Genomic DNA, 57,671 nt, shown 5'->3' with positions numbered 1-57,671 from the left:
TTTCATGTCGAGGCCCTGCTTATTGTTAGTACTTGGAAAAGGCCAGGCCGATGGCCCATGGCGACGCGCTGGGTCGCTGGAGGCCGGAGCCTGAAACGGGTAACCCAAGTGGGTGCAGGGCGATTATGGGACGGGGCGCCAAGCCCCTGAATGGACGTTACGGACTCTCGATTGCACTTTTCATGGCGCTATCAAACCGTAGGAGCCGGCTTGCCGGCGGATGATGCTGAGCCGTTCGCGAGCAAGCTCGCTCCTACAGGGTAGGTGCGAGTTCGGCTTCGTAGGAGCCGGCTTGCCGGCGAATCGCGCGGACCCGTTCGCGGGCAAGCGCGCTTACAAGGGGTGGGTGCGCGGGTAGAGGCGCTCGTCGAACTGCTCCAGCCGGGGGAACTCCAGCGCTGCGTCCTGCTCCAGACCCTGCAGGCGCGCCTGGTAGGCCCGCAGGAAATCGCCCCGTGCCGCGTCGCTGATGTAGGGCACGTGCCAGGCGACGAAGGGCGGTAGCACCTCCAGGCCGACATAGGCCAGGGTGCCCCGCAACAGCGGTCGCAGCATGTCCTCCAGGGGACCGTGGATGGCGCCTTCACCGAACATGTGCTCACGCCCGCCCAGGGTCAGGCTCACCAGGGCCTTCTTGCCGGCCAGGCCGCCCTGGTCGTAGAAGCGCTTGCCGCCGTAGCAGATGCCGGACACCAGCACCCGGTCGATCCAGCCCTTGAGGATGGCCGGCACCGAGAACCAGTAGAGCGGGAAGTTGAGGATCAGCAGGTCGGCCCAGAGCAGCTTGTCCAGCTCGCCCCGGATATCCGCCGCGAGGCGATCGGACTTCACACCTTCCCGCTGTTCCAGGGCGTAGACCAGGTACTCCGGATTGGCGCGTTCGGTGAAATCGGCCGCACTGGCGACCGGATTCCAGTTCATGGCGTAGAGGTCGGACTGCTGCACCTGGTGCCCGAGGCCCTGCAGGGTCTCGACAGCCAGGTCACGCAGCGCGGTGGTGAAGGACTGGGGCTCGGGGTGGGCATGGACGATCAGGACGTTCATGTAAGCGCCTCATGGGCATCGGATCAGGGAAACCGGCCGGGCACCGAACCCGGCCGGGAGGAAAGTCGGCATCAGCGAGCGCAGGCGTGCCTGAGCTCGACCAGCGTCACGCCGGGGTGGCTGAAGCCCTCGCGCAGGTCGTGTTCCAGCTCGTCGAGGCTGCCGGGCTGACGCACCTGGCAACCGAACGCTCGCGCCAGTCCGACGAAGTCCGGGTTGCGCGGCAGCACGCCAATCGGCTCGATATCGAGGGCCTGCATGTCATCGCGGATCTGCCCCAGGGCGTCGTTGTTCCAGAGCAGCACCACCAGCGGGGAGTCCAGCTCTTCAGTCGCCGTCGCCAGCTCCTGGGCGGTATAGAGAAAGCCGCCGTCCCCCACCAGCACCAGGCCGGGCCGGTCGGGCGCGCCAAGCTTGGCGCCGATGCCGGCCGGCAGCCCGTAGCCCAGGGTTCCGTAGCCGGTCGGATGCAGCCAGCTGCGCGGCGAGCGGCTGGCGAAGGCGTAGTTCCCGGTGTAGGCCAGCTGGGTCATGTCGGTGCTGACAAAGGCGTTCGTCGGCAGCACCGCAGCGATGCGGTCAAGGATGGCCTGGTGAATGGCCTGCAGCGGCGCGTGGCCGGTGCGGATCGCTTCCCGCAACCGCGCCACCCGGGCGGCGGCGACCTGCCCTGCCCTTCCCTGTTCCGGCAGGCGCGCCAGCAGGGCCTCGAGGCTCTGCCGGGCATCCCCCTTGAGCGCCAGGGAGCAGGGATAGACATCGTTGAACTTGCGCGGATCGATGTCGATCCGGATCAGCTCGCCGGACAGCGGCAGGCGGTCGCGCCAGAAGTCCGTATCGGCCATCTCGGTGCCCACCGCCAGCACCAGGTCGGCTTCGGCGATCATCTCCCAGCCCGGCGCCACGCAGAGGCTGGCGCCAGCGTTCAGCGGCGCCTCGGGCGGCAGCAGGCCCTTGCCGGCCACGCTGGTGAAAACCGGTGTCGCCAGGCGGTCGCTGAGCGCCCGCAGGGCGTCGGCGGCCTCCAGGGCGCCACCGCCGGCGATGATCATCGGCCGCTTCGCGGAGGCCAGGCGGACTGCGGCAGCGGCCAGGGCGTCGCTGTCCGGCAGGCCACGCCCGGGACGTCGCATCCGCTCCCGGGACCAGTCACGGGCGACGGGCGCGGCCAGCACGTCCAGCGGCACCGAGATGTGCACCGGACGCGGCCGTTCGCCCTCGAACACGGCGAAAGCGCGCGCCACCAGCTCCGGCAGGTCTTCCGGACTCAGCGCCAGGGCCGAGAAGGCGGTGATCGGCGCCGTCAGCGCCCGCTGATCCTGGGTCTCGTGCAGGCACCCCCAGCCCTTGCCCAGGCTGGCGCTGTGGTTGACGCTGGAAATCACCAGCAGGGGAATGGAGTCGGCATGGGCCTGACCGATGGCCGTGGCGGCGTTGGTCACGCCAGGCCCGGTGATCAGGAAGCAGACGCCGGGCTTGCCGGTGACCCGCGCATAACCGTCGGCCATGAAGCCGGCCCCCTGTTCGTGCCGGGTCAGGACGTGGCGGATGCCGCTGCCGGGAAGCCCCCGGTAAAGCTCCAGGGTGTGCACGCCGGGAATGCCGAACAGGGTATCCACGCCGTAGGTGGCCAGCAGGCGCACCAGGGCCTGGCCACCGGTGAGGGTTTTCTGTTGTTGCATGTTCGATCCTCGTCCAATTCGGCGACTACCGGAATCGCCGCTCACGCCGTAGCGCTCTTGCCCCCTCTCCCGCAGGTGGGAGAGGGGAGCGTTCGTGTCCACCTCGGAACGTTCAGTCGTTGCCCAAACGGATCAGCGCATCCACCGCCCCGGCGCCATCGGCGCTGACCAGCAATGGGTTGACGTCCAGTTCCAGCAGTTGTCCGGCGTTCTCGCAGGCGTAGTCGGCGACCGCGCGGATGGCCGCCACCAGCGCCTCCAGGTCCGCCGCCGGGCGGCCACGGAAGCCGGTGAGCAGCGGCGCGCTGCGCAGGCTCAGCAGGGCATCGCGGATGGCCGCGTCATTGGTGGGCAACAGCAGGCTGCGACTGTCCTTCAGCAGTTCGACGAGGATGCCGCCGGCGCCTATCACCAGGGCCAGCCCGAAGCCGTTCTCGCGCTTGATGCCGACGATCAGTTCCGCCAGCGGCGGCCGGGCCATGCGCTCCAGCAGCACCCGCTCGAAGGCGACGCCCGGCGCGCTGGCGGCAAGGCGCTGCCGCATCTCGTCGAGGGCCCGCCGCAGGGCCTCGGCGTCCCTGAGGTCGAGCGCCACGCCACCGGCCTCGGTCTTGTGCGGCAACTGGGCGCTGACGGCCTTCAGCGCCAGCGGGTAGCCCAGGGTTTCGGCGTCCCCCGGCGCCCGCTCCGGGGTGCTGAGAATTCCCTGCGGCACGGGCAGGCCGAACGCGCGCATGGCCTGCTTGGACTGCCATTCGTCCAGCGTCCGGCCGTCGCTCACCGGCGCGGGGCAGAGGGGCACCAGGGCCGACTCGCCCCGCTCCAGCAGCCTGTCGCGCCGCTGCCGGTAAGCGGCGATGCGACCCCAGGCCGCCAGCCCGTCCTCCACCCCTTGCAGGGCGGCGACGCCACGGGCGTGCAGGCGGTCCCGCGCGGCGGCGGGCAGCAGCTCGGGGAAGGCCGAGGCGATGAAGCCGGCCTTGCCGTGGCGTTCCAGGGCCTCGCAGAAGAGCTCCAGCAGCAGGTCGCACTGGGGACGCTCACCGGTGCCCTCCCCCGGATAGTCCAGCACCAGCAGGGCGGCATCGGCGGCGCTGCGCAGGGCGATGTCCAGCATGTGCCGCAGGGACTCGGCGTCCCCCCAGATGGCGGTGGTGAAGTCCAGCGGGTTGGCGACGTTGGCGTACCCCGGCAGGATCTGCGCCAGCGCGTGGCGCTGGCGGTCATCCAGCGCCGGCAACCGCAGGCCGTTGGCTTCGGCGTAGTCGGCGATCAGCCCGGCATCGCCACCGGAACAGGCCAGGGCGATCAGCCCCGGACCGGCCGGCAGCGTGCCGCAGGCGGCGGCCTTGAGGGTTTCCATGAAGCTCACGGGACCGCTCACGCGGATCACCCCGAGTCGCTCGAACAGGGCGTCGTAGAGCGCGTCGGAGCCCGCCAGGGAGCTGGTGTGGCTGAGGGCGAGCTGGGCGCCGATCTGCGATACCCCGGTCTTCAGCGCGATGATGGGGACGCCCTTCTCCAGCGCCTTGTGGGCGGCGCGGGCGAAACCCGGGACATTCCTCAGCCCTTCCAGGTGCAGGCCGATGGCGGTGACGCGCGGCTCGTCGAGCAGCACGTCCATCAGTTCGGCGACGCCCAGCTGCGCCTGGTTGCCCACCGAGGCCATGTAGGCCACCGGAAGCGAACGATCGCTCATGGACAGGTTGTAGGCGAAGTTGCCGCTCTGGGTGAGCACGGCGACGCCCTTCTCCACCCGCCGCCCGCCATGGGCCACGGGCCAGAGCGCCGCGCCGTGCAGGTAGTCCAGCAAGCCGTAGCAATTGGGTCCGAGCAGCGCCATGTCGCCGGCGGCGGCCAGCAGTTCGGATTGCAGCGCAGCGCCCTCGGCGCCGGTTTCGGCGAACCCGGAGGCGTAGCAGATGGCCCCCCCCGCACCCAGGGCGGCCAGCTCGGCCACACTGGCCAGGGTCTGTTCGCGGTGGGTGGCGATGAATACCGCATCCGGGGCGCAGGGCAGATCGGCCACCCGCGCGATGCAGGGCACGCCCTCCAGCTCGGCGTGCTGGGGATTGACCAGCCAGAGTTCGCCGGCGAATCCCCCTTCGGCGCAGCGCTTCAGGGCGCGCGCCATGCTGCGGCCGCCGATGAAGGCGAGGTGGCGAGGCGCGAGCAGGCGCTTGAGGTTGTCACGTGGGTTCATGGTGATTCTCCGCTCATCCCAACAGGGGCCGCAGCAGCTCGCGGGAAATGATGTGGCGCTGGATTTCCGAGGTGCCCTCCCAGATGCGCTCGATCCGGGCGTTGCGCCAGATGCGCTCCACCGGCCCTTCGTCCATCAGGCCCATGCCGCCGAAGATCTGCACCGTCTCGTCGGCCACGCGCCCCAGCACTTCGCTGGCGAACAGCTTGGCCATGCCCGCCTCGCCATCGGTCATGGTGCCCTGGTCCATCTTCCAGGCGGTGTGGAGGGTCATCAGTTCGGCGGCGCGGATCTGCGTGGCCATGTCGGCCAGCTTGAAGGAGACCCCCTGGTAGCTGCCGATGGGCTGGCCGAACTGCTTTCGATCGGCCGCCCAGCGCAGCGACAGGTCGAGGGCCCGTTGCGCCTGGCCGACGCAGTTGGCGGCGACCATGACCCGGCCGGCGGTGAGCCAGGCGTTGGCCACTTCCCAGCCCTTGTCCACCTCGCCGAGCACGCTGGAAGCTGGCACGCGGCAATCGTCGAAGAACAGTTCGTAGGTGTGGTAGCCCTTGTTGCTGACGCACCTGGGCCCCCGGCGCACGGTCATGCCGGGGGTGCCCTTGTCCACCAGGAAGGCGGTGACGGCGTTGCGACGCTTGCCATTGCGCTCGAAGCTGTCGGTCACCGCGAAGACGATGGCGAAGTCGGCATGGCCGGCATGGCTGATGAAATGCTTGGAACCGTTGAGGACGAAATCGTCACCGTCGCGCACCGCGCGGGTCTTGATGGCATTGGCATCGGAGCCCGCACCCGGCTCGGTGAGGGCGAAGCAGTCGATCTTCTCGCCCTGGACGACGGGCAGCAGGTACCGCCCGATCTGCTCGCCGGTGCAGGCCATGAGGATCTTCGAGGGCCGCGCGACGAACACGTGCAGGGCCCAGGACACCTTGGACAGCTCACGTTCGACCAGCGCCTGGGACAGGTAGTCGAGGCCGCCGCCCCCCACCTCCTCCGGCATGTTGAAGGCATAGAAACCCGCCGCCAGCGCCTTGCCGCGAATCTCCGCGGCCAGCTCCGGGGACACCGCGTCGGCCCGGTCGACGGCCTCCTCGTGGGGCAGCAGTTCTTTCTCGACGAAGGCCCGGACCGCGTCGACCAGCATTTCCTGTTCCTGGGTGAGTTGGAAGTTCATGGTGAAGTCCTCGGGGTGGCAGGGATCAGCGACCGCTGAAATGGGGAGCACGCTTTTCCGCAACGGCACGCAGCGCTTCGGCGGCGTCCTCGCTGCGACCGCAAAGCAGCCCGGCGGCCTGCTCGGCGGCCAGTTGTTCGGCCAGGCTGCGGGTGGCCCCTTCGCGAATGAGGGCCTTGGTCTGGGCGAAGGCGAAGGTGGGGCCGACGGCCAGGCGCGCGGCGAACCGATCGACCGCCTGGGGCAGTTCCGCGTCGGCGCAGACCTCGCCCACCAGCCCAGCCGCCAGGGCACGTTCCGCGCTCCAGGGCTCGTCGAGGAACAGCAGCCGCTTGGCCTGCTCGACGCCAATGAGGCGAGGCAGGTGCCAGCTGGCCCCGGCATCCGGCGAATAGGCCATGGCGGTGTAGCCGGCCTTGAACCGGGCCGACTGGGCGGCGATACGGAAATCGCAGCAGAGCGCCAGGTCCATCCCCGCCCCCACCGCGGTGCCGTTGACCGCCGCGAGGGTCGGCTTCGACAGGCCGTGCAGGCGGCCCATCAGCCGGTGGGCCATTTCGGTCCAGCCGTAGGTCTCCAGTTGGCCCCGGGCTTCGGCCTCGGCCCACTCGGCCAGGTCGGCGCCGGCAGAGAAGCTGCGGCCAGTGCCGCTGAGGACCACCACGCGCACGCCGGGATCGGCCTCATGGGCATCCAGCAGTTCGATCAGGCCACGAAGGGTGGGGATGTCCAGCGCATTGCGTTGTTGCGGGCGGTTCAGCGTGATGCGGGCGACGCCGGCATCAACCTGGCTGAGCAGGGAGGCAGCTGTGCTCATGGGTTCCCTCGTCTTGTTGTGATTGGGCGGGAGCGTGGTGGAGTCGAGGCAATCCTAAACAACTGTTCAGCAAGCCGACAATCCTCCCCAAATGGGGTATGTAACAGCGCAGAAAACGCCTAAATGAATGTTTTAAAACGACTTTATTGAGGAGGATCCGCATTGTCCGGCGGTGCCGTTACAACTTCGGACAAAGCCTCACGAGCCGCCGCAGCCGGCCCTCGGGTAAGCGAGCTTGCTGGCGAAGGAAGCGCCTTCGCCAGCAAGCTGGCTCCTACACCAAGGGTTTCGACTCAGGCGGTGCCGGGAAGCGCCTCATCGCGGCCCGGCAGGCTTTCCGGCCGTTCGGCCGGGTCGGCCTCCAGCGGAAGGATGCGGATGCAGAAGATGCCGAAGATCAGGGCGATCAGCGGGTTGATCCAGTTGAAGAAGGCGAAGGGCAGGTAGGACAGGGTCGCGACCCCGAGCGTCGCGGCCATGTAGACGCCGCAGGCGTTCCAGGGGATCAGGGCGGAGGTGACGGTACCGGCGTCTTCGAGGGTGCGGGAAAGGTTGACGGCGGCCAGTCCGCGACGCCGGTACTCCTCCTTCCACATCTGCCCCGGCAGTACCAGGGACAGGTACTGGTCGCCGGTCAGTACGTTCACCCCGAGGCTGGTGGCCAGGGTCGCGCCGATCAGCGCCCCCACTGAATGCACGCCCCGCACGATCAGCCCCAGGACGAAGCGGATGAAGCCGATGCGTTCCAGCACCGCCGTCATCATCATCGAGCAGAACACCAGGAAGGCCATGAAGACCATGCTCGCCATGCCACCGCGACTGAACAGGGCATCGACCACTTCATGGCCGGTCTGCGACACGAAGCCGGTGGCCATCACGGTCCACAACGCCTTGACCACCAGCATCGCGCCGGTCAGGCCGCTGCCCGCCATGAAGCGTTCGATGGCCGCGCCCTGGAAGAGCATCGCGAACACGCAAGCCAGGGCGCTGCTGAGGATGATCGCGGGGAAGGCCGGCACCTTGCGCACGGACATGGCCAACAGGGCGAACATGGGGATCAGGTTGTACCAGGCGACGGAGAAGGACGCCGCCAGTTCGGCCTTGATGTGCTCGACATCGGACACCGAGCCATCGCTGACGTCGGTGTTCAGGGCGAGGACCGAGAACAGCGTCAGCGCGATCAGCAGGCTGGGGACGGAGACCCAGGCCATGTGCCGGATGTGGTCGAACAACTGGGCACCCGCCACGGCCGGGGCCAGGTTGGTGGTGTCCGACAGCGGCGACATCTTGTCGCCGAAATAGGCGCCGGCCACCACCGCGCCTGCGGTGATTTCCGGCGAAAGCCCGAAGCCGTGGGCGGTGCCCATCAAGCCGACGCCCATGGTCGCCACCGTGGTCCAGGAGGAGCCGATGCAGAGTGAGACTATGGCGCAGATGAGGCAGGCGGCCGGGTAGAAGAAGGCCGGCGACAGCAGGCTGAGGCCCATGTGGAGCAGCGTGGGCACGGTGCCGGAGAGGATGAAGGCGCCGATCAGGATGCCGATCGACAGGAAGATGAAGATGGGTGCCACCGTCTTGGCGTTGATGCGGACGATCTCGTCCTCGAGTTCCTGCCAGCGGAGGCCATTCTTGATCCCGATCAGGGCACCGAAGCAGCCCACCAGGATCAGCGCCAGCTGCAACGGCCCGGACATCGGGTCGTCGAACAGGCTGAGGGAACCGGCGATCAGCGTCAGCAGCACGGCGGCCACCAGTATGGAATCGAGCGCGGAAAAACTGCGGAGTTTCATTGTTCTTGTCCCCATAGATTTTCGACCGGCAGGACAAGGCGCCCCGCCACGCCCCGATTATTGGAAGGCGATGTAAGTTCGGATTGAAGGTTCGGATAGAACTTGTAAGAAGTGGTAACGACCCTGTTACAGCGACTCGTACTTCGCCAAGGCCCCCTGGAAAGCCGCTTCGGACCGCTCCAGCAGGCCCTGGAGCCGATCGGCGTAGCCGGCGAGGAACCCCCTTTCGGCGTCCGCCTCCAGGTGCCGCAGCAGGTTCGCCAGGGCCCGCCCGCCCAGGGCGTCGGCGGCGCTGGCGAGGCGATGGGCCAGGTCGGCCGAGCGAGCGGCATCCCCTTGCCGCAATGCCTCCAGCAGCGCCGCTCCGTCGATGGCCAGGCGCTCCAGCAAGAGCCGCAACAGCCGGGCGAGACGGGCATCCCCCAGGTGCTCGCGATGCCCCTCCAGCACCGACTCCTGCAGGAGGCCGGTGACTTCGGCCGTGGCGGCCACCTGTGCCAGCACCTGGCGCAGGGTCTCGAGACGGATCGGCTTGCCGATCACGCCCTGCATGCCCGCGTCCAGGTAGCCCTGCACCCGGTCAGCCTCCAGGCTGGCGGTGAAGGCGAATACGGGAACGTCCCGATCGAGTCCGGCCGGGTCGTCGCGCAGGAGCCGGCAGAGCTCGGTGCCGCTCATGCCGGGCAGGTGTACGTCCAGCAGGATCAGGTCGAAGCGCTGGCGACGACAGAGGTCCAGGGCCGGTTGCGCATCCACCGCGAAGCTCACGCGGTGTCCATCGCGCTCCAGCAACCCCCGCGCGACCTCGCGATTGAGCTCGACATCCTCCACCACCAGCACGTCGAGGGGCCGGATCGCCTGCGCGGATGAAGCGGGTTGCGTTTCAGGGAGCTGCCGGTCCAGGCACTCCAGGTCGAGGTCGAACCAGAAACGACTGCCCTCGCCTTCCCGGCTGCTCAGCAGGATCTCCCCTCCCATGGCCTGGAGCAGGCGCTTGCAGACGGCCAGGCCCAGCCCGGCGCCGCCGTAGCGGCGGGCCACCCGCTCGTCCGCCTGCACGAAGCGCTCGAAGATCCGCGCCTGCACAGCCTCGGCGATGCCGATGCCGTCGTCGGTCACGCTGAGGCGCAGGCGTTGCCGGCCGGGCTCGCTGCCCAGCAGCTCGACACGGACCTCGACATGCCCGCCCTCGGTGAACTTGATGGCATTGGCCAGCAGGTTGGTCAGCACCTGGCGCAGGAACTGCTCCGCTCCGCGAAAGCGTTCGGCAATGGCGCTGTCCGTCGCCCCCTGAAGCCGGGTCCCGTTGGCCAGGGCCCGAGGCTCCAGGAGGGTGATCACCTCATCCAGCAGCTCTCGAAGGGAGAACGCCACCGGCTCCGGAGCCACCTCGCCCTCCTCCAGCTTGGCGAAGTCCAGCAGGTCGTTGAGGGTGGCCAGCAACCCTTCGCCCGCCTTGTGCAGGGCCTGCAGGCGCTTGCGGTCCTCCGCCCCGCGCTGGGACGTGCGCAGCAGTTCGGCCATGCCGAGTATGCCGTTCAGGGGCGTGCGCAACTCGTGACTGATGGTCGCCAGGAAGCGCGACTTGGCCAGGTTGGCGGCCTCGGCCTGTTCCTTGGCGCGGTGCAGGCTGGCCGTGCGCAGTTCCACCATGCGCTGCAGCTCGTCGCGCTTGTCCTGCAAGGCCAGCCGATCGGCCTCGCGCCGCCGCAGGTCGTCGACGATCGCCTGGCGCATGTCGTCCAGGGCCTGGGCCACGGCATCCAGTTCATCGCCCTGGCCACGGCGGCGCTTGTCCAGCCGAAACGGCTCGCCCCGCTCCCCCTGCGCCAGCCGCCTGGAAAAGGCGGCCATCGCCAGCAGGTGCCGGGTCACCAGCCGGTGGAACAGCCCGGACAGGGCGACGGCCAGCCCGCAGATGAACAGCCCCATCCACAAGAGGTTCGCCAGTCCCGAGGCGACCAGGCGCGCACGTATCGCCCCCAGGTCGCTCGCCACCTCCAGCGTACCCAGGTCGCGAAGGGTGCCGTCCGGCAAGCGGAACGCCAGCTCGAAGCGTTCCGAGCGGACGCTGGAGGCGGACAGGGCCCTCCCCCTGAGCAACTGATAGTCGTCGCTGTGCAGGCGCACCCAGGCGATATCCGGAAAGTCCGCCAAGCCGCGCAACTGGATGTCCAGCTGCGCCTGGTTGAGGTCCCACAGGCTCCGCTCCAGGCTTTCCAGGTAACCCGAGCGGATGACCTCCAGCCGCGACTCGATGCCCTGCATCTCCCGCCGGTACTCGAAGTAGAGCTGCACGGCGCTGGCCAGCAAGGTGAAGGCCAGGCTGAACAGGACGATGAAGCGCAACAGTCGACGCGACAGCCCGCCCAGGGGCCCTGGCGATCCCGGGCGCATCACCGGGCGCCTGTCCGCGCTTGGGTGGCCCGATAGGCCTCGGTGCTTTCCCGCAGCCAGCGCTCGACCTGTCGGCGTTCCGCCAGCCCCTGCAAGGCGGCATCGATCTCCGCCATCCGCCCCTGCAGGGGCGAACGCCGGGAAACGGCGAAGTACAGGTAGTCGACGGCCAGGGTCTGCGGCAGGGCCTCGATCCGCCCGGCCCCATCGAGGGATTCGAGGAACAACTGCCCCGTGCGGCGCTCATGCACCAGGAAGTCGATGCGGCCTCGCGCCAGCTTGCCGAAGTTCTGTTCATTGCTCGCCACCCGTTCGACATTGCCATGGGCCTCCACGAAGCGGTCGAACGCCTGTCCATAGCTTTCGCCAAAGAGCAATCCACCCCGATAGCGGGCCAGGTCCTCCAGCCGGGACACGCGGATGGGCCGGTCACGGTGGAAGAACAGGGCCACCTCCTCGCGCAGCAGGGCCACGCGGCTGAACCGCAGGGTTTCCTCGCGCGCCGGTGAACGGTAGGCGATGACCAGGTCGACCCGCCCTTGCGCCGCGTCCATCAGGCAACGTGTCCAGTTCCCCAGCTGGACGAACTCCACGTCCATCCCGAGGGTCCTGGCGACGTCACGCACCGCCTCGGGGGCCACGCCCCTGACCCGGTTCTGGGCATCGGTCCAGCTGATCGGTGGATAGACCGGGTGGTCGCAATAGCGGATGGCCTCCCCGGCACCGCTAGCCGCCGCAGGCAGCGACATCGCCAGCCACAGGGCGAGGCGCTTCACGGGCGGCCACTGACGGGGGCACCGAAGAGGTAGCCGGTGCCATGGATGGTGATGATCAGGCGGGGGTTGGCCGGATCGTCATCCAGTTTCCGCCGCAAGCGCCCCACCAGCACGTCGATGGAGCGGTCGTTCGGCAGCCATTCGCGGTTGCGGATCTGGTCCATCAACTGGTCACGGCTGAGGGTGTGTCCGGCATTGCGCAGGAAGACGCTGAGCAGCTGGAACTCTCCGTGGGTCAGCAGGGTCTCGCCGCCATCGGGGGCGATCAGGCGCCGGCGGTCGACGTCCAGGGTCCAGTCATCGAACTGCCGGAGCTGGCCGGCGGGCGCCAGGCCGGCCGGCTGCTGGCTGTGACGAACGCGGCGGATGAGGTTCTTCGCGCGGGAAATCAGTTCGCGGGGATTGAAGGGTTTGCTCAGGTAGTCATCGGCGCCGCACTCCAGGCCGACGATCCGGTCGATCTCGTCGTTGCGTCCGGTGATGAGGATGATGCCGACCTCGGAGCGCACCCGCAGCTCGCGGGTCAGGGTCAGGCCATCCTTGCCGGGCAGGCGGATATCCAGCATGACCAGGTCCACGGGATGTTCCTCGAGGCAGGCCTCGGCCTGCTCGGCCGTGCTGGCGCAGCGTACCGAATAGCCCTCCTGTTCGAGGTAGGACTGCAGCAGTTCTCGGATCAGCGGATCGTCGTCGACGATCAGCACGCTGGGAGCCATTGTCGTTCCCTCCGCCGCCGGATCGGGGCGTGTCTTATTGTTGTCAGGTGAAGCGCTGGGCGCAGGTTACCGACCCTTGAACGGTCGATCAACACGCGCTGATGGACGCCCGGAAACCCTGCATTTCGCTCGCCAGCAGTCCGTCGACCCAGGCTTCGCAGATCCGGATGCCCTGCTCCGGCGAGAAGGTCCCGGGGTTGAGCCCGGACTCCAGCCAGAGGCCATCGAGCAACGCACTGAGGCTGATGGCCGCCAGCCCGGCGTCGAAGTCCCGCCATCCCTCGTCCCGGGCCAGGTCGCCGAGGACGCCGGCGAGGATCCGGCGGTATTCAGCGTAGGACTGTTCGTGGGCGGCATTGATGGCCTGGGCGGTCTTCACCGCCCCCCAGAAGGCGAGCCAGGCATCCAGCAGGTGCGGTTCCAGCAACTCGGCGGAGAAGGACGCCTGGAAGAAGGCCGATAACCTCGCCCTCGGGCTCGGGGAGGCGGCGTCGATCGCGGCGCGCAGCAGGCTCATCACCCGCCCGGTGATGGCCAGGTAGGCCTCGGCCACCAGTTCGTCCTTGCTCGCGTAGTGATGGTTGATCAGGCCGACCGAGACCCCGGCTTCGGCGCAGATCTTGCGGATCGAGGCCCCCTGGAAGCCGTACCGCTTGAGGCAGGCCAGGGTGGCGTCGATCAGGCGCGCCTTGCGCAGTTCAGGGTCGAGCCGGGAGTAGCGCACGTCCTGGGTGGTCATGCCGGAAGCTCCTGTGGTGTGCGACGGGTCCTTGGGCCCGGGCGGCCGGGCCGGGGCGATTCTGAACGACTGTACAGGAGGAGTGCCAGGGGTACCCACCCGTTCGGGTTATGGCCGCGACGATCCAGCGCGCTCAAAGTGGCCCCAGGTGACCCGATAACAACGACACAGGTGGAACCGACATGCACAAGACCCTGGTTGCAGCACTCGGCGCGACATTGGCCCTGTTGCCGGCCCTGAGCCCGGCGGACGAAGGCGGGACCCTGCGCCTTTACAACTGGTCGGACTACATCGGCGAGCACACCCTGGCCGAGTTCCAGAAGGCCACCGGGATCAGGGTGATCTACGACACCTTCGACTCCTACGAGACGGTTCAGGGCAAGCTGCTGCCGGGACGCTCCGGCTATGACCTGGTGGTGCTCAACGCCGCCCTGGTGCCTCCCCTGCTCAAGGCGGGGGTGTTCCAGCCCCTGGACAAGCGACGCCTGCCGAGCTGGGGCAACCTCGACCCGCAGATCCTCGCCGCGCTGGAGCACTACGACCCGGGGGTGAACTATTCGGCGCCCTATACCTGGGGCAGCAACGGCATCACCTACAACGTGGAGATGATCCGCGCGCGCATGCCCGACGCGCCCATCGGCTCCCTGGCGATGGTGTTCGACCCCGAGGTGGTGTCGCGCTTCGCCGACTGCGGCGTGACCCTGATCGACTCGCCCACCGACGTGCTGCCCCTGGCGCTGGCCTACCTGGGCCGCGACCCCAACAGCGTGGCGCCCGAGGATCTCAAGGCCGCACAGGACCTGCTGCTGAAGGTGCGCCCGCATATCCGCAAGTTCGACTCCATGAGCTACCTCAACGGCCTGGCCAACGGCGACCAGTGCATCGCCATGACCTGGTCCGGCGACTACGCCACCGCCCAGGCCCGGGCCGACGAAGCCGGCGCCAAGGTGAAGCTGGACTATTTCGTGCCGAAGGAAGGCTCGCTCATCTGGTTCGATGACTTCTACATCCCCAAGGACGCACCGAACCCGGAGAACGCCCACCGCTTCATCGAGTACCTGCTGCAACCCGAAGTGATCGCAGCGGTGACCAACTACATCCGCTACCCCAACAGCAACCAGGCCGCCACCCCGCTGGTGGACGCGCAGGTGCGCGACGACCCGGCGATCTATCCGGACGCGGCCATCCGCGCGCGCCTGTTCACCCAGAAGACCCATTCTCCCAAGGACATGCGCCTGATCACCCGCACCTGGAATGCGGTCAAGACCGGCAAATGACCTGAACCGCCCAGTACCCGAGAGCACGACAATGAACACGCCAAACGCCGACTTCTTCGCCCAGTTCGACAATGAGCGCCTAGTGGCCGCCGACAAGGCCCACTACATGCACGGCTATCACGTCTTCGACGATCACCGGGAGAACGGCGCCCTGAACATCGCCGCTGGCGAAGGCGCCTACATCTACGACACCGCCGGCAACCGCTACCTGGATGCCGTGGGCGGCATGTGGTGCACCAACATCGGCCTGGGCCGCGAGGAAATGGCCGAGGCCATCGCCAACCAGGTGCGCCAGCTGGCCTATTCCAACCCCTTCTGCGACATGGCCAACGTCAAGGCCATCGAACTCTGCGAGGCGCTCGCGGAACTGGCGCCGGGGGACCTGGACCATGTGTTCCTCACCACCGGCGGCTCCACCGCCGTGGACACCGCCTTCCGCCTGGTGCAGTACTACCAGAACTGCCGCGGCAAGCCGGAAAAGAAGCACGTCATCACCCGCATCAACGCCTACCACGGCTCCACCTTCCTCACCATGTCCCTGGGCGGCAAGGCGGCGGATCGCCCGGCGGAGTTCGACTTCCTCAAGGACCGCATCCACCACATTTCCTGCCCCAACCCCTACCGGGCGCCTGAGGGCATGGACGAGGCGGCGTTCCTGGATTTCCTGGTGAACGAGTTCGAGGACAAGATCCTCACCCTGGGCGCGGACCGAGTGGCGGCCTTCTTCGCCGAGCCGATCATGGGCTCCGGCGGCGTCATCATCCCACCAGCGGGCTACCACAAGCGCATGTGGGAAATCTGCCAGCGTCATGACGTGCTCTACGTATCGGACGAGGTGGTGACCTCCTTCGGTCGCCTCGGGGCTTTCTTCGCCTCGAAAGAGGTGTTCGGCGTGGTGCCGGACATCATCACCACCGCCAAGGGACTGACGTCCGGCTACCTGCCGCTGGGCGCCTGCATCTTCTCCGACCGCATCTGGCGGGTGATCGGCGAAGCGGGCAAGGGCCGCTGCTTCAGCCACGGTTTCACCTACAGCGGGCATCCGGTGAGCTGCGTCAGCGCACTGAAGAACATCGAGATCATCCGGCGGGAGAACCTGCTGGCCCATGTCAATGAGGTGGGCGCCTACCTGGAGGAGCGCCTGGCGACGCTCGCCGAGCTGCCGCTGGTGGGCAGCGTGCGCTGCAAGAAGCTGATGGCCTGCGTGGAGTTCGTCGCCGACAAGGCCAGCAAGACGCTGTTCCCGGATGAGCTGAACATCGGCGAGCAGATCCACCTGCGGGCCCAGAAGCGCGGGCTGCTGGTTCGCCCCATCGTCCACCTCAACGTGATGTCGCCGCCGCTGACCATCACCCACGCCCAGGTGGATGAGATCGTCGAAACCCTTCGGGACGCCATCCTGGAAACCGCCGCCGATCTGCGCGGAAGCGGTGACTATGCGGGTCGGTGACCGCCCCTGGCAGCGGTCGGCCGGCGGCACTAGACTGCCGGCCATGACCCCGTCCCCCGCCACCTCGACCACCACCACCCTGCACGCCTGGCATGCTGGGTTGGCTCAGGCCATGGCCAGCGTTGCGGAGCCGACCTTCTGCAGCGCATTGGTGGCGGCGCTGCGCAGCCTGGTGCCCATCGAGTCGGTATTGCTGGGGCTGGAGTGCAAGGGCCTGGCCCCCCGCCCCCTCTATCAGTGCGGCATCCCCACCGAATACCGGGAAGCCCTGATCGAGCGCTACTACGCCCGTGGCTACCTGCTGGACCCCTTCTGCCTGGCGATGGACAACGGCCTTGCCGAAGGCTTCTACCACCTCTCGGAAATCGCCCCGGACGACTTCTTCAACAGCGAGTACTACCGCACCAACTACCTGCGCTGCGGCTCGGTGGAGGACGCCCACTTCATCGTCGACCTGGGCGGACAACGCAAGGTGTCCCTTTGCGTGTACCAGGGGAGCAGCGGCGCACGCTTCAGCGAGGCCGACCTGTCCCTGCTGCGCACGGCCTTTCCGCTGGTGCGGGAGCTGATGCGCCAGTTCGACGAACGAGGCGGCCTGGTACGCAGCCTGGATGGGCATCGTGCGGCTGCCTCGCGCAGCGCAGCCCCTCCGGGCCTGAACCAGCAGATCCGCGACGCCTTCATGAACTTCGGCAGCGACCGGCTCACCGAGCGCGAACGGGAGATCGCCCACCTGCTGCTGCGCGGCCACTCGGCCAAGTCCAGCGCCCGGGTGCTGGACATCTCCCCGGAGACCGTGCGAATGCACCGCAAGAACCTCTACACCAAGCTGGAGATCGGCTCCCAGGCGGAGCTCTTCGCGCTGTTCATCGATTGGCTGACGGCCTAGCGATACCTTCAGTCAGGGCATTCCGACGGTTATCTGTCCATTGGCTAGGCTTTCCTGTCTCTTCCCCCAACCGGAGACCGGCCATGCCCATCGAAAAAGCCCTGTACACCGCCCATGCCGAAGCCTACGGCGGCCGCGAAGGCCGCGCCGTGTCGTCCGATGGCGTGCTCGACGTGAAACTGACCACGCCCAAGGAACTGGGCGGCCCCGGCGGTGACGGCACCAACCCGGAACAGCTGTTCGCCGCCGGTTACTCGGCCTGCTTCCTCGGCGCCATCAAATTCGTCGCCGGGAAGGAGAAGATCGCCCTCAGCGAGGACACCTACATAGAGGGCGCCGTGGGCATCGGCACGCTGCCCACGGGGTTCGGCATCGAAGTCGAGTTGAAGATTTCATTGCCGGGCCTGGACCGGCAGGTGGCGAAGGACCTGGTGGACAAGGCGCATATCGTCTGCCCCTACTCCAACGCCACCCGGGGCAATATCAACGTGACCCTGACACTGGTGTGACACCGTAGACATCATGGATTGACCTGCCCCACCTCGAAAGCGCGGGTTATGTTTTCGGGGTGGAAACACCTCCAACACAGAGCCGCATCGAGGGGGACAGGTCATGAACGAGTTTAACCAGGTCTATGTAGGTTTGGACGTTCACCAGGCGACGATTGCTGTCGCGGTGGCACGGCCGGGGCGCGGTGAGCCGGACTATCACGGCACCATCGAGAACCGCGACAGCGCGCTGCGCAAACTGCTCAAGCAGCTGAGCCGGCAGGGCGAGGCGTTGAGCTTCTGCTACGAGGCCGGCCCCTGCGGCTACGGCCTTTACCGTGAGCTGACAGCGCTGGGCCATGGTTGCGTGGTGGTGGCGCCCTCGCTGATTCCGCGCAAGGCGGGCGAGCGGTTGAAAACCGACCGTCGGGACGCCCTGATGTTGGCGCGCCTGCATCGGGCGGGCGAGCTGACGGCGGTGTGGGTGCCGGATCAGGAGCAGGAAGCGATCCGCGACTTGACGCGCGCCCGGGAGGACATGAAGTCCCTGGAACTGAAGTGCCGGCAACGCCTGGGCGCGTTCTTGCTGCGTCATGGGCACGTCTATGCCGGTAAAAGTCGCTGGACCCAGGCCCATTTCCACTGGTTGGCGAGCGTGAAACTTGACTCGCCGGTGCAGCAGATCGTCCTGCAGGAGTACCTCGACACCGTTAAATCGATGCAACGGCGGGTGGCCGATCTGGAAGCGCAAATGCACGAAGCGCTGGCCGGCTGGTCGCTGGGTACGGTGGCGCAAGCCCTGATGGCGTTGCGCGGGGTGAGCCTGATCACGGCGATGACGGTGTTGGCGGAGTTGGGCGACCTCAGTCGCTTCGACTCGCCGCGCGAGCTGATGGCCTACCTGGGACTGGTTCCCAGCGAGCACTCCAGCGGTGGCTCACGCCGCCAGGGCCGCATTACCCGCACGGGCAATGGCCATGTCCGGCGGGTGCTGGTGGAAGCGGGGTGGAACTACCGTTTCCCGGCACGCAAGACACGCGTCATCGAGGCGCGCGCGGCGAAAACCTCGGCGGTGGTTCAGGCCATCGCCTGGCACGCGCAGATGCGCTTGTGCGGTCGTTATCGAGCGCTGCTGGCGGCGGGCAAGCTCAAGCAGCAGGTCACCACCGCCATCGCCCGGGAGCTGGCGGGATTCATCTGGGCCATCGCCTGCGCGGTGGCGGGCAAGGCACACGGTAGTAAGGCCGTGGCATGAACCCGCAGCAGTGGCTTCGGTTCAGGGGGTGGAGGGCCGGTGAGGAGAACCCCTGGCGCTCCTATGTGGCGTCCTCTGCGAGGAGGACAGACCCACGACCGTAGAGAAGGGCAGCTCCGCGACGAAGTGAAGTCAGGTCGGTAACCAACCCACGTATATCAGAGTGATCCACCGTCGCCTAATCGCCCTCCACCCCCTGAACCGAAGCCACTGGCGGAGAAGAACAAAACGAAAGAATAGACCCAGAGTTGACAGGTCAATCCATATCAGGAGTGAGCTTGCTCGCGAACTGGCCCCTGTCATTCGCCGGCAAGCCGGCTCCTACGAATCCGCAGTCTCGATGGGTTTCGCTTCGCTCTACGCCATCGTGCGAGCCAGCCTGTAGGAGATTCTATGTCTACCCCGCCGTACAGGTTGGTGACCGATATGGCTGCTGGGTCTTCATGAGGGCGAAGGCAATTCGAGCCAGTTTCCGTGCCAGGATGGTCAGGGCTTCGGTCTTTTTCAGACCACGCTCCAGGTAGCCCAGATAGAGCTTCTGCCAAGCTTTGGTGCGACTGGCGGCCATGGCGGCATTGTGTAGCAGCCGCCGGACCTCCGGATCGCCCTGTTTGCTCAACTTGCGGCGTCCGCTGTAGCGCCCCGATTCCTTCGCGCGCACATCCAGGCCCAGGAAGGCGATGAAGGCGTCGCTGTTGCGGAAGGGGCCACGCTGAAAGGCCATGTTCAGGGCTGCTGCGGTTAGCGGGCCGATGCCTTCAATGGCCCGGCAACGCTTGGCCTGCTCGGCTAGGCCAGCGTCCTTCAAGGCCTGGGCAATGTCCTGATCGAGGCGCTGCTCCAGGCGCTTGAGGGAGCTGAGCGCCGCTTTCATCGACACCTTGAACTGGGTGTCATGGCCAAAGCTCTGGCGCAGCGCCGTGGCACTGCGGATCAGCGTCGCCCGGCGTCGCAGCAGGCTTTGCAGCAGCCGGTAAGCCTTGCCGGCGGGTTGCCAGACCCGCAGTTGGGCCTGTTCGTGGGCCAGATAACGGGCCAGTAGACGGGCATCGCTGGCGTCGGTCTTGATGCGGCCGCCGATGCCCTTGCGGTAATTGCTCAGGCGATAGCCATCAATGACATAGAGGCGATGACCACGCGCATGGGCCAGGTCGACGAGCTGCACGTGATAGGTGCTGGTGGCTTCCACTGCCAAGGCACAGTCGCCGGGGAGCGTCTTCAGCCAGGCGCGGATGCTGCGGGCGTCATTGTCCAGGGTGCAGTACTGGTCCAGGTCGGCGCGATACAGGCTCAGGCTGTCCTTGGCCACGTCGATGCCGATGATGGGGGATTGGGTTGTCATGTGCGATTCCGGCCGACAAGATGAATGAGTCTGTCGGGGGGCTCACCTGTGCGCAGGCTTGCAGATATGGTCGATCTCGAGCGGCTACTCGAGTCGATGGATTCCTTATCGGCGCTTGTCGTGAGCCAGGAGTGGGGGAGTTCTCCTACCGTCTGTCTTGCAGAAGCGAGCTCAGTCCCTCCACCCCCGACAGACCCACCTTACGACATACAAGCGAGCTTGCTCGCGAAGGGAACGGCTCACGAACGAAGGGAGGCGCCAGGCCTCCCTCTTTCATTTCACCTTGTAGATGATCCCCGGACTGCACTGGACCATCTGGTACAGATCCGGCAGGCCATTGAGCGCTTCCGACGCACCGAGAATCAGGTATCCACCGGGTTTCAGGGTGGCGTGGATGCGGGTGAGGATGTCCTTCTTCACTTCGGCGGAGAAGTAGATCAGCACGTTGCGGCAGAAGACGATGTCGAACTTGCCGAGCGCCGCATAGCTGTCCAGCAGGTTGAGCGGACGGAACTCCACGCGGCTGCGGATCGCCGGCTTCACCGCCCAGCGGCCTGGCCCCTTCGGGTCGAAGTAACGGGTCAGGCGCTCCTGGGACAGGCCCCGACCCATGGCCAGGCTGTCGTACTCCCCGGAACGGCAGGCGGCCAGCATGGAGGAGGAAAGGTCGGTGGCGACGATCTGTACGCCGGCCTTGAGCTGGCCCAGGTTGGTCCGCTCGAACTCGTCGATCGCCATGGAAATGGAGAAGGGCTCCTGCCCCGACGAACTCGCCGCCGACCAGATGCGCAGGCGCTGGTTCGGGTAGGCCTTGATCAGCTCGGGCAGCACGCGCCCCTTCAGCACCTCGAAGGGGTAGGTATCGCGAAACCAGAGGGTTTCGTTGGTGGTCATGGCGTCGATCACCTGCTCGCGCAGGCCGCCACGGGAAAGACCCTGGATTCGCTGGGTCAGCTCCCCCAGGGTCTTGATGCCGTTCTGCTCCATCAGCTTGTTGAGCCGGCTGGAGACCAGGTACTGCTTGTTGCTACCCAGCAGGATGCCGCAGGACTTTTCCAGGAAAACCCGGAACTGCTCGAAATCCACATTGCCTGAAGACACTAGGGGCGCCTCGCCAATCAATTTCCATGTCAGGGGGCTGAACTCAGCCCCCGTCCGTTGCCCGGATACGCTCCACCACTCGGGCGGCCAGGTCGTCCGGCTTGAACTTGGCGAGGAAATCATCCGCGCCCACTTTCTTCACCATCGCCTGGTTGAACACGCCCGATAGCGAAGTATGCAGGAGGATGTGCACCTTCTGCATGCGAGGATCGTTGCGGATCTCCGCTGTCAGCGTGTAGCCATCCATTTCCGGCATCTCGATGTCGGAGACGATCATCAGCAACTCCTGCTCCGGCGCCTTGCCGTCCTCCGCCATCTGACGCAGGTAGTTGTAGGCCTGGCGCCCGTCGTTCAGGGCCACGACCTCGACACCGACGGTTTCCAGGCACCGCATCACCTGCTTGCGGGCCACCGACGAGTCGTCGACGATCAGTACACGCTTGCTGACGGCCTTGCTCTGGGTCTCGATATCCACCACGCCTTCGGACACCACTTCGGACGTGGGAGCCACCTCGGCAAGGATCTTCTCGACGTCGATGATCTCCACCAGTTGCTTGTCGACCCGGGTCACCGCCGTCAGATAGTGGTCGCGACCGGTGCCCTTGGGTGGCGGATGGATCTCTTCCCAGTTCATGTTGACGATGCGCTCCACCGAACGCACCAGGAAACCCTGAACCTTGGTGTTGTATTCCGTGATGATGACGAAGCTGTTCTTCAGGTCATCGAGGCCCCTGCGACCGGTCGCCATGGACAGGTCGAGGATAGGAATGGTCCCCCCACGGATATTCGCGACCCCACGCACCACCGGGCTGGACTTGGGCATCAGGGTGAGGCGGGGACATTGCAGCACCTCCTTCACCTTGAAGACGTTGATCCCGTAGAGCTGGGTTCCGTCGAGGCGGAACAGCAGCAGCTCGAGGCGGTTCTGCCCGACCAATTGGGTACGCTGGTTAACCGAATCCAAAACACCGGCCATGACCAGACTCCTGTAAGCCATTGAACGCCCGGTCCAGCTCAGGCCCCAGGTGAAGTCCATCGCCGTTGGGCAAGGAATTCCCGAGGAGACTAGCAGGCGGCACGAGCCTTGCTTCTGAAAATTGCATGAACACCCTGACGACGCTTTTCCGACACTTGATGGCAAAACGCCGCAATTTGCTTGCGGCTGTTTTACCCGCTTTGTGCTGTCTAGGCTACAGCCCTGCGTCAACCGCCTCTGTGACGTCGCCTGAGATCCTTATCGGCACAACCGAGGGCTTTCTTGAATACACGGTGGAAGAATATCTGCAACGGAGCAACATCCAGGGACGCAGCGAAATCCAGGTCAGCCGCCTGGATCCACGGCTGCGCCTCGCACAATGCGACAAGGAATTGACGGCGAACCTGGAAAGCCCCGCCCAGCCGCTGGGACGAGTGACGGTGCGCATTCGTTGCGACGGCAGCGCCCCCTGGACGGTGTACGTGCCGGCGCACGTGAGGCTGTACCGGGACGTGGTGGTGGTGACTCGCCCGCTGCGTCGCGGGGTGCCTGTGCAGCCTGCGGACGTCACCGTGGCGGAGCGCGACGTGGGCACCCTCAACCAGGGTTTCCTCACCGCCACTGAGCAGGTGCTGGGCCAGAAGACCACCCGGGCCCTGGTGGCCGACCAGGTGCTGGCCCCGCTTCACCTGCAGCAGGCGGAGGTGGTGAGCAAGGGGGATCATGTGGTGATCAGTGCCGCCAGCACTTCCATCAATGTCCGGATGCCGGGCGAGGCCCTGGCCAACGGCGCACCGGGCGAGCAGATCCGGGTTCGAAACCTCAGCTCGGGACGGGTGATCCGCGCCCGGGTAACGGCGCCCGGACAGGTTCAGGTGGAGATGTAGGCATGATTCCGCTGGCGCCCGGCGGGCCTGATTTTCTACACTCAGCCCGTGCCAAAGAATTTTCTAAAGTTATCCCGGACAGGGCCGATAGAACGGTAAGCGTCCAACTAGCGTCCGAGGTTCAGCATCATGGTTATCGACTTCAACCGGCTCAATAACGGCCCCACGCCCACCAGTACAGGGCGTACCGGCAGCACCCAGGCCGGCAAGAGCGAAACCGTCACCAGCGGCCAGGCACCTGCCACCCAGAGCACCGGCGAGCAGGCTCCGGCTGCCAAGAGCGGAGAATCCGTGCAGCTGAGCAGCGAAGCTCAGGTGCTGCAGAAGGCCGGAGAAAAACTGCGCGATGTGCCCGTGGTGGACAAGGAGCGCGTTGAAAAGCTCAAGCAGGCCATCGCCGACGGTTCCTACCAGGTCGACGCCAAGCGCGTGGCCAGCAAGCTGCTGAACTTCGAATCCCAGCGCTAGTCCACGGGCGGCGCTGGGGAACTTGGACGCCCATCCCCAGAGCACGTATGCAAGACATCAACCTGCTCCAACTCTTCAACGACGATATCGGCCACGCCCAGCGTTTGCTTGAGCTGATGGACGAAGAATTCGAGGCCCTCGGAGAGCGCGACCTCGCGCGGCTCGAAAGCCTCCTCGCCGAGAAACAGCCCCTCCTCGCCCAACTCGAACAGCACGGTCGCCAGCGCGGCCAGCTCATGGCCAGCCTCGAGCTGAGTGCCGACCGGGCCGGCCTCGAACAACTTGCCGCACGACTGCCACAGGATGGCCCGGAACTGCTGGAAAGCAGCGATGCGCTGTCGGAACTCCTGGAGCGCTGCCAGACCGCCAACGAGCGCAATGGTCGACTGATCCGCGCCAACCGCGCCTCGGTGGGGGGCATGCTCGGTATTCTTCGCGGCGGCGACACACCCGGCCTCTATGACAGCCGTGGGGCTACGGCTAGAATCGGCCAGCAGCGCCCGCTCAGCCAGGCCTGACACCTCAATTACAAAAATGCGCGGGGACGACGATGCCTCGCGACATCCGCTTTGTGTTCGGAGAGCCCTGGACCGTGTCCAACGCATTTCACGAAGAGAACGGCCCCCAGCCTCCCCAGGTGCTCAGGGCACCGGTGGAGATCCTGGCCAACCTTCGTCTGCTTCAACAGAACCACGACCCGCTGATCATCACCTTTTACGAGCGCAACCAACGCTTCCAGAGCTACCTGGTGGATGTGAACGGCGAGCGCGGACTGATCGCCCTGGACGAAATGATCCCCAATGACGGGGAACGCTTCCTGAGGAACAACGAACCCTTCAGGGTCGAGGGTTTCCGCGACGGTGTGCGGATCGCCTGGGAATGCCTGCAACCCACCACCATCGGTGAACACGGCGGCAACCGCTGTTACTGGTGCTACCTGCCGGAAGAGGTCACCTACCACCAGCGCCGCAACGCCTTCCGGGCTCCGCTGAAGCAAACCCAACTGGTCCCCGTCGAACTGGATGGCGACAAGCTCAAGGCGCCCATCAAGGGCGTGATGCTGGATATCTCCGCCACCGGCTGCAAGTTGCGCTTCGAGGGCGACCTGTCGGGCCGGCTGCAGGCGGGCCAGGTCTATGAGCGATTTTCTGCACGCATGCCCATAGGTCCGATCGTCACGCCAGTCGAACTGCGCCACTTCAACTTCGACGAGAAACTCGGCCTCAGCTTCGTCGGCGTTCGCTTCCACAAGATGAGCGGCCTGGTCCAGCGCAACGTGGAGCGGTTCGTCTACCAGTTGCAGCGCGAGGCAAGGCGCTTCGAGAAGGACGACCTGTTCTAGCTCAGGCGATCCCGAGCTTGATGCCCAGTCGCCCCAGGCGCGGCAGGTGCCCGGGGTCGTCCAGCACCCACAGCGCAGGCAGCAGGCCATGCTGCCAGTCCAGCTCCTGCAGTCGCTCGCAGGTAAGCTCCAGCAGATGCCCGCTGTCCCAGGGCATGGACTCGAACAGGCGCGGATCGAGCTGGCGCAACCCCAGCAGCACGTACCGGCCATCCTCGGTCGGTCCCAGCACCGCATGATGGTGATCCAGGGCTTCGCAGGCGGCCGTCAGGTAGTCGGCATCCAGCATCGGGCAATGCTGGCCGATCAGCACCACGGCATCGCTCTCCGAGAGGCCGAGAGCGGCGATGCGCCGCATCCTCTCCCCCAGGTCGCCCACGGGCTGCCCCACCACCATCCAGTCATTGTCTTCGGCTAATGCGGTCAGGACCTCGTCCAGCTCGTCATCGACCCAGACGATCCGCTCGCTGAAGCCCAGGGGCGGGAGATTGAGGAGACGCGCCACCAGCTGTCGGTGCAGCCGGCTCACCCCCTCCTCCCCCAGCACCGGCAGCAACCGGGGATGAAAGGTGCTGGCCCGCGGGTGGCTGGCCAGCAGATGCAGGGTGATGCTCAACGTCATGACCTGATCCTCCTTGAGGCACCAGGGTGATCCCTGGGCGTGGAGCTCGGTTAGCCGCTCCGCCCGATCATTGGGCAAAAAGCCTCTGGCATTGGGCCACTATTTTTCAGGCTGCGGCTGTTCGCCCCCGTCCCTGGCAGGCTCGTCCACGGGCGGCGGAACGTCGCCGTTCTGCATCTGATCATGCACATCCTTCTCATCCACACGAGGGTCCAGCGCCGCCACCAGCGGCGAACTGGTCATGTTGTCCGGCGTCGGGATGTGATGCAGGGGCGCCTCCTCCACGCGGTGCAGCCCGGTGACCTTGTCCGGACGCACGCGCAACACCAATACGGCCGCGCAGAAACTGACGAAAGCGTAGAGCATGTTCGGCCCCAACTGCTTCATCAGCGCACCGGTGAGCAACGGCCCCAGGCTCGCGCCAACCCCGAAGGTGATGAGCAGCATCGCCGTGAGGGACACCCGCCGATCGGGTTCGATATGGTCGTTGGAAAACGCCACCGCCAGCGGGTAGAGGCTGAACTGCAGCAGACACACCAGGAAACCGACCGGGAACAGAACCTCCAGCGGCGCCTCGGGAAGCACCGCCAGGGGCAGCGCGCACAATGCCAACAAGGCGGCGGTCGTGCGAATCAGCACGGCGCGGTCATGGCGGTCCGACAACCAGCCCAGCGGCCACTGCACCAGGAGGCCGGCGAAGATGCAGCTCCCCATGAACAGACCCACCTTCTCGGTGGGCAGGCCCTGGGCGGACGCATAGAGCGGCGCCAGGCCGTAGAACGAGCCGATCACCAGCCCCGACACCAGCACCGTGGTCATGGACTGGGGTACGCGCTTCATGAAGAAGCGAGGCTCCAACGGCGCGGGATGCAAGGGTGCGGGGTGCAGCTTGCGGGTCAGGGCGACAGGAACCAGGCACAGGGCGAAGCACATGGCCACCAGCATCAGCAGCTCCGGCCCGAGGCCCGGGTGCAGCACCAGCACCAACTGGCCCAGCACCAGGCCGAGGTAGGACGCCACCATGTAACCGGCGAAAACCTGCCCCCGCTGGCTGGCGTCGGCCTGCTCGGTGAGCCAGCTCTCGATCACCATGTACTGGCACATCATGCCCAGGCCCACCAGCATCCGCATGAACAACCAGGCGGGCAGGAAGTCCGTCAGTCCATGGCCCAGCACCGCTGCCGTGACCGCGCCGGCGCAGGCCACGTAGGCGCGGATATGCCCAACCCGGGCGATCAGCCGGTGCCCCAGCTTGCCCCCCAGGATCAGGCCGAAATAGTTGGCCGCCATCAGGGCACCGACCCAGAGCCCGTCGACATTGTCGGCGGCCAGGCGCAGGCCCAGGTAGGTACTGAGCAGGCCGGAGCCGATCAGCATGAGCAGGGTGGCGAAATACAGTGCGCGAAAGGACTTCCAGATTCGATGCATCGACGCGCTCCAGGCGGCTCCTTGTGCAAAGGGGCCGCCTGGCATGGCAGCCCCGGATCGATCAGACCTGGGATGCGAGGATACGCCTTTCCCAGGGCGTGATCTCATCGAAGAAGCTGCTGAGCTCCATCGTCTTTGTAGCAATGTAGCCGTCGATGAACTCCTTGCCGAATAGCTCACGGGCCAGATCACTGCGTTTCAGACGCTCGAGTGCGGCATGCAAGGTACAGGGCAGGAGCAATTCATCCGGCGCCTCGAATTCGCCCTGGATCGGCTCGCTCGGCTCCAGCCTCCGCTCCAGCCCATGGAGCCCGGCCGCCAGGCTGGCAGCGATGGCCAGATAGGGATTGGCGTCGGCGCCGGGGAGTCGATTCTCGACCCGCCGCGCCACCGGCGAACTGGCCGGAATACGCAGCCCCGCTGCCCGGTTGTCATGGGACCAGCAGGCATTGTTGGGAGACGCGTAAGGATGGCAGAGCCGCTGGTAGGAATTCACGTTGGGGGCGAACAAGGCAGTGAAGTCCGCCATGGCCGCCTGCTGGCCACCGATGAAGTGTCGGAACGCAGCGGCAGGTTCACCATTCGCATCGCTGAAGATGTTCTCGCCGCCCTCCACCGTCACCACGCTCTGGTGGATATGCATGGAACTGCCCGGCGTATGCGCCAGGGGCTTGGCCATACAGACGACCTGGACGCCATGCTTCAGCGCAACTTCCTTCAACAGATGCTTGAACAGGAAGGTCTGGTCCGCCAGCAGCAACGGATCGCCGTGGAGGAAATTGATTTCGAACTGGCTGACGCCCATCTCATGCATGAAGGTGTCCCGCGGCATGCCGAACGCCGCCATGACGCGATAGACCTCCTCGAAGAAGGGGCGCAAGCCATTGTTGGACGACACGCTGAAGGCGGAGAAGCCGACCTCGCGACGACCATCGAGCCCAGGTGGCGGCTCGAAGGGACGGTGCGGATCCCCGTTGTGGGCAAGGACGAAGAACTCCAGCTCGGTGGCCACCACGGGTTTCCAACCATGCTCGGCATACCGCTCCAGCACGTGGCGCAGCAGTCCCCGCGTCGACAGGCCTGAGGGCCGGCCGTCCAGTTCTTGAGCATCGCAGATGGCAAGGGCCCGGGGGCGCTCGCTCCAGGGCAGGCGATAGACCTGCCCCGGTTCGGCCACCAGGACCAGGTCACCATCATCGGCACCATAAAAGCGAGCCGGTGGATAGCCGCCCATGATGCATTGCAGGAGCACACCCCGCGCCAGTTGCAACCGGCCCCCGGAAAGGAACCCCTCCCCCGTCATCACCTTGCCCCGCATCACCCCGTTCAGGTCCGGGGTCACGCACTCGACTTCCTCAACGCCAGCCAGACGCTCCGCGAGCGGGCTGTGGACGTTCGTCACCATGTTCATTGTCCTTGTGCACTACAGCCGCACGGGATGGCGGCATGTATGAAAATGCGCACAAGTTGTGCGGAATATCAAGCAGCCAGACAGCCCACTTGAAAACGAGAGGTTCGTTCAACTCTTGATCAGGACTGGAAGGAGCAAGCGGAAGGGGGAATTGCGCTCACACCGTTGAATCTGATGCCGCTTATGCTTCGGCCCCTCGTTTCCGAGGGGTGCAGAATCCAATCGAGTCTCCCCCTATCCAAACTTGCCAACAATCAGGTCTCGATCCGACGCTGCTGATATATCCAGTCGACGATTTCCCCTTCTGGGGCATAACCGCTGACCGTCTCCCGCAGCAACTGGCGCACTCTGGTGTAATCGTCCTGCTCTACGGCCTCGAGCAAGGCTGCCAGCGTTGTCTTGAGAGAATCCCAAGACAGGTGTTCCTCGTTGGCCCGCATGATCATCGGGTGATCGGTCGGACTGACGTTATCGCCAATCAGCAGTTCCTCGTACAGCTTCTCGCCAGGACGCAAGCCGCTGAACTCGATAGCGATATCCCCATGAGGATTCTTCTCCGAACGCACACTGAGACCAGAAAGATGAATCATCTTTTCCGCCAAATCGAGGATCTTCACGGGCTCAGCCATATCCAACACGAACACATCCCCGCCCTGCCCCATTGAGCCGGCTTGAATCACCAGCTGAGCGGCCTCTGGAATGGTCATGAAGTAACGGGTGATATTTGGATGCGTGACTGTCACTGGCCCACCACGACGAATTTGCGCATAGAAACGCGGAATCACGGACCCCGAGGAGCCCAGCACATTGCCGAAACGCACCATAGTGAAACGTGTCTTGTTGACGTGATGGACAGCGTCCTTGTCTGCAAACAGTACCGGACCCGATTCCCGGCTTAGTGCCTGCAGAACCATTTCAGCCAGGCGCTTGGTGCTGCCCATCACATTGGTGGGTCGCACCGCCTTGTCGGTGGAAATCAGCACGAAGTGCTCGACGCCGGCCCTCACTGCCGCTTGTGCGGTGTACAAAGTGCCCATGACATTATTCAGAACTCCCTCGGCGATGTTGTGCTCCACCATTGGCACATGCTTGTATGCCGCAGCATGGTAGACAGTGTTCACCTGCCAAGTCCGCATAATGTCCAGCAGCCGATCCGGATTGCGGATGGAGCCCAGAATCGGCACCAACCTTAGCGGCAAGGACTCACGCTCGATCCGTTGCTCAAGCTCGGCATGAATGCTGTACAGGTTGAACTCACTGTGCTCGAGCAGCAGCAGCGTTGTGGGCGCACTCGCCATGATCTGGCGGCACAACTCGGAGCCAATCGAACCTCCCGCGCCGGTCACCATGACGGTCTGACCACGAATACACCGCTCGAATAACTCCTGTCGCGGCGGAACTGCATCTCGACCGAGCAAGTCGGTGATATCCACTTCCTGGATGTCATCGACCTGCACCCTCCCGCTGGCCAGATCCATGAAGCCCGGTATGCTGCGCACGTGCAGTGGAAACTGTTCAAGAAACTCCAACACCTCGCGCCGTCGCCCGCGGGAGGCGGAGGGGATCGCCAGCAATATCTCTTGCGCCCCAGTTTCATCGATCAACTGCTGAATATGCTTGGGTTTGAACACTCGCAGACCGGCAATTACACGACCGGCAATACCGCTATCGTCATCAATGAATGCCACCGGACGCATTGCGCGCCCCATACGCAGGGCCCCCACCAACTGGTTACCGGCGGCACCGGCACCGTAGATCGCCACCTTAGGCAAACCGTCATCACGGTTCATAAACGGCATGGTCTGGCTGGCTGAGAACCAATCGCCCATAAAATACTGACGCATTACCAGACGTAACCCGCCGAGCAGGATCAAACTCAGCCACCAATAGATGAACACCAGTGAGCGCGGTACAGTTAGCGGCGCATCACGGTACCAATACACGACCAGAGAAAGTAAAAGGGCAGACAGGGTAACAGCCTTGGCAATAACGAGCAGCGCATCGTTACCGAAATAGCGCATTACTGCCCGATACATACCAAACTTAACGAACAGCGGGATAGCAATCACGGGAGCGGCAACAAACAACCAAAGGTGCCCCCCCCAAGGATGAATCAGATTGTCGGTGCCAAGGCGCACAAGAAAGGCAAGCCACAAAGCAGTCCAAACTAACACCACATCGGTGATCACTTGCATCAAACGCTTGTAACGACGCGGCAGCCGCAATAACCCCTCGCGCAACTTATCAGCGGTCCTTAACACCAGAACATCCTCGAAGTCTCTAACAAACCCAAAAGCGAATCTGCCCCGACGAAGTTAATCTTCAGCACCAGACACCCAGCGAACCATGACTGGACTCGACGCAAGATGGAGCCTCGCCCAAAGCACTCCATCCTACTCACTGTTAGCATTCGCAACATCCGGCAACGAGATCCCCTCTCTCGACTGGCGGGCCCGCCGGACGAGGCACGCTTCTACTCTCGCTTCCCAGCCTTGAACCTCACCGCCAGACACGCCAGAGGCAGGTATGCGACCAACAACCCGAGCGCGCCATCCACGCCGCCTAACCCGACCCAGAGCGCAATGGGCAGCAACCAGAAAAGGTTCAGCGCCGCGACCGCCAGCGTCACTGGCAAATGCTTGCCAAACTTGCGCGATGCGTACTGATAAGCATGACTGCGATGCGCCTCGTACACCTTGTCACCCCGGAGCAGTCTGCGGAACAGCGTCCAGGTGGCGTCGACGATGAACACCCCCAGCAGGATCAACCAACTCCAGAGCAACTGGGGTGCAACCCAAGCCGCTTGAAGAGAAAGCACGCCCAATGCAATTCCGAGGAAGCCACTACCCGCATCCCCCATGAAAATGCGCGCTGGCGGGAAGTTCCAGAACAGGAAGCCCCCCACGGCGACCGCCAGGAACAAGGGTGCCAGTGCTGCAGCACTTTCGCCCAACAACAGGTAAAGCAAAGAACCGCCCAGGCACACGCAGATCGCCTCGACGCTGGCGATACCATCGATGCCATCCATGAAGTTGTACAGATTCAGCAGCCAGACCAGATAAAACGCCGCCAGCGCATACCCCAGCCACCCCAACTCCAGATCGAAGCCGAAGATCACCAGCGGCGGTAAACCACCCAACCAGCCCAGCGCCCAACCCGCACCGATGAAATGCGCCAACAACCGCCAGCGCGCCGCGATATGCCCATGGTCATCGAGAAATCCCACCAGGGCGATCCAGCCGCCTGCCCCCAGCAGTGCCCACATCACCGGCCAGGCCAACACACCGATTGACGCCAGCAAGGGCAACGCCACGAGAAAGCTGATCACAATAGCCACACCACCGCCGCGCGGCGTAGGCACCGAGTGCGAACTGCGACCATTGGGAATATCCATCAGGCTGCGCGCCAGGGCATAACGGCGCAAGGCACCCGTCAAGATCAGAGAAACGCCGGCCAAAGCCGGCAGCAACCACCAAATCGTCATCAAAGATCTACTTCCCGAAGCAGATAGAAAGGCAAGTCCCGCGACACCACATCAATGCGTGCGATGCTCCAGAAAGTGCGCTGCCGTTTTACGAAGAGCTGCATCGACGCTGAGCGGCGGCGTCCACCCCAACAACTCTCTTGTCTTGCTGATATCGACCTGCAACGAGCCACACAGTCGTTGGGAAAGCGCCTTCTTGCCCAACATCGAAGCCCCCGCCTCCAGCAACCAACTCGGAACCGGCAACAAGCGCGCGGGCTTACCCAAGGCAGTGGCCATACGGCGCAACAACTCCGTAGTCGAAAGATCCTCGCCATCGCTGACCAGGAAGGTCTGGTTCGCCGCTGCAGGATGATCGATACAGGTCACGATCAGATCAACCAGATTATCCAGGGCAACCAGACTGCGCTGGTTATTAATACACCCCAACGGCAACGGGACCCCACTGTCGACGGCCCGAATCAGACGATTGAAATTACCTGGAGCATTGGGGCCATATACGAGCGGAGGCCTAATTATTACGAGCTGCATACCAGTTTCTTTCGATAATTCACGCAATCCCAACTCCGCCTCATATTTTGAGATCGCATAGCTCTCCTTGGGATCAGGGATATCATCCTCAGTAAAAGGTCGAGCCGTTATATTACCATTAACCCCGATTGAACTTAAGAATATAAAACGCTCAACTCCAGAATCCACTGCTTGTCGTGCAAGACTCAATGTTCCCTCAACGTTGACACGGCGAAACTCATAAAGAGGGTCAGAGGATTCTTCAGAAAGCACATGAGCTCGCGCAGCGGCATGCACAACGACCTTTACACCAGCAAGGGCATTCTGCCAATTAGTAACTCCCGAAATATCCCCCACCTCCATAGTCTTCAAGCCGGATCGAAAACTACAAATCTGGCGACGAACAGCGACAACAGGGGAATAACGGCAGTCACTCAGCAACCTATCGAGCAGAGCCCCTCCTACAAATCCAGTTCCCCCAGTCAGCAGCAAGGCATGCATAATGGTCACCTTACGAAATAATAATCCAGATAAAGCAATAAAAGAAAAATGGACAAGCAGTTAAGACCTGCTTAACCCAAGACACTCAATATCTCGACATACCCATAAAGAATAGCCCAAACCACCTAGTCGAGACTTGGTCGCACTCCTTACTACCAATACATCAAGCACGAAAACAACCCATTATTACGCAAGCAAAAAACCTATACTCCTACCACAAGGATAAGTGTTGATCTCATTGACGCCCCATCAATCTCTCATACTCCTCTAGCACCTGTCCGTTAATCACCTCCGCATCGAAGCACTTCAAGCAGCGGGAGTATGCGGATTTACCCATACCGGCCAAAAGCTCGGGACAACTTAGTAGCCGAATCATTTCACCGCAGAGGGCCTCTGAGTCGCGAGGTGGAACAAGCACGCCAGTTTCCCCATTGACTATCGCATCTGTAAGTCCATATATCGCTGTGCCCAATGTGGGAACCCCCATTGCGGCCGCTTCGATAACGACCGTACCAAAACCCTCACGGTAACTGGGCAAGCACAAGAGGTCAGCAATCGCCATGTACTTTTCTGGACAATCCGTGTAACCAACATGGTGAACCTTTGCCTGACCAGAGAGATCAGCCAAGGATAAGGAGTCAACATCATCACGCCCTTGGTCAATCGGGCCCACCAACAACAGCTCAGCGTTGACTCCTGCACCTAGCGCCCGCCTAAAGGCTTCGAGCAACTCAAATATGCCTTTATCCTTGCAGATGCGCCCCACGAAGAGAACGATCCGGCTTCCCTCGCTGATCCCAAGCTCTGCCCGCAACTCATTCTTGTCTGTCTGAGAGAATCTCGCAGGATTGAAGCGTGAAAGACTTACACCCGCGAGTGAACCAGCCCCGATAACGCTGATCTTGTTTCTCTTTATCACACCCGTGGAAACCAGAAACTCGCACTGGCTTTCGCTGTCCGCGTAGCAGTGAGTGCTTAGGCGACCGATTACCTTGTCCGAACTCCGAGCGAACCAGGCCAAGGGACCCGACAAGCCTACCCAGGGCTGTCCTGTGAATGTGTGTAGACGTATCGGGACGCGCGCAAGAAAAGAAGAAATGGCGGACAACAATCCAGCTTTTGGCGTCGTTGAATGGATGATATTGAATTTTTGCCTTCGAAAAGCCATAAACAGACGGAAAAGCGCCAGCAAGTCTTTCAACGGGTGTGGCGAGCGAGGTATTTCGATCAACTCCAACGTCAGCCTTTCACTCCAGTCAATCCTGGACAACTCTTCCCCAGGGGAAGTGATAACCACTGTCTGGGCACCACTGGCAGCAAGACGTTCAATCTGCCCCTTAAGCTGAGTCGCAACAAAATAAGGAACGGTGGAGACTCGCGCCACCCTTACATTATTCAGAGATTCCATTTCCCCTCCAGGCTGCAACCATCTGGCTTAACCCTTCATCAAGGCCAATATTATGGGAGTAACCCAACTCTTTGGAAATCCGATCGGTAGAATAACTGGCTCGAACGGTCAAGGCATTAATGCGTGACTGGGAAAGCGGAAACCTCGGCATTCCGGACATTAAGCCCGCCACTGCTCGTGCACATAGTTCAGGCACTCGAATTCGCGGCGGGCGTCTCCCCAACAAGTCACTAACACGCTCAACCATAAACTCAAGAGTACATGAATCCGACAAATTATAGACTTGGGTCTTATCGACTTTCGAATGTCCACACAGCACGAGTGCATCAACCACATTATCCACATGAATATAATTTGCCAACGAACCTGGCTTCCCTATATAAAAGAACAGGCCCCGATTGATCATCGTAATGAGTTGAAATAAGGACTGATTCCTCATTGTTGGGCCGTAGACGTTCGACGGGCGAAGAATCGAGCAGCAAAAGTCCCCATTAACGGAAGCCTTCATCACCAACTCATCTGAAACCGTCTTGGACACCTCGTAAGGCCCTACTGGCGCAGGCAGAGTCTCCTCCGTCACGATGCCGTCAGCTACAGGCCCGTAGGCACCAACACTGCTTAATTGTACCCAGCGGCCTATATTTCCAGCGGCAGCCGCAATCAGGCGGCTTGTTCCGTCAATGTGAAGTGCGTGCATGAGGGTCGGATTCCTCACCTCGCCTGCACAGTGGTAAAGGATATCAACTCCGCTAACGAACTCAGTCAGATCACAATCGTCATCAGCCAAATCACCGCAAAATGTGGTTACCTCTTCCTTGATACTTGCTCTGGACTGGACAGGCTTGCGTGAAAGGACACGAACAGTATCGCCTAGTTCCAGATGGCGTCTAACCAGCCTTTCACCAATAAACCCAGTCCCGCCGGTAATCGCGATGATCATCGCAAGCTCCATTACAGAATATTTACACACACAAACTCAGGACCAGATGACCGCGTCACATCTCGACTCCACCGAGGAGCCTGCCCTTCCGCTTAAAGAGCTACTTACTGATCAAGTAACCCCAAAAAACAAAAAATGAGAGCAGCGATGGGACTATCACAACTCCTAAGCTCAGCTTTCTGACGAGCGGCATCAACCCAATCGACAGGACAATCGAAGCAAAGAGCCAGGCCGTGAAAGCGAACCTATCTGAATAGTTGGCCCAACCAAAAAACCAGAAGGGCATCAAGATACTCAAATAGACGCCGACAGCCCAATCTATATATTCCGAGTACGAGCGCTGAAAATGACCAGCAAGTTTAGCCAGGACAGGGATCGCTATTGAGAAAGCCGCGAAATCCAACCGCACACCAGCCTTGTATTCTGCTCCTGCTGCGTACCCAGAAATACGACTATATATGTCCAACCCACTCACATTCGAAAAATAAATGACGAAAGCCTCAGTACCACCAGAAGCATAAGCAAGAAACATCAGAACCGTTGAGACCAGGACCACCCTCCGCCCCAAGAGCAAAAGGAAAAGCGACAACAAAGATAGCGCAGCTGTAAAATGAAAAGATAATGACAACAAGCTCCAGACCAATGCTCTCAGGGTACGACCATTGCGCATATCGAAAACTGCATGAAACAGAAAAAGAGCACTCAGCCCTTGCCTAATTATATTAATCTGAGAGTTCAGGAAAAATGGAGAGACCAGGAAAGCAGCCATAACAACCAAAATGAACTTCCTGGAGTCCCGCCCACTCGAATAGTACCTGGCCGCTTTACTCGAAACCCACAACACAAGAATGAAGTTCAAAAGAGATAGTGAACAAAGAAACGCCGCAGAACCCGAATCAAATAGCGCAAATAAGTAAGCAACAACCTCGAAGCCAACCTCGAACTCACCCGGCATGCACTGACAGGAAAGAACATCATTGTAAAAGGACAGATAGTTTGCGGTGTCGGTTCCAATATTCGGCGGCCTCAGCCCGACCCAGACTGCGACCAAGGAGACCTGTATGAACACAAACAAATAGAAAAAAGCGAATGGATCAAGTGGGCGGCGCCACCCTCCACCCCCAACACCATTCAGGTCGGTTGCATCGTTCATAGCCAGCCTTTTAAGCATCATTCCTTTCTGACAAGAACATCAGCCTTGAAGATAAAGCACGCGTGGCGCGAAAGATAACGATTCGGGCAAGAGCACCAACACGTGCAGCAATGCTGAATGAAAGCAGGAAAGCAAAACTCCGCTGCCCATTCCCCGCACACTCTTTCCCAACCAATTCAGCTCTAGCCCTTACATCCTCGACAGGAATATTGAGATCCAACAGCAAGTGGCAGAATCTGATGAAAATCATCTTTTCGATCTTATCCACATAACGCTTATCAATAGCCGAACCCAACTTCCTCATGGCACTCATATAGGAGTCAAAGAATTTTAACCGCATTGTAGGGTTGCTCTTCATCGTCTTTGTCCAAGAGCCACTGGACTGCGTTCGATAAAAGCACATAGCATCCGGAAGATATAGAGCTCCCGCTGGCATGGATGAAAGCACTTGAATGAAATAGTCACCAACGGGAGTCTCGTCAAACCATTCAGGGAGGCTATCAAGGCATTCCTTTCGAACAATGATCGAAGGAGTAGGCATAAAGACGCCATCGCCTAAAATCACATTTTTCGCTGGGAACACAAAGGTTTTGCTTGGGTAGGTAAGCCAATCCAACTTACTCGACGAAATCGGTCGACCGGACAGCTGCCCTCCTCCCATTAGCGCGCGATGAAAGCTTATTTTGCATTGAGAATTAGCCTTCATGCTGGAGATCTGCTTACTTAGCTTCTCCGGGCTGACCCAGAAGTCATCTCCCTCGCACAAGGCCAAATACTCCCCTACGGCATGCTTTGCAGCCAGTGGTATCACCCTTTTGCCCTTGGAGTACTGATTTTCAGTCTGAGATATCAGCCTGATTAATGTCGGGTATTCTTCGACATACTTCCTGACAATCAAATCTGTCCCGTCTGTCGAAGCATCATCATGAATAATGACCTCAAACGGAAAGTCAGTTTTCTGAATCAGGAAGCCTCGAATAGCATCCTCAATATAGTTCTTATGATTGTAGGTTGTGCATACAACGCTTACCAGTGGATTGGTGCCTTCCCAACTAGCCATAATCTCTCCCTCGGCAGGAAGAGGAGCTCCTCTGAAGTCATCAACATTAAAATCTTTCACGAAGCATGCCTTTAATTTTTCCGAAGAATGCGATAAGCACTGCACAACCAAAGGAGACCGCTGTCGATACCGCGATCAAGGTAGATCCCAAAACCCGACTCTCTGAAAATAAATCTCGCGCCAGGAAAAATGAAAGTGCCGCGCCGGCAGTGGCTGCAATTAAAGCGGGCAGCACATCTTTAAAAAACCATTTCCTGTTAATACCAGGAGCAAATACCTTATGAACGTAGGGCGTCCACAAAAGCAGCGATAAAGCGCGAAAACCTAGCCAAACATAACCCACGCCAATGGCACCGTAATTCATGGCTGCATATACGATTAGAGGTATCGACACTGCAGCCGAAACGGTGTTGTATTTGATATGCAGCCCAAGCTTTCCATGGGCATACTGCAGATAGTATTGAAATGCACCAATCGCCAACAAACCGTTACCCAGCGCAAACAAAGGCCATACGGGCTCTATCCAGCGCGCAGCATCCGAATCACCGGTCCAAATATAAATGATCTCGTAGGAAAAAAAGGACATCACCAGGGTTACTGGTGCAACGATGCACACAACAAAACGCGTGGCGGTGCGATACAGCGCAATCATCTCTTGCTCCTTGTTCTGAGACAACAAGATAGTCATGCGCGGCAAGATGGCTCTGCTTACTGGACCAGACAGCAAGAGTATCGCAGCGGAAAGGGTGGCAACCAGGCTGAAATAACCATAATCCTTAAGCGAAAGATATTTAGAAAGCAGTAATTTATCCAACTGAGTAACCAACACCCAGATCCCGCCGGTATATGCCAGACCTGCAGCAAAGGGCAGAATTCTTTTGATCTCCGCTGCAGAGAACTTGACAGCCACTCCTTCCGATCCCGGGACAAGTTTGTAGAGCTTTACCCGGATCGCAAGCACTTCGACGAGCGACACGATCACTTGATAGATGAAAAACGCCAATACACTTCCGTCGGCGAGCCAGATCACCCCCAACGCACCGGGAAAACGAAGAGTGTTAAACAGGATGTTGTACTGATTGAGCCAAACCATCTGTTCGAAACCTTCGATACCGCCACGATACAGGCAGGAAAAGCACCTGAAAGCGAGCATCACACCCATTAGCCCGATGCAGTCGCTTACAAGTTGAACATCCAGCTCCTGGATGGTCAGCCACTCTTGCGAAAGCCAGTGACGCCCGAGAAAGATGCCAATACCTGTCGCGAATGCAATGCTCAGGAAAACGACTTCAAGGCTGCGCAAGAGCGTCTTCAATTGCTGGGCGGAGCCCTCAATACCGCGTGCATTCGCCACCTCACGGGAAAGAGCCGGTGTCATGCCCATGTCGAGCAACTGCATACATGACTGCAATAGAGTAAAAAAACCGATCAGCCCATAGGCCTCGGCGCCAAGAAATCTCAGATAAAAAGGCAGAACAAGAACACCTACGAAGGCTACGTAAAACTGACCAACATAATTGAATACTATATTTTTACTTAACGAAGACATATAAGAGCTTTACACCAAAAATACGAAGACAGTTTTTCCGCCCCCTTAAAAGAAAGAGGCAAATGAATATACGCCATATTCTTTCGCCTCAAATTCAAATGCATCCAGATCTTGATATCGTATTAGCAGGTATAATCCGCAATATATCATGCCACCCGCAAGATCAGTTGGACTCCAAAAAAGCCACTATCTTGCTTGGAGTGTTCAGCTCATCGACTTTTTCATCGGAAATCACCACACCTGTCTTCTCCTGGATATCCATCATGACAAGCATGACATCCAGGGAGTCAACCCCTAGTTCACCAAGCGTGTGGTCCATCATATTAGTTTCCACTTTAAGACCCGCGACGTTCTTTTCCAGAACCTCGATGACCACTCGCCCATAGTCAACGCTCATACTGTTCTCCTAGATTTATTCGGGTTTTGTATAAATTGCAGAGGCCCATGAAAGCCCCACGCCAAATCCTGACATGAGGATAGTATTCAAACCGTCCTTGCCCAGGTGCTTTTCAAGCAAAACCGGGATCGAAGACGACACGGTGTTGCCGGTCAATTCCAGATCCACCGGTGCGCGATCAGCAATCCCATCTATTCTTTTAATCGTGTTCTCCAACATGAACTTGCTGCCCTGATGCAGCAGAAACAGGTCAATCTGCTCCTTACTCATGCCGGAAGCATCGATCAGCTCGGAAATCTGCTTTGGCACATCAGTCAGTGCAAAGTTGAATACGGCGCGGCCGTTCATGTAAAGATTTCCACTTTTTTTCGTCAGTGCCTCGGCAGCACTTCCTCGAGTGGCAAACTTCACACTTTTCGAAACGAACTTAGGCGCATCGCTGATCAGGGTAACCGTCGCTGCGTCGCCAAACAGGAGGCTAGTATTCTTATCGTTCGCATCAAGAATTCTTGAGTAAGGGTCGCAAGTGAAGAGCAACCCCTTCCGCATACCATGCATCTGCATGAAGGATGTCACCACCTGCAGGCAATAAACGTAGCCGGAGCATCCCAGACCTATATCGAAACAGGCACTGGCCTCTGGGGCGCTGATGGCGGCATGGACAAGTGCAGAGGTGTGAGGAATACCTCCCATATCAGGGGTTTGCGTACAAACGACGATGCATTCAATCTCATTGGGATCGAGAGCGGTTTTCTCTAACAGCCTTGCAAAAGCCTGTTTGCAGGCCATGGTGACCGTTTCATCTTCACCCAACCTCGGAAGCTCACGAACACCAATTTTCTCCAGGACAAAATCACTATCCGTCTCGTACTGGCTTCCCTGTGCCAAGTTATCAATCCTTGTGGAAGGTATGTAGACCGCTACATCCTGAATGCCGAGATTGAATTTCGTGTCGCTCATCGAGAATACCTGCATTGATCCTGACTTAAGAGAAAAATATTTCGCCTACCTTTTCACCCTCACTAAGAACATCGCTGCATGTCAATTTGGTGCCGACATTTCTTACAATAGAGAGCTTTACTTCACTGGACAGTTCGAGTGGGTATCTACCCACATATCGGCTGAACAGCCACTTCTTGTCCGTATCAAAATAGGCCTGGTGCAGTTTCTTACATAGTGCAACAAGTAACTCTATCTCATCTTCATGAGCCGGATTTTTCACGGAGATGCTGCATCCGTCGATCACCGAACCAGCGCAAACCCTGTCCTCGTCATATTCCACCCTGACGACTTCCCCCATACTTTCTTCCGGGGTAATGCAGAAGGTCGTTCTACTGCCATCCAGCCCGGTGACGTGGGCGACTGAGAAGTCTTCGGGCCGAACTTCCCGAACCTCCATCACACAGTCAGGATTCGGAACTATTTTCTTGAAACTAATATCTATTCTTCCCCTCGCCTGTCCCGCACTTTTCGCGGCACTTACAAAGGCATTGAAGATACTGGTCCCATGCACATATTGGCGGGACCCCTTCAAAGGAAAGCTCACTTTAATTTGCATTGGAGTTGTCCATTCATCGTTTGGGACCGGTGGTGAGCGTTGCCATCCTCTTGGCAGGATTGCCAAACACCGAAATGCCCGGCTCCACATCCTTCACTACCACGCTGCCCATGCCAATGGAGACGCCTTCACCGACTACCAGGTTGTCCCGGATACATACCCCCATACCCAAGGTAGCCTTCGGCCCTATTTGGGTATGCCCACCTACCAAGGAACCCACTGACATCCATACGCTGTCAGAGAGCGAGGCACCATGACCAATATTGCAAAGGTTGCCGATGACGACATGGTTGCCGATAGCGGTGGAGGTCAGAATCCCTTTGGGGATAACACAGCCCGCCCCCACCTCGGTATTGTCCCCGATGCGGACGCCGCAAACATGTGGGAACTTGAGGACCCGTCCATCTTTGCTCTTGTAAACGGTAATCCCGTCAATACCGATGACCGTATTTTCACGAACGACTGTATTCTTACCGATTTGCGTACCTGACTTAATGACGCAACCGGCGGAAATTACAGCCCCGTCTCCGATCGCAACATCCCCCTCAATTACCGCAGTCGGCGCGATGGTCGCTGTTTCAGAGATTCCAATCGACGCACTCATTTTTGAGGTGAAAGACCGCAGACCAATAGAATTAATCAGAATAGCCAATAAGTCGATGAAGGCAGCCCTGGCATCGTCTACAACACAATAGATATTGCGAGTTCCCTCACAAGCACTCATATTCTCAGTAAGAACGAAGCAAGACTCCAGCCTCTGCTCCATCTCATCCAAATTCATACGAGTAGCGAATACGATGCAGTTCTTGCCACCTTCCCTTGCGTCGCTTACCCCCTGAAGCTCGAGCGCGTTCCTCATCGCATTCTCGCTAACGCTCAGCCCAAGTTGCTCCTTGAGGATTCGTAAGACCTCTTCGCTGGTAACGCCTTCTTTCAGGAATGAAATTTCCATACTGTATAGTCTTCTGTGCTTTCCGGTCTGACCATAGCGTTGAAAATGCATGCGTGTCGTTTATCCGACCATGCAGACAGTTCAGTTCCCACTCTCGTCACTGATAATTTTTATGATCTTCTCCTGCTCCACCTGAGACAGAGCCGGATAAATCGGCAAACACAACACCTTCTCGGCCATTTGGTCAGCGACGGTAAGATTGTCTTTCTGGGCCGATTGCATGCCCCGGTACATGGGGAAGTCCGAAATCAGGGGATAAAAGTAGCGACGGGCAAATACGTTGTTATCTTTAAGTTTCTGGTAAAGCTCATCACGACTTAGTCGATAGTCCGCCTCAACGAGAATCGGAAAATAGGAATAGTTGGCCACGACCTCACCGGCATCCTCGACGCAGCGAATTCCTTTTACGCCCTTGAGCAACTCGCGGTAAGTCAGGTCGATTTTACGACGAGACGCAATTACTTCTTCGATGTGCTGCAACTGCAGCAGGCCAAAAGCTGCATTGATCTCGCTCATCTTGCCGTTGATACCGGGTGCAACCACGGTAATTTCATCAACGAAGCCAAAGTTCTTAAGCTGATCGATTCGCTGCTTCGTTTTTGCATCGGGGCAAACGATAGCGCCACCTTCAAATGTATTGAACACTTTGGTTGCGTGGAAGCTGAGAACGGACATATCGCCATGGCGCAACAGACTGCCACCTTCGTCCTGCACACCGAAGGCATGGGCAGCATCGTAGATCACCTTGAGATTGTAATTGTCAGCAATTCTCTGGATCTCTCGGACATTGCAAGGGTGGCCATAGCAGTGCACAGGTAGGATCGCCGTGGTCTGCGGTGTAATTGCAGCCTCTATTTTGACCGGGTCGAGGTTGAGCGTGTTCGGATCAATATCGACGAACACCGGTTTGATGCCGTTCCAGAGCAGGGAGTGAGCTGTGGCAACGAATGAATAAGGTGTCGTGATCACCTCACCGGTGATACGCAGGGCTTGCAGCGCGGTGACCAGCGCCAGTGTTCCGTTGGCAAACAGGGCGATGTGCTCTACCCCGAGATATTCGCACAGCGCTTTTTCGAGCTGCTGGTGCATCGGCCCACCATTGGTGAGCGTCTTGTTGGCCCAGATCTTTTCCAGATAGGGCACGAACTCTTCCAGTGGCGGCAGGTAAGGCTGGGTCACGAAAATCGGTCTGTCGCTCATAGCGTCTCCTTGACCAAGGAAAGCAGGTATTGGCCGTAACTGTTTTTGCTGAAGACCTTACCAATTTGCTGCAACTCAACAGGAGTTAGCCATCCGTTGTTGAACGCAATTTCTTCCAGACAAGCGATTTTGTAACCCTGGCGCTTTTCGACTGTTTCAACGAAGTGGGCGGCTTCCAGCAAACTTTCATGAGTGCCGGTATCCAACCAGGCGAAGCCACGACCCAGCAGTTCGACATGAAGGCTGCCACGCTCCAGGTAGGCACGATTGACACAGGTGATTTCAAGCTCGCCACGATCCGACGGCCTGACCTGCTTAGCGATATCCACCACTTCGTTGTCGTAAAAATACAGCCCGGTTACCGCGAATTGGGACTTGGGCTGTTCAGGCTTCTCCTCGATGGAGATCGCACGCTTATGCTCATCAAAAGCAACTACCCCGAAACGCTCCGGGTCTTTGACCTGATAGCCAAAGACAGTGGCACCGTTCGTCCGGTTGGCCGCCGCACGCAGCATCGGAGTAAAGCCCTGACCGTAGAAAATGTTGTCACCCAGCACCAGGCAAACGGAATCGGAGCCGATGAACTCTTCGCCGATGATGAATGCTTGTGCCAGGCCATCCGGGGAAGCCTGGACTGCATAGCTAAGCCGGACTCCGAATTTACTGCCGTTCCCTAGAAGACGCTCGAAGCTGGCCTTATCTTCAGGGGTGGTGATAACCAGAATGTCCCGAATCCCCGCGAGCATTAGCACGGAGAGGGGGTAATAGATCATTGGCTTGTCGTAGATGGGAAGTAGCTGCTTGGACACGCCCATGGTGATCGGATAAAGCCGAGTGCCGGATCCACCAGCGAGGATTATGCCTTTCATGCTTTCTCTCTCAAGTTATTGCCCTGCACCCAAGCGCTCGCGCTGATAGGAGCCATCCTGCACCCGCTGCCACCACTCCCGGTTACTCATGTACCATTCGACCGTCTTGCGGATGCCGCTCTCGAAACTTTCTTCTGGCGTCCAGCCTAGATCACGTTGGATCTTGCTGGCGTCAATGGCATAGCGCTGATCGTGGCCGGGACGATCCTGCACATAGGTGATCAGGTCCTCGTATCGGCTCACACCGGCTGGTTTGTTTGGCGCCAATTCTTCCAGCAGCGCACAGAGGGTGCGGACCACCTCGAGATTCTGCTTCTCGTTGTGCCCTCCGATATTATAGGTTTCCCCTATTTTTCCTTCGGTAACAACTTTGTACAGAGCTCTTGCATGATCCTCTACATAGAGCCAATCGCGCACCTGGTTACCCTTGCCGTAGACCGGCAATAGCTTGCCCTCCAGTGCATTCAGAATCATCAGCGGAATAAGTTTTTCCGGAAAATGATACGGACCGTAGTTGTTTGAGCAATTAGTTATCAGCGTCGGCAAGCCATAGGTGCGATGCCAAGCGCGTACCAAGTGGTCGGAACTGGCTTTACTGGCGGAGTACGGCGAACTGGGAGCGTACGGCGTAGTTTCGAGAAAAAGCTCATCTGGATTCTCGAGATCACCATAAACTTCATCAGTAGAAATATGGTGAAAGCGAAATGCTTCGTGCCGGGAAGGAGTCAAACCTTTCCAGTATTTCCGGACAACTTCCAACAGCGTATAGGTGCCAACGATATTGGTTTCGATGAAGGCTGCCGGACTGTCGATAGAGCGATCGACGTGGCTTTCTGCGGCTAGATGCATCACGGCATCCGGCTGATGCTCGTGAAATACTCGCTCGACTTCACACCGATCGCAAATATCAACCTGTTCAAAAGCATATCGCTCACTGGAAGAGACCTCGGCCAGCGACTCCAGATTGCCAGCATACGTTAGTTTATCCAGGTTAACGACAGAGCTTTCGGTATTATTTATAATATGGCGAATTACGGCCGAACCAATAAAGCCGGCGCCGCCGGTGACCAAAATTTTCATGCGCGACTTTTCTTTATTAGCATCTATCTATTATTGACAGGATCGTATCTTTAACTGACAGTCACGTTCGTACAGCTTTTTGAAATCTGTCTAGATTGCTGTCCATCGATCAATTTCTGCCTCTCCTTGACACCTTCAAGCACAGTCCGCAATTCAGACGACGGCTCGTGCAACTACGTAACAAAACTCACCACTTCTATCCAATCCGGCTTAACCGAATAACGACCAGTACTGCTGATGCTGGCCGGATAGCATGGCTCCCTTCGGATTGACATAGCACCTTGTGCCCAAAAGCCTGTCAGGGCCGCTGTTTTGGCCAGGTACCCTACCACGTGCGGGTGGTCAATATGACTGTCGACAGTGACCAGTTGTTCAAACCCAAGGGGCAGGATATTACACGCTTTAGAGCTGCCCGGTCCCTACAGGGTCGCAGAATTCGACAAGCCTGCAGAAGCGGCCGACCTGCGGAAAACCGGGATGATGCGTAGTCGAGTATCCACCCTGGTACCGGCGTGTCATGAGTTCCTGGTCTCTCCATTTGCTCAGTTTTCGTAGCCAAGTGACGATCGCCAGCAGTTCCCGGACACCGATGGTGCGACGAGCAGCGCACTACGAGCCGATAAACAGGCGGAGGCGATCAGGAACCTGCTCAGTTCTACGCAACGACCGAGTGAAGATGGGTAGCTGTTCCGCAAATGAATGCGGTGTGGAACGACTGTTCGCCCCACACCGCAATAGCTCATGCCTTGTCGCGTTCGGCTGGCCTCCTCACCCCGCCACGATGAAGTCCGCCTGAGTCACGGTCGTCGCGTCGGCAACACCCACCAGGCGGATCGTGCCCCCGCCGACCGTCACCAGGGTGTCAGCGCCAACATCGGCGATACTCACACTGGCGGCAAAGTTCGCGGCGGTAACACCGAGTCCTCCGATGTGGAGGAGGTCCTGCCCTCCAGCCGGGTTGGCGTCGAAGTCCATGACCCGGTCATTGCCGAAGCCGGCACCGAACATGAAGATATCGACCCCAGTGCCACCCGTAAGGGCATCAGCCCCTTGGCCACCGACTAGCACGTCGTTGCCTGCACCACCATTGAGGGTATCGTTACCATTGCCGCCAAAGATGGTGTTGGCCGATCCGTTGCCATTGCCGGTGAATGAGCCCGCGCCGATGTAGGCGAGGTGCTCGATGCCGGCACCCAGGGTGTAGCTCGACAGCGTCGTCCGTACCAGATCCAGACCTTCGCCGGCCAGGTCAGTCACCACGTCCGCGACATTGTCGACGTAGTAGAAGTCATTGCCTGTGCCGCCGAACATCATGTCAATGCCCGCTCCACCGACAAGCAGGTTGCTTCCTTCGTTACCCCTCAGCACATCGTTGCCTGCACCACCATTGAGCAGGTCATCACCGGAACCGCTGATGATGGTGTTATCCAACGCATTGCCAATGCCCGTGAACGAGCCCGATCCGGTGTACACGAGGTGCTCGACGTTGGCACCGAGGGTGTAGCTCGACAGCGTGGTCCGCACCATGTCCTGACCTTCGCCGGACGACTCGGTCACCCCGTCCGCGGCATTGTCGACGTAGTAGAAGTCATTGCCAGCGCCACCAAACATCATGTCGATGCCCGTTCCGCCGACAAGCAAATCGCTGCCCGCGTTGCCCCTCAGCACATCATTGCCTGCACCACCACTGAGGGTGTCATTGCCACCATTGCCGATCATGGTGTTGGCCAACCCGTTGCCGGTACCGATGAACGACCCCGCGCCGGTGTAGACCAGGTGCTCGACATTGGTACCCAGCGTGTAGCTCGACAGCGTGGTCCGCACCATGTCCTGACCTTCGCCAGTCAACTCCGTTACCGTATCCGCGGCATTGTCGACGTAGTAGAAGTCATTGCCTGCGCCGCCAAGCATCGTATCGATGCCTGCTCCGCCGACAAGCAAGTCACTGCCCACCCCACCGATCAGAACATCGTCACCCGCCAAACCATTCAGGGTGTCATTACCGCCACCGCCCTGAATCTCATCGGCTCCAGCCGTGCCATTAAGCACATCATCCCCCGCAGTGCCGAGCATGAGCGCCCCCGCCACCACCGACGTCGCCGCCGAAGTCACCGTCTCCAACGCGCCGAGGCCGTCGGTGTAGGTGACGACAACACGCAGTTGCTGGCCGATATGCGCCAGGGTCGGCGTGAAGTTCGCCTGGGTCGCACCCACGATGTTGTTAAAGGTATTGCCGCTGCCGGCTTGCCATTGGAACGCAAGCACCGGGTTGGCCGGGCCGTCCGGATCGGTGAAGGCCCGGGTGGCGGTCAACTGCTGTCCAGCCAGCGGTGTCGTGTCGCTGATCAGCATGGTTCCGACCGGTGCGTCTTGGGCCGAGACGGTCGACACCGGTGCGGTAACCGCCGAGTAGACCGTCTCCAGCACACCGTTGGCGTCCTTGTAGACCGCCTTCAGGCGCATGGCCAGGCCTGCCTGGGCCGCAGTGACCAGGAAGCTCTGCCCCGTGGCCCGGGCCAGTTCGGCGCCGGCGTTCTCGATGATGATGTCCTCGAACACGCCGTCACCGCGCACGTCGGCCTGCCAGTAGTAGGACACCGGCCCGGTGATGGTGCCGCCGGCATTGTCGGCGTCGGTCACCCCGGCAATGGAGGCCGCCAGGAGAGAGCCCACTTCCGGGGTGGCATCGCTGATGGATGCCAGGCCTGCCGGCCCGTTGTTCAGGCCTGCTACCAGCGTTTCGCTGACATCGTTGAACAGCAGCCGCTCGATACCACTCAGGCGGTCGCTGCCATCGCGCCCTTCGACGCTGTCGGTCACGGTCCAGGTGCCGTCCAGGTTGTTGGTGACGGTGTAGTCGGCACGTACGCCGGAGAACTCGGCGGTGTCGTAGTTGAATGAGCCATCGCCGGCCACCAGTTCACGGGTGATCACCAGTTGGCCGGGGTTATAGCGGCCGGTGAGCATGTCGTGAACCAGCTCGGTCATGCTGAGGGCGGTGTCGATCACCGGTCCGGTGCCGTCGGCGTTCTGGTGCACGGCGATGTAGACGGTCATGGAGCGATCGCCGTCGATCAGGTCATCGCCACCCCGGCCGGCGATGATGTCGCTGCCGGAGCCGCCGAGGATGATGTTACCGGCCCCGAAGGAGGTGACGCCCGCCCCCAGGAACTCCTGCAACCCGGCGATCAGGCCGATGTTGGTGAGGATGCTGCCGTTCACCCCGGAGGTGGAAATGGCCGCCGCATCGCGGTCGTCACCCTTGAGGATGTCGCTGTGGCTCGACCCCGAGAGGCCTTCCATGAACTCGAAGCGGGTCAGCAAGGACGCGGTGGACGGAGTCACCGGGGTCTCGTCGAAGGCCCGCAGGTCGAACTCGATGTTGACCCCCTGGGTATCGTCGCGGAACACCGCCCAGTCGAAGCCGGAGCCGCCGACATAGCGGTCACCCTCGCCGCCGTTGCCGAGCATGATGTCGTCACCGCCCTCGCCGTCCATGCGGTCGATGATGCCGCGCTCGCCGATGTACACATCGTTGCCGGGCACGTTGTCCAGGCCGAACTCGTTGAAGTTGTCACCGGCGTTGCCGTCGGGTCCGCCCAGTTCCAGCCAGTCGTCGCCCTCGTTGCCGAACTGCGCCTCGTTGGCGCGGGTGCCGAGGATGAAGTCGTTGCCCACACCGCCGAAGATCTCGGTGGAGTCCTCACCGGACACGATGAAGTCGTTGCCGAAGCCACCGAGGATCAGGTTGATGCCATTGCCGCCATGGATGACGTCGTTGCCGCCGTCGCCCTGGATGTTATCGTCGCCGCCACGGTCGGTGATGATGTCGTCGCCGTCGCCGGCGCGGATCAGGTCGTTGCCGTCACCACCCTCGATGCGGTCGTTGCCCGCGTCGCCCCAGATGGTGTCGTCACCGATGCTGGCGATCATGACGTCATCGCCATTGGTGCCACCCAGCACCACGTGCTCGTCGCCGGTGTAGCGCAGGTAGTTGGTGTTGGCCTCGTTGTAGAACGGGGTGGCGGCATTGTCGGTGTTCACAGGGTTGTCACGGATCACCCAGGGCAGCAAGGCACTGCCGCCTTCCGGATCGGCGCGACCATCGACACCGAGCCCGGTGAACTGCTGGGTCTGGTCCACCTCCAGGATGAATCCGGGCGCCGAGAAGATATCCCCCGGCAGGTGCTTGGCGTTGGTGGCGTTCATCACCATCTTGGCGAACGAGTTGTTCTCCAGTTCGGTGAGGAAGTTCATGCTCGCCGTGCGCTCCAGGTAATAGAAGCGGTCGCCGTCCTGGAGTTTCTCCAGCTGGTTTTCGAACACGAAGTTGAAGGACGAGCCCAGCAAACCGCCGAAGGGCATCTGCTTCTCGGCCAGGCCGCCAATCCAGAAGTCCACCAGGTTCAGGCCAGTCTCCACGCCGGCCCAGGTGCCATTGCCGTTGAGGAACTCCAGCCGGTCAGCCGGCGCGCCATCGCCGCCGAACACCAGGGCGAAGGCCGCAGCACGCTTGTCCGCCGTGGTGGTCGCCGTTTCGATGCTGTCGTGGGTCCCGTAGGCCGCGATGAAGTTGACGATGGAGGTCTGGTGCTTCAGGTGCGTGGCGAAGTCGACCCAACTGGTGTAGGGGCGCAGCTGGCTGTCACCTGTGGCGTTGTAGAACTCCTGCCGTGCGAGGTTGAGCGAAGGCACGCCAGCTTCCCGTCCCCGTGCCAGGTTGATGGTCGCCAGGTCCAGGGGCAGGCCCAGCAGGTTGTTGCGCAGCGCCTCGGTGACGAACTCGTCGATCTCGTTGCCGGTCTGGCGGGTCATGCCCCGGACGATATTGCCTGCAGCCTCCTGCGCACTCAGGGCACCGTCGTTGTTGAAGGCGACCGGGTTCAGGAAGGCATCGATCAGGTCCATGCTGCCGGCATCGGTGTAGTCCGTACCGAGTCGATCCACGGTTTCAGTCAGCATCGAGTGACCGAAGCGATACACCACGTGGGCGAACTCGGCGACGATGGCCGGGTTGATCTGGGTGTCGTACACCTGGGTGGCGTTGAAGAACACATCCACCTGCGGCTGCACCTTGCGGGCGAACTCCTCGAACACCAGGTGCTGGTACTGCATCTCGGTGCTGAAGCGGGCAGCCTGGAACAGCCGCTCGCCATTCCAGCTGCCATCCGGCAGTTGCCATTGGGCGACGAAGGCCGCGTCGTTGCTGGCCAGCACCACCTCCTTGATGTACTCCACCATGCGGTTGTGCTCGAAGTGGAACACATGGTGCACCGAGGTCAGGCCGATGTTCTCGTTGCCACGGCCATCGCCGGTGATGAAGTGGCGGTCGAGCAGCTCGTTGTCGAAGAAGCCGGCCAGCGGCGCGTTCCCGGTGTCGGTATCGGCATCCGCCGTCATCAATGCGCCAGTCTGGCTATTGAACGGATTGGCCGCATGGGCGATGTCATCCAGGAAGGCATGACCGGTGAACAGGGCATTCCCCGGAATGGCCACACCCAGCCCGCCATTGGCCGCCGGATTACCCTCCAGGAAGGTGCCATCGTCCAGCACGATCTGGGCGAAGCCGTTGGGTCCCGGGATGAACTTGCCATAGAGGTCGGTAGCCAGCAGCGGGACGTTGGCGATATTGGCATCCGTCAGCTGAATGCCCAGCATCTGTGCAGCCTGGGCCTTGACCTCCGCCCAGGTCGGCAACCCACCTGCTCCGTCCAGCATATGGCCGGTCGCCACCGGGTCACCGTTGGCGTTCAGCTCGTACTCCCGCAGGAACACCTGGTGCGACGCGTGGGAGGTGTAGGTCTGGTTCTGGTCGACGAAGGGCGTGGTCTGGTTGTTGTGCAGGTGCACATCGTCCGCGGTGCCCAGCTGACCATCCACACCGGCATTGACCAGGATATTGTCGGCCCGGGTCAGGATCATGAAGTTGGAGGTGCCGCCCTCGACATAGAGCGGATCGTCCGGCTGCAGCGGGATGAAGACGAAGCCGTTGTTGCCCTTGTTCACCAGGTCCAGGCCATGGTCGAAGAACTGGCCGAACAGGGTGAACCAGGAGTTGAAGCCGGCGGACAGCCCTTCGTCCGGCGCGGTGTTGGGGATGAACAGCGGCTGGCCGGCGGGAATCGGCACGCCGTTCAGGTCCAGCAGCACGCCATTCGGGTCCAGGGTACCGAGCCCGGCATCCACATAGGCCTGCACCGCCGCCGGGTTGGTGATGGTCTGGTCCACCACCAGGTTGGAGATGATGCGCGGATCGGCGTCCACCACATTGCCGGCCACCGGTCCGGTGGTGGCGTAGTTATTGTTGGTGAGCAACCCGCCAGGAACATCCGGCCCATTCATGTCGAATGTATCGTCGCCTTCATTGCGGAAGTTCTGGTCCAGCAAGAGCGGGAAGGGCTGGTCGGCTGCGCCGAAGTTTTCCTGGCCCGACACCAGGTTGTTGAAGGAGCCATCCACGGTACGCAGGCCGAAGGCGCCACGGGAGTTGGGCAGGATATCCATCAGGTTCTCACCGGCGGCATGGCGCTCGGCGACAATGATCTGGTCCAGGATGAACTGCAGGTCGCTGCGGATCAGGTGCACGCCGGGGCTGGCGACGAAGCTCTCCTGCGGGGCTGCCGTCGGCGGGGCCACCACCACGGCGCCATCGACCGGTGCGGTCGCGGCGGAGAAGACATTCTCCAGCACGCCGTTGGCGTCCTTGTAGACCGCCCGCACCCGCAGGGCCAGGCCATCCAGGTCGGCGGTCACGCGGAAGGTGTCGCGCTGGGCGGTTGCCGGCCGCTCGCCGGCCTCGGTGACGATGTCCGTGAAAATGCCGGACCCCGCCACGGTCTCCCGCTGCCAGAAGTAGCCGATCGGGCTGGAGATCGCGCCAGTGGGGTTATCCACCGAGACATTGTCGGCGTCGGTCACACCCAGCGCCGAAGCGCGCAGCACATCGCCATTCACCGGCGTGGTGTTATCGATGTCCAGTTGCCCCACGGGGTCGGCGTTAAGGGCGACGAAATCACCGGTCAGGAAGGCTCCATCATTGAACTGCAGCCGCTCGATGCCCGTCAGGCGATCCACCCCATCGGCACCGATGACGGGATTACCGTCAAGGTCCACGGCCAGGTGGGTCACGGTGATCACATCGTCGCTGAAGTCCAGCGTAGTGCCGTTGTTGTCGATATCGATCTGGTAGTCGGCGAAGTTGCCCGAGAATACCGCCGTGTCGAATCCGGGCTCGGCGGCCTGGACGATCTCGCGAACGATCACCAGTTGCCCGGGATTGATGGCGCCCGAGAGCATGTCGGGGATCAGCGCGCCGATGCTGTCGACGCGGCGGATCTCAGTCAGTGGGTCATTGGGATCGGTACGGACACTGACATAGGCGTTCAGCGCCAGGTCGCCATCGATCAGGTCATCCCCGCCACGCCCCTCGATGATGTCGCTGCCGGCACCGCCGAGGATGATATTGCCGCCACTGAAGGAGGTCACACCGGCGCCGAGGAACTCCTGCAGCCCGGCGATCAGGGCGATGCCTTCGGCGGTCAGGGCGCTGCCCAGCGGGCCGTTCTCGGCGATCTCGGCGGCGTCGGCATTGTCGCCCCGGAGGATGTCACTGTGCTGCGAGCCGGACAGGCCCTCGACGAAGGCGAAGCGGTCGAAGATCCCTGCGTTGGAAGCCGGCACCGGCGGCTCGAAGAAGTCGTCGACAATCATGTCGGTCAGCACGCCGAAGGGGTCGAACTTGTAGCTCACCCAGTCGAAGCCGGAGCCGCCGTCGAAGTGGTCGGCCCCTTCGGAGCCGAAGAAGATGTCGTCACCGCCTTCGCCGACCATCTCGTCGAAGCCGCCACCGCCGACGAAGACGTCGTTGCCGGCCACTTCATCCAGGGCGAAGGGCGAGAAGTTATCGCCGGGGGCGCCGTCCTGAGTGCCGATCTCGATCCAGTCGTCGCCTTCGTTACCGGCGGTCTGCAGGTTGCCCTTGGCGCCGTAGATGAAGTCGTTGCCGGTGCCACCGAAGGTCTCCGACACGTCCTCACCGGTGATGATGAAGTCGTTGCCGTGACCGCCGAGGATCAGGTTGAAGCCGTTACCACCGTGGATGACGTCGTTGCCGTCGTCGCCCTGGATGTTATCGTCGCCGCCCATGTCGGTGATGATGTCGTCACCGGCACCGCCGCGCAGCTGGTCGACGCCATCGCCGCCTTCCATGCGGTCGTTGCCGGCGTCGCCCCAGAGGGTGTCGTCACCGATGCTGGCGATCATGATGTCATCGCCGTCGGTGCCGCCCAGCACCACATGGTCGCCGCCGGTGTAGCGCAGGTAGTTGGTGTCAGGGCCGTCGGTCGCCGGATTGTCGCGAATCACCAGCGGGATCAGCGGGTCATCATGGGTCGGGTCGTCCCGACCGGTCACGCCCAGCCCGGTGAACTGCCGGTCCGGATCCACCTCGAGGATCCAGGTCGGGGTCGAGAAGATATCCGCCGGCAGGCGATCCACATCGGTGTTACGCATCACCATCTTGGCGAAGGAGTTGTTCTCCATCTCGGTGAGGAAGTTCAGGCCCGAGAGGCGCGCCAGGTAATAGAAGCGGTCGCCGTTCTGCAGGGCTTCCAACTGGGTCTCGAAGACGAAGTTGAAGGTGGAACCCAGCAGGCCGCCGAAAGGCATTTGTTTCTCGGCCAGGCCACCGATCCAGAAGTCCACCAGGTCCAGGCCGGTGGTGGTCACGCCGTTGGCGTCACTGGCCCAGGCACCGGTGCTGTGCAGGAAGTCCAGGCGATCCTCGGGCGAGCCCTCACCGCCCAGCACAATGGCCATGGCGGCGGCGCGCTTGGCTTCGACCGAGGTGACGCCGGTGATGGTGTCGTGAGTGCCATAGGCGGCGATGAAGTTGATCAGGGACGCCTCATGCTTCAGGCCACCCATGAAATCCGCCCAACTGGTGTAGGCGGCCAACTGGCTGTCGCCGGTGGCCTCGAAGAACTCCCGGCGCGCGGCGTTCAGTGACGGAATCCCGGCGTCACGGCCACGGGCGATGTTGATGGTGGCCAGGTCCAGGGGCAGGCCCAGGAGGTTGTTGCGCAGTGCCTCGGTGACGAACTCGTCGATCTCATTGCCGGTCTGGCGGGTCACGCCCCGGACGATGGCGCCGGCTGCCGCGTCTGCAGTACCACCGCTTTCGGCGAAGGCCAGGGGGTTGAGGAAGGCGGCGATCAGGCCGATCTCGCTGTTGACGAAGTTCGTATCCAGGCGGTCGATGGTCTCGGTCAGCATGGAGTGGCCGAAGCGGTACACCACGTGGGCGAACTCGGCGACGATGGACGGATCGATGGTAGCGTCGAAACCGGTGGGAATCAGGAACTCATCGATGTTCGGTTGGACCTTGCGGGCGAACTCCTCGAACACCAGGTGCTGGTACTGCATCTCGGTGCCGAACTTGGCGGCCTGGAACAGGCGCTCGCCATTCCACACCAGGGCGGAGGTATCGGCGGGAATCGCCCCGACCGGCTCCAGCAGCCACTGGTTGAGGAAGTCCACATCCCCGGATTCGACGATCACCTGTTTGGTGTGATCCACCAGGCGGTTGTGCTCGGAGTGGAACACATGGTGCACGGCGGTCAGGCCGATGTTCTCGTTCACCCGGCCATCGCCGGCGATGTAGTGGGCGTCCAGCAGTTCGTTGTCGTAGGTGGCGGCACTGCCATCGTCGGTGCCGGCGACCGTGTCGGCGTCAGGGGTCAGCAGCGCCCCTGTCTGGCTATTGAAGGGGTTGGCGCTGTGGGCGATATCGTCCAGGAAGGCATGGCCGGTGCGCACGGCGTTGGCCAGGCTGATGCCCTCGCCGCCATTGGCGGTCGGGTCGCCTTCCATCAGGAAGGTCCCGCCGTTGCCATCGCTCATCACCACCTGCGGATAGCCATTGGGGCCCTTGATGAAGTTGCCGTAAGGGTCCGTGGCCAGCAGCGGGATATTGCCCACATCGGCATCGGTCAGGTTGATGCCGAGAATGTCGCGCGCCTGGGCCTTGACGGTGGCCCAGGTGGCCATGCCGCCCAGGTCCGAGTCGTCCCCCGTACCGAAGGTGCCGTCGTCACCGAGATCGCGATTGGTGATCAGCTTGCCGGTGGTCACCGGGCCATCGGCGGTGGCGACGTAGGCGCGCAGGAACACCTGGTGGGACGGGTGCGAGCTGTAGGTCTGGTTCTGGTCGACGAAGGGCGAGGTGGTGTTGGTGTGCTCATGGATATCGTCGGCAGTGCCCAGCACACCATCCGGCCCCGGCTGGTTGGTGGCGCGAGTCAGCACCAGGAAGTTGGTGGGGCTTCCCGGCACGAATAGCGGGTCATCCGGCATCAGCGGAATGAAGACGGTGCCACTTCCCCCTTTGGTGACCAGGTCCAGGCCGTGGTCGAAGAACTGCCCGAAGAAGGTGAACCAGGAGTTGAAGGGTGCGGAGAGCCCCTCGTCTGGTGTGGTGTTGGGAATCAGGAAGACTTCCTGGTCGTCGGGCGTGCCGAAGATGCCATCGAGACCGGGGCTCAGCACCGGGGCGGCGCCGCCATTGGCTTCCACCGCCGCCGGGTTACTGTCGGTCTGGTCGACGATCAGGTTGCTGATGATCCGCGGTTGCGAATCGATCACCAGGCCAGAGGTCTGGGTATAGGTCGTGCCCCCCTCCGCCACCCGGAACGCCGGGTCGAGCATGCGCGGGAACAGGTTGTCCGCCGCGCCGAATTCGGTCTGGCCGAACTGCAGGTTGTTGAAGGAGCCGTCAACGGTACGCAGGCCCCAGGGCACCTGGGTATTGGCCAGCAGGGATGACAGGTCTTCACCTGCCGCGTGGGCTTCAGCGATGAAGATCTGCTGAAGAATGAACTCGAGGTCAGACTTGATGAAGTTGGCCATGGTGGTGTCCTCTATCCGACAGCAAATGTTCAGGCCGAATCACGCCCACGCGGGTGCGATTCCACGTTTCGTCAGGGGAAGATCGAACAAGCCGGGCAAATCGCAGTCGCGGCCGAACCCGCCAAGCCTTGGTAGTGGCTCAGTTCCGACTGAAGTGATTTGTCCTGGTCAGCGCCGCAAGCGCAGGCGGCGCCGGAATTCAGGAGAACGGCGGGCCGTGGGTGGCGGCGGGATTGGAGGCACGGGGCGAGGGGGCGTTCGGCCCCTTGCACGGCTTGGCAATGATGCTCATTCTGGTGTTCTCCCTAGCACTCTCTTATCGAGGCAGCAGCCTCGTCCCTCAACGCGGCTGCGTGCCAAAAAACAGTCATGCTTTTGCACACCCTGACTAAAGCCCTGGCCCCACATACTGTCAATAAAACGCCGCAACATGTTTCCAAATGTAAAAGATGTATAAGCATTTGATTTTTATAGTAATTGCTAGAAAAAAGCCTTGAGAATGCAGCTCAGCGGATCGCCAGGTCGCCCAGGCAATCCTGGCACGCTCTTCTCCCCACGCCTGAAAGGCCCGTTCTAGAGCGCTCCGCTTGGCATCCCCACTTATCAGCGGATTACCACCGTTGGCTCAACTGGCTTTTCGGGCATTTCAGAGGCACCTTTCTTGCTTGGTCCAGGCCGGTAAATGCACGGAAGTGCCAAGAAACCAGCGACCTTGGGTCAAGGCAAAGCGCACCCGCTTCCCACGGACAAAAAAAGAGGCTGGAGCGCCACGCGCCCCAGCCTCTTTCGTTTACCCCCTCCGATGCATCAGCTCGCCAGGATGAAGTCCGCCTGGGTCACGGTCGTGGCATCCGCTACACCCACCAGGGTGATGCTGTTGGCACCGATAGCCACTTGGGTATCCGCCCCGACATCCGTGATCGACACACTGGCCGCGAAGTTCGCCGCGGTGATACCAAGCCCACCGATGTGGAGGAGGTCCTGCCCTCCAGCCGGGTTGGCGTCGAAGTCCATGACCCGGTCATTGCCGAAGCCGGCACCGAACATGAAGATATCGACCCCGGTGCCACCCGTAAGGGTATCAGCCCCTTGGCCACCGACTAGCACGTCGTTGCCTGCACCACCATTGAGGGTATCGTTACCATTGCCGCCAAAGATGGTGTTGGCCGATCCGTTGCCATTGCCGGTGAATGAGCCCGCGCCGATGTAGGCGAGGTGCTCGATGCCGGCACCCAGGGTGTAGCTCGACAGCGTCGTCCGTACCAGATCCAGACCTTCGCCGGCCAGGTCAGTCACCACGTCCGCGACATTGTCGACGTAGTAGAAGTCATTGCCTGTGCCGCCGAACATCATGTCAATGCCCGCTCCACCGACAAGCAGGTTGCTTCCTTCGTTACCCCTCAGCACATCGTTGCCTGCACCACCATTGAGCAGGTCATCACCGGAACCGCTGATGATGGTGTTATCCAACGCATTGCCAATGCCCGTGAACGAGCCCGATCCGGTGTACACGAGGTGCTCGACGTTGGCACCGAGGGTGTAGCTCGACAGCGTGGTCCGCACCATGTCCTGACCTTCGCCGGACGACTCGGTCACCCCGTCCGCGGCATTGTCGACGTAGTAGAAGTCATTGCCAGCGCCACCAAACATCATGTCGATGCCCGTTCCGCCGACAAGCAAATCGCTGCCCGCGTTACCCCTCAGCACATCATTGCCTGCACCACCACTGAGGGTGTCATTGCCACCATTGCCGATCATGGTGTTGGCCAACCCGTTGCCGGTACCGATGAACGACCCCGCGCCGGTGTAGACCAGGTGCTCGACATTGGTA

42 protein-coding genes and 1 pseudogene (2 of these 43 only partly in view) are annotated in these 57,671 nt (G+C 61.3%); 9 read left to right on the top strand and 34 right to left on the bottom strand.

What is annotated here, in order from left to right:
* The 11 genes and pseudogenes from KF707C_RS08960 to KF707C_RS08910 form a co-directional block, all read right to left on the bottom strand.
* Positions 1–6 carry the 5' portion of a p-hydroxyphenylacetate 3-hydroxylase oxygenase component gene (locus KF707C_RS08960; protein ID WP_003456499.1) on the bottom strand. The gene continues 1,164 nt to the left of window position 1, outside the view, so only the first 6 of its 1,170 coding nucleotides appear in the window; the start codon lies at positions 4–6; its stop codon lies off the left edge, out of view.
* 327 nt (positions 7–333) lie between these two features.
* Complete coding sequence (locus KF707C_RS08955; RefSeq protein WP_003456498.1) at positions 334–1,044, bottom strand: NAD(P)H-dependent oxidoreductase; 711 nt, start codon at positions 1,042–1,044, stop codon at positions 334–336.
* A 71-nt stretch (positions 1,045–1,115) separates the two neighbouring features.
* A pseudogene (locus tag KF707C_RS08950) lies at positions 1,116–2,733 on the bottom strand (5-guanidino-2-oxopentanoate decarboxylase).
* A gap of 105 nt (positions 2,734–2,838) precedes the next feature.
* The gene (locus KF707C_RS08945; protein WP_003456495.1) at positions 2,839–4,929 is read right to left on the bottom strand and encodes an acetate--CoA ligase family protein; all 2,091 of its coding nucleotides are present in this window, start codon (positions 4,927–4,929) and stop codon (positions 2,839–2,841) included.
* A gap of 13 nt (positions 4,930–4,942) precedes the next feature.
* Positions 4,943–6,103 (bottom strand): acyl-CoA dehydrogenase family protein, encoded by a 1,161-nt coding sequence (locus KF707C_RS08940; RefSeq protein WP_036994068.1) that lies wholly within the window; start codon positions 6,101–6,103, stop codon positions 4,943–4,945.
* Positions 6,104–6,128: 25 nt separating this feature from the next.
* Complete coding sequence (locus KF707C_RS08935) at positions 6,129–6,920, bottom strand: enoyl-CoA hydratase/isomerase family protein (RefSeq protein ID WP_003456491.1); 792 nt, start codon at positions 6,918–6,920, stop codon at positions 6,129–6,131.
* A gap of 293 nt (positions 6,921–7,213) precedes the next feature.
* Positions 7,214–8,710: a Na+/H+ antiporter NhaC gene (nhaC, locus tag KF707C_RS08930; protein ID WP_003456489.1), complete on the bottom strand. Its 1,497-nt coding sequence runs from the start codon at positions 8,708–8,710 to the stop codon at positions 7,214–7,216.
* A gap of 126 nt (positions 8,711–8,836) precedes the next feature.
* Positions 8,837–11,107 (bottom strand): ATP-binding protein, encoded by a 2,271-nt coding sequence (locus KF707C_RS08925; RefSeq protein WP_003456487.1) that lies wholly within the window; start codon positions 11,105–11,107, stop codon positions 8,837–8,839.
* A complete protein-coding gene (locus KF707C_RS08920; protein ID WP_003456484.1) occupies positions 11,107–11,883 on the bottom strand; it encodes a substrate-binding periplasmic protein in 777 nt (258 codons plus the stop codon). The genes KF707C_RS08925 and KF707C_RS08920 overlap by 1 nt, the downstream gene beginning before the upstream one ends.
* Positions 11,880–12,599: a response regulator gene (locus KF707C_RS08915; RefSeq protein ID WP_003456482.1), complete on the bottom strand. Its 720-nt coding sequence runs from the start codon at positions 12,597–12,599 to the stop codon at positions 11,880–11,882. The genes KF707C_RS08920 and KF707C_RS08915 overlap by 4 nt, the downstream gene beginning before the upstream one ends.
* Before the next feature lie 88 nt (positions 12,600–12,687).
* Positions 12,688–13,338 (bottom strand): TetR family transcriptional regulator C-terminal domain-containing protein, encoded by a 651-nt coding sequence (locus tag KF707C_RS08910; protein WP_003456480.1) that lies wholly within the window; start codon positions 13,336–13,338, stop codon positions 12,688–12,690.
* Positions 13,339–13,520: 182 nt separating this feature from the next.
* On the opposite strand from KF707C_RS08910, the gene KF707C_RS08905 reads away from it, so the two are divergent.
* From KF707C_RS08905 to KF707C_RS08885, 5 genes are all read left to right on the top strand, one after another.
* Positions 13,521–14,615, top strand: a complete 1,095-nt coding sequence (locus tag KF707C_RS08905; RefSeq protein WP_003456477.1) for a polyamine ABC transporter substrate-binding protein — start codon at positions 13,521–13,523, stop codon at positions 14,613–14,615.
* A gap of 31 nt (positions 14,616–14,646) precedes the next feature.
* Positions 14,647–16,065, top strand: coding sequence for an aminotransferase (locus KF707C_RS08900; protein ID WP_003456475.1), 1,419 nt, complete (start codon positions 14,647–14,649; stop codon positions 16,063–16,065).
* Positions 16,066–16,108: 43 nt separating this feature from the next.
* Positions 16,109–16,954 carry a helix-turn-helix transcriptional regulator gene (locus KF707C_RS08895; protein WP_003456474.1) on the top strand — a complete coding sequence of 282 codons (846 nt, stop codon included), beginning with the start codon at positions 16,109–16,111 and terminating at the stop codon, positions 16,952–16,954.
* An 83-nt stretch (positions 16,955–17,037) separates the two neighbouring features.
* Positions 17,038–17,463 (top strand): organic hydroperoxide resistance protein, encoded by a 426-nt coding sequence (locus KF707C_RS08890; protein ID WP_003456473.1) that lies wholly within the window; start codon positions 17,038–17,040, stop codon positions 17,461–17,463.
* Positions 17,464–17,566: 103 nt separating this feature from the next.
* Complete coding sequence (locus KF707C_RS08885) at positions 17,567–18,697, top strand: IS110 family RNA-guided transposase (protein ID WP_096368012.1); 1,131 nt, start codon at positions 17,567–17,569, stop codon at positions 18,695–18,697.
* 397 nt (positions 18,698–19,094) lie between these two features.
* On the opposite strand, the gene KF707C_RS08880 is transcribed toward KF707C_RS08885, so the two are convergent.
* The 3 genes from KF707C_RS08880 to KF707C_RS08870 all read right to left on the bottom strand — a co-directional run bounded on the left by KF707C_RS08880 (position 19,095) and on the right by KF707C_RS08870 (position 22,116).
* Entirely contained in the window at positions 19,095–20,039 is a 945-nt protein-coding gene (locus KF707C_RS08880; protein ID WP_003450664.1) for an IS110 family RNA-guided transposase, read from the bottom strand.
* A 273-nt stretch (positions 20,040–20,312) separates the two neighbouring features.
* Positions 20,313–21,140 carry a protein-glutamate O-methyltransferase CheR gene (gene cheR, locus KF707C_RS08875; protein ID WP_003451281.1) on the bottom strand — a complete coding sequence of 276 codons (828 nt, stop codon included), beginning with the start codon at positions 21,138–21,140 and terminating at the stop codon, positions 20,313–20,315.
* A gap of 43 nt (positions 21,141–21,183) precedes the next feature.
* The gene (locus tag KF707C_RS08870) at positions 21,184–22,116 is read right to left on the bottom strand and encodes a chemotaxis protein CheV (RefSeq protein WP_003451283.1); all 933 of its coding nucleotides are present in this window, start codon (positions 22,114–22,116) and stop codon (positions 21,184–21,186) included.
* 125 nt (positions 22,117–22,241) lie between these two features.
* Between KF707C_RS08870 and flgA the strand changes: the two genes are divergently transcribed.
* The 4 genes from flgA to KF707C_RS08850 all read left to right on the top strand — a co-directional run bounded on the left by flgA (position 22,242) and on the right by KF707C_RS08850 (position 24,813).
* Positions 22,242–23,003 carry a flagellar basal body P-ring formation chaperone FlgA gene (flgA, locus tag KF707C_RS08865; RefSeq protein WP_036992643.1) on the top strand — a complete coding sequence of 254 codons (762 nt, stop codon included), beginning with the start codon at positions 22,242–22,244 and terminating at the stop codon, positions 23,001–23,003.
* A gap of 129 nt (positions 23,004–23,132) precedes the next feature.
* Positions 23,133–23,471, top strand: coding sequence for a flagellar biosynthesis anti-sigma factor FlgM (gene flgM / locus KF707C_RS08860; protein WP_003451285.1), 339 nt, complete (start codon positions 23,133–23,135; stop codon positions 23,469–23,471).
* 47 nt (positions 23,472–23,518) lie between these two features.
* On the top strand, positions 23,519–23,989 hold the full coding sequence (locus tag KF707C_RS08855; RefSeq protein ID WP_003451286.1) for a flagella synthesis protein FlgN: 471 nt from the start codon (positions 23,519–23,521) through the stop codon (positions 23,987–23,989).
* Positions 23,990–24,063: 74 nt separating this feature from the next.
* Positions 24,064–24,813: a flagellar brake protein gene (locus KF707C_RS08850; protein ID WP_036992664.1), complete on the top strand. Its 750-nt coding sequence runs from the start codon at positions 24,064–24,066 to the stop codon at positions 24,811–24,813.
* A gap of 1 nt (position 24,814) precedes the next feature.
* Here KF707C_RS08850 and KF707C_RS08845 read toward each other — a convergent pair whose 3' ends face one another.
* The 20 genes from KF707C_RS08845 to KF707C_RS08750 form a co-directional block, all read right to left on the bottom strand.
* Positions 24,815–25,435: a TIGR04282 family arsenosugar biosynthesis glycosyltransferase gene (locus tag KF707C_RS08845; RefSeq protein WP_003451289.1), complete on the bottom strand. Its 621-nt coding sequence runs from the start codon at positions 25,433–25,435 to the stop codon at positions 24,815–24,817.
* Positions 25,436–25,534: 99 nt separating this feature from the next.
* Positions 25,535–26,863, bottom strand: a complete 1,329-nt coding sequence (locus KF707C_RS08840; RefSeq protein ID WP_003451290.1) for an MFS transporter — start codon at positions 26,861–26,863, stop codon at positions 25,535–25,537.
* 61 nt (positions 26,864–26,924) lie between these two features.
* Complete coding sequence (locus KF707C_RS08835) at positions 26,925–28,268, bottom strand: glutamine synthetase family protein (RefSeq protein ID WP_003451291.1); 1,344 nt, start codon at positions 28,266–28,268, stop codon at positions 26,925–26,927.
* Positions 28,269–28,528: 260 nt separating this feature from the next.
* On the bottom strand, positions 28,529–30,469 hold the full coding sequence (locus tag KF707C_RS08830; protein ID WP_051050723.1) for a polysaccharide biosynthesis protein: 1,941 nt from the start codon (positions 30,467–30,469) through the stop codon (positions 28,529–28,531).
* Positions 30,470–30,747: 278 nt separating this feature from the next.
* Entirely contained in the window at positions 30,748–31,758 is a 1,011-nt protein-coding gene (locus KF707C_RS08825) for an MraY family glycosyltransferase (protein WP_003451293.1), read from the bottom strand.
* 51 nt (positions 31,759–31,809) lie between these two features.
* Entirely contained in the window at positions 31,810–32,772 is a 963-nt protein-coding gene (locus KF707C_RS08820) for a UDP-glucose 4-epimerase family protein (protein ID WP_085986657.1), read from the bottom strand.
* A 232-nt stretch (positions 32,773–33,004) separates the two neighbouring features.
* Positions 33,005–34,177, bottom strand: a complete 1,173-nt coding sequence (locus KF707C_RS08815) for a glycosyltransferase family 4 protein (protein WP_036992650.1) — start codon at positions 34,175–34,177, stop codon at positions 33,005–33,007.
* Positions 34,161–35,117, bottom strand: a complete 957-nt coding sequence (locus tag KF707C_RS08810) for an NAD-dependent epimerase/dehydratase family protein (RefSeq protein WP_158526751.1) — start codon at positions 35,115–35,117, stop codon at positions 34,161–34,163. Before KF707C_RS08810 ends, KF707C_RS08815 begins: the two co-directional genes overlap by 17 nt.
* A 100-nt stretch (positions 35,118–35,217) precedes the next feature.
* The gene (locus tag KF707C_RS08805) at positions 35,218–36,270 is read right to left on the bottom strand and encodes an EpsG family protein (protein WP_036992652.1); all 1,053 of its coding nucleotides are present in this window, start codon (positions 36,268–36,270) and stop codon (positions 35,218–35,220) included.
* A 10-nt stretch (positions 36,271–36,280) separates the two neighbouring features.
* On the bottom strand, positions 36,281–37,390 hold the full coding sequence (locus tag KF707C_RS08800) for a glycosyltransferase family 2 protein (RefSeq protein ID WP_131679674.1): 1,110 nt from the start codon (positions 37,388–37,390) through the stop codon (positions 36,281–36,283).
* Positions 37,377–38,879: an oligosaccharide flippase family protein gene (locus tag KF707C_RS08795; protein ID WP_003451295.1), complete on the bottom strand. Its 1,503-nt coding sequence runs from the start codon at positions 38,877–38,879 to the stop codon at positions 37,377–37,379. Before KF707C_RS08795 ends, KF707C_RS08800 begins: the two co-directional genes overlap by 14 nt.
* Before the next feature lie 163 nt (positions 38,880–39,042).
* A complete protein-coding gene (locus KF707C_RS08790) occupies positions 39,043–39,276 on the bottom strand; it encodes an acyl carrier protein (protein WP_036992656.1) in 234 nt (77 codons plus the stop codon).
* Between the two features lie 15 nt (positions 39,277–39,291).
* Positions 39,292–40,236, bottom strand: coding sequence for a ketoacyl-ACP synthase III (locus tag KF707C_RS08785; RefSeq protein ID WP_036992669.1), 945 nt, complete (start codon positions 40,234–40,236; stop codon positions 39,292–39,294).
* 25 nt (positions 40,237–40,261) lie between these two features.
* Entirely contained in the window at positions 40,262–40,834 is a 573-nt protein-coding gene (locus KF707C_RS08780) for a hypothetical protein (RefSeq protein WP_131679675.1), read from the bottom strand.
* A gap of 13 nt (positions 40,835–40,847) precedes the next feature.
* Positions 40,848–41,786 (bottom strand): LbetaH domain-containing protein, encoded by a 939-nt coding sequence (locus KF707C_RS08775; RefSeq protein ID WP_036992662.1) that lies wholly within the window; start codon positions 41,784–41,786, stop codon positions 40,848–40,850.
* Between the two features lie 81 nt (positions 41,787–41,867).
* A complete protein-coding gene (locus KF707C_RS08770) occupies positions 41,868–42,986 on the bottom strand; it encodes a DegT/DnrJ/EryC1/StrS family aminotransferase (RefSeq protein ID WP_003451307.1) in 1,119 nt (372 codons plus the stop codon).
* Entirely contained in the window at positions 42,983–43,855 is an 873-nt protein-coding gene (rfbA, locus tag KF707C_RS08765; protein ID WP_003451309.1) for a glucose-1-phosphate thymidylyltransferase RfbA, read from the bottom strand. The genes KF707C_RS08770 and rfbA overlap by 4 nt, the downstream gene beginning before the upstream one ends.
* A gap of 15 nt (positions 43,856–43,870) precedes the next feature.
* A complete protein-coding gene (rfbB, locus tag KF707C_RS08760; protein ID WP_003451311.1) occupies positions 43,871–44,935 on the bottom strand; it encodes a dTDP-glucose 4,6-dehydratase in 1,065 nt (354 codons plus the stop codon).
* Positions 44,936–45,703: 768 nt separating this feature from the next.
* Complete coding sequence (locus KF707C_RS08755; protein WP_096368011.1) at positions 45,704–55,840, bottom strand: peroxidase family protein; 10,137 nt, start codon at positions 55,838–55,840, stop codon at positions 45,704–45,706.
* An 807-nt stretch (positions 55,841–56,647) separates the two neighbouring features.
* Positions 56,648–57,671 carry the end of a peroxidase family protein gene (locus tag KF707C_RS08750; protein WP_096368010.1) on the bottom strand. Its footprint extends 9,230 nt past the window's final position, so the window shows 1,024 of its 10,254 coding nt (coding positions 9,231–10,254); the start codon falls outside the window, past its right edge; its stop codon occupies positions 56,648–56,650.

The organism is Pseudomonas furukawaii (genome assembly GCF_002355475.1).
GTDB lineage: Bacteria > Pseudomonadota > Gammaproteobacteria > Pseudomonadales > Pseudomonadaceae > Metapseudomonas > Metapseudomonas furukawaii.
This window is presented reverse-complemented; position numbering and strand designations above follow the sequence as displayed.

Bases quoted from the DNA above. Each gene is read 5' to 3' on its own strand.
- KF707C_RS08955 (WP_003456498.1), bottom strand. From the start codon at position 1,044: ATGAACGTCCTGATCGTCCATGCCCACCCCGAGCCCCAGTCCTTCACC.
- KF707C_RS08945 (WP_003456495.1), bottom strand. From the start codon at position 4,929: ATGAACCCACGTGACAACCTCAAGCGCCTGCTCGCGCCTCGCCACCTC.
- KF707C_RS08940 (WP_036994068.1), bottom strand. From the start codon at position 6,103: ATGAACTTCCAACTCACCCAGGAACAGGAAATGCTGGTCGACGCGGTC.
- KF707C_RS08935 (WP_003456491.1), bottom strand. From the start codon at position 6,920: ATGAGCACAGCTGCCTCCCTGCTCAGCCAGGTTGATGCCGGCGTCGCC.
- nhaC (WP_003456489.1), bottom strand. From the start codon at position 8,710: ATGAAACTCCGCAGTTTTTCCGCGCTCGATTCCATACTGGTGGCCGCC.
- KF707C_RS08925 (WP_003456487.1), bottom strand. From the start codon at position 11,107: ATGCGCCCGGGATCGCCAGGGCCCCTGGGCGGGCTGTCGCGTCGACTG.
- KF707C_RS08915 (WP_003456482.1), bottom strand. From the start codon at position 12,599: ATGGCTCCCAGCGTGCTGATCGTCGACGACGATCCGCTGATCCGAGAA.
- KF707C_RS08910 (WP_003456480.1), bottom strand. From the start codon at position 13,338: ATGACCACCCAGGACGTGCGCTACTCCCGGCTCGACCCTGAACTGCGC.
- KF707C_RS08905 (WP_003456477.1), top strand. From the start codon at position 13,521: ATGCACAAGACCCTGGTTGCAGCACTCGGCGCGACATTGGCCCTGTTG.
- KF707C_RS08900 (WP_003456475.1), top strand. From the start codon at position 14,647: ATGAACACGCCAAACGCCGACTTCTTCGCCCAGTTCGACAATGAGCGC.
- KF707C_RS08895 (WP_003456474.1), top strand. From the start codon at position 16,109: ATGACCCCGTCCCCCGCCACCTCGACCACCACCACCCTGCACGCCTGG.
- KF707C_RS08890 (WP_003456473.1), top strand. From the start codon at position 17,038: ATGCCCATCGAAAAAGCCCTGTACACCGCCCATGCCGAAGCCTACGGC.
- KF707C_RS08885 (WP_096368012.1), top strand. From the start codon at position 17,567: ATGAACGAGTTTAACCAGGTCTATGTAGGTTTGGACGTTCACCAGGCG.
- KF707C_RS08880 (WP_003450664.1), bottom strand. From the start codon at position 20,039: ATGACAACCCAATCCCCCATCATCGGCATCGACGTGGCCAAGGACAGC.
- KF707C_RS08870 (WP_003451283.1), bottom strand. From the start codon at position 22,116: ATGGCCGGTGTTTTGGATTCGGTTAACCAGCGTACCCAATTGGTCGGG.
- flgA (WP_036992643.1), top strand. From the start codon at position 22,242: ATGAACACCCTGACGACGCTTTTCCGACACTTGATGGCAAAACGCCGC.
- flgM (WP_003451285.1), top strand. From the start codon at position 23,133: ATGGTTATCGACTTCAACCGGCTCAATAACGGCCCCACGCCCACCAGT.
- KF707C_RS08855 (WP_003451286.1), top strand. From the start codon at position 23,519: ATGCAAGACATCAACCTGCTCCAACTCTTCAACGACGATATCGGCCAC.
- KF707C_RS08845 (WP_003451289.1), bottom strand. From the start codon at position 25,435: ATGACGTTGAGCATCACCCTGCATCTGCTGGCCAGCCACCCGCGGGCC.
- KF707C_RS08840 (WP_003451290.1), bottom strand. From the start codon at position 26,863: ATGCATCGAATCTGGAAGTCCTTTCGCGCACTGTATTTCGCCACCCTG.
- KF707C_RS08835 (WP_003451291.1), bottom strand. From the start codon at position 28,268: ATGGTGACGAACGTCCACAGCCCGCTCGCGGAGCGTCTGGCTGGCGTT.
- KF707C_RS08830 (WP_051050723.1), bottom strand. From the start codon at position 30,469: ATGCAAGTGATCACCGATGTGGTGTTAGTTTGGACTGCTTTGTGGCTT.
- KF707C_RS08825 (WP_003451293.1), bottom strand. From the start codon at position 31,758: ATGACGATTTGGTGGTTGCTGCCGGCTTTGGCCGGCGTTTCTCTGATC.
- KF707C_RS08815 (WP_036992650.1), bottom strand. From the start codon at position 34,177: ATGGAATCTCTGAATAATGTAAGGGTGGCGCGAGTCTCCACCGTTCCT.
- KF707C_RS08810 (WP_158526751.1), bottom strand. From the start codon at position 35,117: ATGATCATCGCGATTACCGGCGGGACTGGGTTTATTGGTGAAAGGCTG.
- KF707C_RS08805 (WP_036992652.1), bottom strand. From the start codon at position 36,270: ATGAACGATGCAACCGACCTGAATGGTGTTGGGGGTGGAGGGTGGCGC.
- KF707C_RS08795 (WP_003451295.1), bottom strand. From the start codon at position 38,879: ATGTCTTCGTTAAGTAAAAATATAGTATTCAATTATGTTGGTCAGTTT.
- KF707C_RS08790 (WP_036992656.1), bottom strand. From the start codon at position 39,276: ATGAGCGTTGACTATGGGCGAGTGGTCATCGAGGTTCTGGAAAAGAAC.
- KF707C_RS08785 (WP_036992669.1), bottom strand. From the start codon at position 40,236: ATGAGCGACACGAAATTCAATCTCGGCATTCAGGATGTAGCGGTCTAC.
- KF707C_RS08780 (WP_131679675.1), bottom strand. From the start codon at position 40,834: ATGCAAATTAAAGTGAGCTTTCCTTTGAAGGGGTCCCGCCAATATGTG.
- KF707C_RS08775 (WP_036992662.1), bottom strand. From the start codon at position 41,786: ATGGAAATTTCATTCCTGAAAGAAGGCGTTACCAGCGAAGAGGTCTTA.
- KF707C_RS08770 (WP_003451307.1), bottom strand. From the start codon at position 42,986: ATGAGCGACAGACCGATTTTCGTGACCCAGCCTTACCTGCCGCCACTG.
- rfbA (WP_003451309.1), bottom strand. From the start codon at position 43,855: ATGAAAGGCATAATCCTCGCTGGTGGATCCGGCACTCGGCTTTATCCG.
- rfbB (WP_003451311.1), bottom strand. From the start codon at position 44,935: ATGAAAATTTTGGTCACCGGCGGCGCCGGCTTTATTGGTTCGGCCGTA.
- KF707C_RS08755 (WP_096368011.1), bottom strand. From the start codon at position 55,840: ATGGCCAACTTCATCAAGTCTGACCTCGAGTTCATTCTTCAGCAGATC.